Below are 57,671 nucleotides of genomic sequence, written 5' to 3'. Positions count from 1 at the left end.
GGCTGCGGCGGCCCGAGGCGCTGCTGATCGGCGCCGCCGTCGGGCTCGTCGCCTTCGGGCCCGCGGTGACCGGCGTGCTGGTGCGCGGGCACCGCGACACCGCCACGGCGGAGCGGCTGCGTGCCGAGCAGACCGCCCTGCTCGCCGAGGTGGACCGGGTGCAGGCGGTGACGGCGGAGCGCGCGCGGATGGCCCGTGAGCTGCACGACATGGTGGCCAACCACCTCTCGGCGATCGCGATCCACTCGACGGCCGCGCTCTCCATCGACGACCCGGCCACCACGCGCGGCGCCCTGGAGACCATCCGCGAGAACAGCGTGGACGGCCTGGCCGAGATGCGCCGCCTGATCGGCATCCTGCGCGACGCGGGCTCGACCAGCGACCCGGCCGAGCCCGCTGTCGTGCCCACCCTGGACGGCCTGGCCGCCCTCGTCGAGAAGTCCCGCGGCACCGGTCTGGACGTCACCCTGACGGTGACCGGAACGCTGGGCGGGCTGCCCGCGCCGGTCGGGCTCGCCGCCTACCGGATCGTCCAGGAGTCCCTGACCAACGCCCTCAAGCACGCCGGGCCGGGCCGCGTCGCGGTTGTGGTCGTGCGGTCGGACGAGCGGGTCGACGTGCGGGTCACCAGCCCGTACGACGACGACCGTGACGGGCAGCCGCGCGCGCCGGGCTCCGGGGCCGGGCTCGTCGGCATGCGCGAGCGCACGGCGTTGCTCGGCGGGACCTTCGAGGCGGGGCCCGCCGACGGCCCGGCCTGGCAGGTCCGGGCGACGCTGCCGCTCGAACCGCCCGCCCCGCAAGGAGAGGCCGCATGAGCCGTGCGAACACGACCGGCGCGACCGGCGTGCCCCGCCCGACCCGCGTGCTCGTCGCCGAGGACCAGTCCGCCGTACGCGCCGGACTGGTGCTCATCCTGAACAGCGCGCCCGACATCGAGGTCGTCGGCGAGGCCGAGGACGGTGAGCGGGCCGTCGCCCTCGCCCGCGAGCTGCGGCCCGACCTGGTCCTCATGGACGTACAGATGCCGCGGCTCGACGGTGTCGCGGCCACGCGCGCGGTGGTCGGGGAGGGGCTTGCGGACGTGCTGGTGCTGACCACCTTCGACCTCGACGCGTATGTCTTCGGGGCGCTGCGCGCGGGCGCGGCCGGATTCCTGCTCAAGAACGCCGACGCTAAGGACCTGCTCGATGGCGTACGGACGGTCGCGCGCGGCGAGGGGCTGATCGCGCCCGCCGTGACCCGCCGCCTGATCGCCGAGTTCGCGGCGGGCCCCGCCCGTCCCGAACCGCCCACCGCACCCCCGCAGTTGGCGACGCTGACGCGGCGCGAGCGCGAGGTCCTGGGATGTCTTGGCGAGGGGCTGTCCAACGCCCAGGTCGCGGCGCGCCTCGACATGGCGGAGGCCACCGTGAAGACCCATGTGAGCCGCCTCCTGGGCAAGCTGGAGCTGCGCAGCCGGGTTCAAGCGGCTGTTCTGGCGCGGGAGTTGGGGCTCTGACCGGGGCGTTCGGTAACTTGGCCGAAACCCGCAATTGGTTTAGACCTTGACCGTTGGTCCAGACCTTTCTATTCTCGCCGCACTGCGGTGAGCACACCCCACGCACCACGTGCTCACGGGCGTCGCAGGGTTCCACCTCTCCCCCGTCACGGACCCAGGACCACCCGAGGAGCAGCAGATGCAACCGACGGACCTCGCCAGAAAGAGACTTCGGCACAGACTCGGCGCCGCGCTCGCCACGCTCGTACTTCCCGCCGCGGCCCTCGTCTCCCTCGCCGGACCCTCGCAGGCCGCGACCACGGCCAGCCAGGTCACCGCCACGTACACCAAGACCCAGGACTGGGGCACCGGCTTCGAGGGCAAGTGGACCATCAAGAACGGCGGCAGCACGTCCATCAGTTCATGGAGCGTCGAGTGGGACTTCCCCTCCGGCACCAAGGTCACCTCCGCCTGGGACGCGACGGTCACCAACTCCGCCGACCACTGGACCGCCAAGAACGCCTCCTACAACGGGACGATCGCCCCCGGCGCCTCCGTCTCCTTCGGCTTCAACGGCTCCGGCTCCGGCGCCCCCTCCGGCTGTCTGATCAACGGCGCCTCCTGCGACGGCGGTGACGTGCCCGGCGACTCCGCCCCCTCCGCCCCCGGCACCCCGACCGCCTCGGACATCACCGACACCTCGGTGAAGCTCAGCTGGGCCGCCGCCACCGACGACCACGGCGTCAAGAACTACGACGTGCTGCGCGACGGCACCAAGGTCGCCACGGTCACCGGCACCACCTACAGCGACACCGGCCTGACCGCGGGCACCGACTACTCGTACACCGTCCAGGCCCGCGACACCGCCGACCAGACCGGACCGGTCAGCGGCGCGGTGAAGGTCCACACCACTGGCGGCGGAACCACGCCTCCCCCGCCGTCCGGCGACACCGTGAAGATGGGCTACTTCACCGACTGGGGCGTCTACGGGCGCAAGTACTTCCCGAAGAACATCGTCACATCCGGGTCGGCGGCCAAGCTCACCCACATCAACTACGCGTTCGGCAACGTGACGAACGGGCAGTGCGCCATGGGCGACTCCTACGCCGACACGGACATGGCCTACACCGCCGACAACAGCGTCAGCGGCGTCGCCGACACCTGGGACCAGCCGCTGCGCGGCGCGTTCAACCAGCTTCGCGAACTGAAGGCCAAGTACCCGAACATCAAGATCCTCTGGTCGTTCGGCGGCTGGACCTGGTCCGGCGGGTTCGGCCAGGCCGCGCAGAACCCGGCCGCGTTCGCCGACTCCTGCTACAAGCTGGTCGAGGACCCGCGCTGGGCCGACGTCTTCGACGGCATCGACATCGACTGGGAGTACCCGAACTCCTGCGGCAAGAGCTGCGACACCAGCGGTCCCGAGGCATTCAAGAACGTGATGGCGGCCCTGCGCGCCAAGTTCGGCCAGGACAAGCTGGTCACCGCCGCCGTCACCGCCGACGGCACCTCCGGCGGCAAGCTCGACGCCGCCGACTACGCGGGCGCCGCGCAGTACGTCAACTGGTACAACGTGATGACGTACGACTTCTTCGGCGCCTGGGCCAAGACCGGCCCCACCGCCCCCCACTCCCCGCTCACCTCGTACAACGGCATTCCGACGGCCGGCTGGGACACCGCCGACGCCATCGCCGCGTACAAGGCGAAGGGCATCCCCGCGAGCAAGCTGCTCATCGGCATCGGGTTCTACGGCCGCGGCTGGACCGGCGTCACCCAGGACGCGCCGGGCGGCACCGCGACCGGGCCCGCCGCGGGCACGTACGAGCAGGGCATCGAGGACTACAAGGTGCTCAAGACCAAGTGCCCGGTCACCGGGACGGTCGCCGGTACGGCGTACGCGCACTGCGGCAGTGACTGGTGGTCCTACGACACCCCGAGCACCATCGCCGGGAAGATGAGCTGGGCCAGGAACCAGAACCTGCGTGGCGCGTTCTTCTGGGAGTTCTCCGGGGACACCCCGAACGGTGAGCTGGTGAGCGCGATCAACTCCGGGCTGAGCTGAGGCTCTGCGAGCCCCCGCGCACGGAAGCCGGGTGAACGGGTACGTCCCCCGTTCGCCCGGCTTCTTCCTTGACTCGTCGGCGAGGCTCGCGTCGTTACGCCACGTTCACCCGCTGGCCCGGCGGAGCCGCCTCCAGCCACGCCAGGAAGCCGGTCAGCGCGTCCTCGCTCATCGCCAGTTCCAGTCGGGTGTCGCGGTGGACACAGGACAGGACGATCGCGTCGGACAGCAGCGCCAGCTCCTCCTCGCCGTCCGGGGCGCGGCGGCCCGTCACCTGGATCGCCGCGCGTTCGAGGATGCGACGGGGGCGGGGCGAGTAGGAGAAGACGCGGAACCACTCCACGCGGTCACCGTTGTAGCGGGCCACTCCGTACCCCCAGCCCTTGCCGGAGGCGTCCGGGTCGCCGGGGCCCGGGGCACCCCAGCGCAGGGAGCAGTCGAAGGTGCCGCCGGAGCGCTGGATCAGGCGGCGCCGCAGCCCGAAGCCGAAGAGCCCCAGCAATACGAGTACGACGACCGCGGCTACGCACAGCACAAGAACGAGGACCATCTGCACCGACCCTCCTCGCTTCTCGACTGACGAGCCTGCCACCTGGCCGGGCCGTCTGATAACGGAACAGCAAAACAGTTGTAGATCGCCGCAGCCGCGGCCCGGTCCGGAGGTCGTCTCCGGTCCGAGCCGCGGCTGAGGTAAGCCTGCGGAGCCGCTGGTGTCAGCGAGCCGCCGCCGCGCGCAGTCGCACGGACGCGCGACGCTCGGCGGAAGCGTCACCCGCCGCCTTCGCACGCTCCAGGTCACGCTCCTCGCGCTGGACGTCGATCTCGTCCGCCAGCTCCGCGGTCTCGGCCAGCAACGACATCTTGTTGTCCGCGAACGACATGAAACCGCCGTGGACGGCCGCGATGACCGTGCCACCGTCGCTCGTACGGATCGTCACGGGGCCCGACTCCAGCACACCGAGCACAGGCTGGTGGTTGGGCATGACGCCAATGTCGCCGGACATGGTGCGCGCGACGACCAGGGTGGCCTCGCCGGACCAGACGCTGCGGTCCGCGGCGACGAGCTCGACGTGCAGCTCAGCAGCCAAGGTGGGCTCCTCGGGTCACCACCCGACGGCACTCGCTGCCGGGTGTCGGTTCAAAGTCTAGTGGGCGTGACGGGAGGACCGGGACATACCCCCGGTCCTCCCTACGAGCACGGGGCTCAGGAGACGCCGAGCTCCTTGGCGTTGGCCTTGAGGTCCTCAATGCCACCGCACAGGAAGAACGCCTGCTCCGGGAAGTGGTCGTACTCGCCGTCGCAGATCGCGTTGAAGGCCGCGATCGACTCGTCGAGCGAGACGTCCGAACCGTCGACGCCGGTGAACTGCTTGGCGACGTGCGTGTTCTGGGACAGGAAGCGCTCCACGCGACGGGCACGGTGGACGACGAGCTTGTCCTCCTCGCCGAGCTCGTCGATACCGAGGATCGCGATGATGTCCTGGAGATCCTTGTACTTCTGCAGGATGTTCTTCACGCGCATCGCGGTGGCGTAGTGGTCCGCCGCGATGTAGCGCGGGTCGAGGATGCGGGACGTGGAGTCCAGCGGGTCCACGGCCGGGTAGATGCCCTTCTCGGAGATCGGACGGGACAGAACCGTCGTCGCGTCGAGGTGGGCGAAGGTGGTGGCCGGGGCCGGGTCGGTCAGGTCGTCCGCGGGAACGTAGATCGCCTGCATCGAGGTGATCGAGTGACCGCGGGTCGAGGTGATGCGCTCCTGGAGGAGGCCCATCTCGTCGGCCAGGTTCGGCTGGTAGCCCACCGCGGAGGGCATGCGGCCGAGCAGGGTCGAGACCTCGGAACCGGCCTGGGTGAAGCGGAAGATGTTGTCGATGAAGAACAGCACGTCCTGCTTCTGGACGTCCCGGAAGTACTCCGCCATCGTCAGACCCGCGAGAGCCACGCGCAGACGGGTGCCCGGCGGCTCGTCCATCTGACCGAAGACAAGCGCGGTCTTGTCGATGACGCCGGAGTCCGCCATCTCCTCGATGAGGTCGTTGCCCTCACGGGTGCGCTCGCCGACACCGGCGAACACGGAGACACCGTCGTGGTTGTTGGCGACGCGGTAGATCATCTCCTGGATGAGCACCGTCTTGCCGACGCCGGCGCCGCCGAACAGACCGATCTTTCCACCCTTGACGTACGGGGTGAGAAGGTCGATGACCTTGACGCCGGTCTCGAACATCTCGGTCTTCGACTCGAGCTCGTCGAAGTTCGGGGCCTTGCGGTGGATGGACCAGCGCTCGCCGTCGTACTTCTCGTCGACGTTCAGCACGTCACCGAGGGTGTTGAACACCTTGCCCTTGGTGAAGTCGCCGACCGGGACGGTGATGCCGTCGCCGGTGTCGGTGACCGGGGCCTGGCGGACCAGACCGTCGGTCGGCTGCATGGAGATGGTGCGGACCAGGCCGTCACCCAGGTGCTGGGCGACCTCCAGGGTCAGCGTCTTCTTGGCGCCTTCCTCGGCCGGGTCGGCGACCTCGACGTGAAGGGCGTTGTAGATGTCCGGCATCGCGTCGACGGGGAACTCCACGTCGACGACCGGGCCGATGACCCGGGCGACGCGGCCCGTGGCAACGGCCGTCTCAACTGTCGTCGTCATTACCTGTCACTCCCCGCGGACGCGTCGGCCAGTGCTGCGGAGCCACCGACGATCTCGCTGATTTCCTGGGTGATTTCGGCCTGGCGGGCCGCGTTGGCAAGTCGGGAGAGCGTATTGATGAGCTCTCCCGCGTTGTCGGTCGCCGACTTCATGGCGCGGCGCGTGGCGGCGTGCTTGGAGGCAGCCGACTGGAGCATCGCGTTGTAGATACGGCTCTCGACGTAGCGCGGCAGCAGGGCGTCGAGGACGTCCTCCGCCGACGGCTCGAACTCGAAGAGGGGGAGGATCTCGCCCTTGGGCGCCTCCTCGGCGACCTCTTCGAGGCGCAGGGGCAGCAGGCGGCCGTCGACGGCTGTCTGCGTCATCATCGAGACGAACTCGGTGTAGACGATGTGGAGTTCGTCCACGCCGCCGTCCGCCGTCTCCTTCTCGATCGCCTCGATCAGCGGACCCGCGACCTTCTTCGCGTCCGCGTACGAGGGCTCGTCGGTGAAGCCCGACCACGACTCCACGACCTTGCGCTCGCGGAAGTTGTAGTGGGCCAGACCGCGGCGGCCGACGACGTACGTGTCGACCTCCTTGCCCTCGGCCTCAAGACGCGCGGTCAGCTGCTCCGCCGTCTTGATGGCGTTGGAGTTGAAGGCGCCGGCCAGACCGCGGTCGCTGGTGAGGAGCAGTACCGCCGCACGGGTCGCCGTCTCCGGCTCCGTGGTCAGCGGGTGCTTGGTGTTCGAACCGGTACCGACCGCCGTGACCGCGCGCGTCAGCTCGGTCGCGTACGGCGTGGAGGCCGCCACCTTGCGCTGCGCCTTGACGACGCGCGAGGCGGCGATCATCTCCATCGCCTTGGTGATCTTCTTGGTCGCGGTGACGGATCGGATGCGACGCTTGTAGACCCGGAGCTGGGCTCCCATGAGTCAGGTCCCTTCCTTACGTCACTTGGCCGCGGCCGGGGCGTCCTCGCCGAGAAGCTTGCCGTCCGAGGTCTCGAACTGCTTCTTGAAGTCGGCGATCGCGTCGGCAACAGCGGTGAGGGTGTCGTCCGACATCTTGCCGCCCTCCTTGATGGAGGTCATGAGGCCCTGCTCCTTGCGGTGCAGGTACTCGTGAAGCTCCTTCTCGAAGCGGCGGATGTCGTTGACCGGGACGTCGTCCATCTTGCCGGTGGTACCGGCCCACACGGAGACGACCTGGTCCTCGGTCGGCATCGGCTGGTACTGGGCCTGCTTGAGCAGCTCGACCAGGCGCTGGCCGCGCTCCAGCTGGGACTTCGACGCGGCGTCCAGGTCGGAACCGAAGGCGGCGAACGCCTCCAGCTCCCGGTACTGGGCCAGGTCGAGGCGCAGACGGCCGGAGACCTGCTTCATCGCCTTGTGCTGCGCGGAACCACCGACTCGGGAGACGGAGATACCGACGTTCAGCGCGGGGCGCTGACCGGCGTTGAACAGGTCCGACTCCAGGAAGCACTGGCCGTCGGTGATGGAGATGACGTTGGTCGGGATGAACGCCGAGACGTCGTTGGCCTTCGTCTCGACGATCGGCAGACCCGTCATCGAACCGGCGCCCAGGTCGTCCGAGAGCTTCGCGCAGCGCTCGAGCAGACGGGAGTGCAGGTAGAAGACGTCACCCGGGTAGGCCTCGCGGCCCGGCGGGCGGCGCAGGAGCAGGGAGACGGCGCGGTAGGCGTCGGCCTGCTTCGAGAGGTCGTCGAAGATGATGAGGACGTGCTTGCCCTCGTACATCCACTGCTGGCCGATGGCCGAGCCGGTGTACGGCGCCAGGTACTTGAAGCCGGCCGGGTCGGACGCCGGGGCGGCGACGATCGTCGTGTACTCGAGCGCGCCGGCCTCTTCCAGGGCGCCACGCACGGAGGCGATGGTCGAGCCCTTCTGGCCGATGGCGACGTAGACGCAGCGGACCTGCTTGTTCACGTCGCCCGAGCGCCAGTTCTCGCGCTGGTTGATGATCGTGTCGACGGCCAGGGCGGTCTTGCCGGTCTGGCGGTCGCCGATGATCAGCTGACGCTGGCCGCGGCCGACCGGGGTCATCGCGTCGACGGCCTTGTAGCCGGTCTCCATCGGCTCGTGCACCGACTTACGGGCCATGACGCCCGGGGCCTGCAGTTCGAGGGCGCGGCGACCGGTGGTCTCGATCTCGCCGAGGCCGTCGATCGGGTTGCCGAGCGGGTCGACGACGCGGCCGAGGTAGCCCTCGCCGACCGCCACGGAGAGCACCTCACCGGTGCGCTGCACCGGCTGGCCCTCCTCGACGCCGCTGAACTCACCGAGGACGATGGCACCGATCTCGCGCTCCTCGAGGTTGAGGGCGAGGCCGAGGGTGCCGTCCTCGAACTTCAGAAGTTCGTTGGCCATGGCCGAGGGAAGACCCTCGACCTTCGCGATGCCGTCGCCGGCAAGGGTGACCGTACCGACCTCCTCGCGCGAGGCCGCGTCCGGCTTGTACGCCTGGACAAAGTTCTCCAGTGCGTCCCGGATCTCCTCCGGCCGGATCGTGAGCTCCGCCATCTGGGTTCCCTGCTCTCCTTGTTGGGCCCGAAGTCTTTGGGGGTCTGGGGCTGTTTCCCTTAGCGGCTACGCCGCGGGCCCCCAGCAATCTTCTGCAATTTCTGCACGGCCCAACCGGGCCGCTGTTCTTTTCGTGGCCGGCCGGCCGTCAGCCGGCCGCCCGCCGCGACGCCTCTTCGAGGCGCCCCGCGATCGTGCCGTCGATCGCCTCTTCACCGACGCGCACCGAGACCCCGCCGAGGACCGTGGGGTCCACGTCCAGGTTCAGGTGCATCTGGCGTCCGTACAGCTTCGCCAGCGCGGCGCCGAGACGCTGCTTCTGCCCGTCGGTGAGCGGCACCGCCGAGGTGACGGTGGCCACGCCCCTGCCCCGTCGGGCGGCGGCGAGCTTGGACATCGTCTCGAGACCTGTCTCAAGGCTACGTCCCCGCGGCCGGGTCACAAGACGCATGACCAGCCGCTCCGTGACGGCGTCGGCGCGGCCGCCAAGGAGGCTGTGCAGCAGCTCACGCTTGGCGTCGGCCGTGGCCTTGCGGTCGCTGAGCGCCGAGCGCAGCGCGCTGTTGGACTGGATGATCCGGCCGAAGCGGAACAGCTCGTCCTCGACGCTGTCGAGCGCACCGGCTCGCTCGGCCGCCGCGAGATCGGCGTCGGCGGCGAGTTCCTCCACCGCGTCGACCAGATCGCGCGAGCTGGACCAGCGCGAGCGGACCATGCCGGTGACCAGGTCGACGGCCGGGCCGTCCACCTGTCCGGCAAGGAGGCGCCCCACAAGGTCGGCGCGGGCCTCGGCGGGCTGCACCGGGTCGGTCAGGACGCGACGCAGAGCCACCTCGCGGTCGAGGAGCTCGGTGACGGCGGCCAGCTGCTCGGCGAGCGCGGCGGGGTCGACCGACGAGGTGTCGGTCAGCGCCTGCAGACGCTCGCGCGCGGTGGCCAGCGCCTCGCGGCTCGCTCCTCCGTGCGGGGCCGTCATCAGCTCGCCTCGACCTTCGATGCGCTGTCCTCGAGGCTGTCGAGGAAGCGGTCGATGGTGCGGCTCTGGCGGGCGTGGTCCTCGAGGGACTCGCCGACCAGCTTGCCGGCCAGGTCGGTGGCGAGCTTGCCCACGTCCTGACGGAGCGCGGTGACCACGACCTTGCGGTCCGCCTCGATCTGGGCGTGACCGGCGGCGATGATCTCCTCACGCTGCCGCTGGCCTTCCGCCCTCATCTCCTGGATGATCGCGGCGCCCTGCTCGGTGGCCTCCTGGCGCAGGGTCGCTGCCTCGTGCCTGGCCTCGGCGAGCTGAGCGCGGTACTGCTCGAGGATCTGCTGGGCCTCGGCCTGTGCCTCGGCCGCCCGCTCGATACCGCCCTCGATCGCGTCCTGCCGCTCGTCCAGCGTCTTCTGGATGTTGGGCAGAAGCTTCTTACCGAGGAAACCGAAGACGATGAAGAAGCAGAGCAGGCCGATGATCAGTTCCGCGGTGTCCGGCAGGAGCGGGTTCTCCGCGTCTGCCGCCGCCAGGAAGGCCATCATGTCTGAACCTTTCGTCGAATGTGGCTACTTGCCGGCCCAGATCACTTCTGGAAGATGAAGGGCACGACCAGGCCGAGGAGCGCGAGCACCTCACAGAGGGCGAAGCCGAGGAACATGTTGGTGCGGATGATCGGCATGGCCTCGGGCTGACGGGCCATGGCCTCGATGGAGTGACCGAAGACGAGACCGATACCGACACCGGGGCCGATGGCGGCCAGACCGTAGGCGACGGCGCCCAGGCGACCCGCGGTGGTGGCGGCGGCGAGGTTGATGAGCTCGGCAGACATTTCCCTGTCTTCCTTCGTGATGCGGTCCGTCGGGGGGCTTCCCGACGGAGGTTCTGATGGGGGTTGAGCGGGGGAGGTCAGTGACCCTCTTCGAGCGCTCCGCCGATGTAGATCGAGGCGAGCAGCGTGAAGATGTATGCCTGAAGGAACGTGATCAGCACCTCAAGCGCGGTCATGAGGATGTCCACCACGAACGAACCGGCGGCGACGGCCGACATGATCGACGGCGTCAGCAGGTACCAGGAGGCGACGCTGAACATGACGATCAGCATGTGACCGGCGAACATGTTGGCCCACAGTCGCACCGCGAGGGTGAAGGGGCGCAGGATCACGTTCTGAAGGAACTCAAGCAACACGATCAGCGGGACGAGAGGCTTCGGAATGCCCTCGAGCCAGACCAGGTTCTTGATGCCGCCCTTGAAACCGTGCGTCTTGAACGCCAGGAACATGTAGGTGATCCACACCAGCGCCGCGAGGGCCACCGGGAAGGCGAACCGTGAGGTGGCCGGGAACATCGCGAACGGAATGTATTCCATGATGTTCATGACCCACACGAAGAAGAAGATCGAGGTCAGGAAGGGGATGTACTTCTTCCCCTTCTTGCCGATCACTTCGAGGGCGATGCTGCGGGCGACGAAGTTGTATCCGATCTCGCCGACGAGCTGAAGCTTCCCGGGGACCAGCTTCGGCTTGCGGAACGCGAGCCAGAAGAAGCCGACCACGAGCAGCGTGCAGATGACCGCGAGAAGCATCGGCTTGGTGAAGTCGAAGCTACCGATGCTGAAGATCGGCTCGAAGTTGAACGAGTGGAGGCCCGGTGCGGGAAAGGCACAGTCAGCATTGATGTGGCAGCCGCTTTCAGCGAGCAGCATGTGGGCACTCACCCGTGACTCCTTCGTCGTGACGCATAAGTAACGGCAACCTTGTGTGTCAGCGCGGCTGGTGAGGCCGCTTGTCGGCACTGGGGACATGGTGGTGTGGCGGTGCCGCCGCAGTCCGTGGGACGCATCCGCCGCGGGCCCGGCCGCTCGGATTCCACACCGTGATCACAGCTGTCGATCCGAGTACGCCGTCGACCGTGAGGGCGATGCCCTCCTCCGCCGAGAAGGCGGGAGGGATCCTCACCGGAAGCGCTCCCGGACCATAGCAGATCGGGATGTATCACCTTGACGCCCCCCTTACATCCCATCACGGGACCCTTCGGCGGGCACGGACGGCTCCGGGTTCACGTAGAGCATCCGGCTGGTGAGGCTCTGCTTCACCTGACCGCCGACCCAGGCCAGCGCGGTGACCAGGAGGGTGAGGCCGAAGGCCCGGCCGTTGAAGAGCGTGGTGTCACCGAAGGCGATGACGAAGACACCGATGAGGAGGATCTGCACCGTGTAGACGAGCAGGCCCGCGGTCATCGCCACCTGCGGCTTGTTCTGTGTGATGCGCATCAGTGCCGCGGAGCCGAGGCCGAAGAAGCCGGCGACCACGGCGAGCGCCACGAGCGCGCCGACGAGCCCCTTCTCACCGGCGACGATCGCACTGACAACGGTGGCGACGACACCTGCGGGTGCGGCGACGAGCGTCGCGCCCCGGAGGATCCGGACGTCGTTTGGCTGCATGCGAACGGCTCCAGCGAAAAGTGGGGGTCGTATGGGTGGGCGAGGGCCGGATGTCACTGAGTGCGATCCGGTCCAGCACGGAGATTAACGCAGGGAGGCGAGGACACTTTCGATCCAAAAGGCCCCTCTACCAAGGCCTTTCGGTGCTTCACTCACCGGTAGTGAACGGTATCACAAACTATTTGATGTGGTCTTTACCTACTTGGTGTGCTGACCGTCACACATGTGGGGGACGCTGCGCGTCCGCGCACCTGGTGGGGCAACTTGTCTGATATGGAAGGCCATTTCGGACGAACGTCAGCGGGACGTTCCGGCCTTCCGCCGATCAGTGATACGCGAACGGGCGCCGATCGCTGTCGCGCCATTGACTCCGGAGACCCCGGCGACACCCGTGGGAACCGGCAGCCGCTCCCCCGATCCGTCCTGATCTTGGGGGTCTTGGGCCCCGTCCGCCCCGGCGGACCCGACCTCGGCCCGGCGCCGCCGGTACCGCGGCGGCACCAACCGCTCGGCCCAGCGCGGGGTATGGGGCGTGAACCGGGGCAGCAACAGCAGCACGAGGCCGACGAAGCTCAGTACGACGATCGCGAGGACGACGCCCATCCCGGACGCCGAGTGCACCGAGTAGCCGACCGCGCCGAAGGCGATGAGCGCCGACCAGAAGTACATGATCAGCACCGCGCGGCTGTGGGAGTGCCCGATCTCCAGGAGCCGGTGGTGGAGGTGGCCGCGGTCGGCCGCGAACGGCGACTTGCCGTTCCAGGTGCGGCGCACGATCGCGAGAACCAGGTCGGTGAACGGGATCGCGATGATCGTCAGCGGCATGACCAGCGGGATGAAGACCGGCAGCAGCGCGTGCGTGGTGTCCCGGCCGCTGCCGCCCAGGTTCAGCTTGAGGGCGTCCGGGTCGATCTGGCCGGTCATGGAGATGGCCGCCGCGGCGAGCACGAGACCGATGAGCATCGACCCGGAGTCGCCCATGAAGATCCGCGCCGGGTGCATGTTGTGCGGCAGGAAGCCCAGGCACATGCCCATGAGGATCGCCGCGAACAGCGTCGCCGGGGCCGCGGACTCGATGCCGTAGCCGTACCAGATGCGGTACGCGTACAGGAAGAACGCCGCGGCGGCGATGCACACCATGCCGGCCGCCAGGCCGTCGAGGCCGTCCACGAAGTTGACGGCGTTGATCGTGATGACGACCAGGGCGACGGTGAGCAGCGTGCCCTGCCACTGGGTCAGGGAGACGGTCCCCACGCCGGGGATCGGCAGGAACAGGATCGTCAGGCCCTGCATGACCATGACGCCTCCGGCGATCATCTGACCGCCGAGCTTGATCAGGGCGTCGATCTCGAACTTGTCGTCCAGGACGCCGATCAGCCAGATCAGCGCCGCGCCGGAGAGCAGCGCGCGCGGCTCGTTCGACGACTCGAAGACCTTGTCCAGGTTGGAGAGGTGGTCGGCGACGAGGAGGCCCGCGCACAGTCCGAAGAACATGGCGATACCGCCGAGCCGCGGCGTGGGTTCCCGGTGCACGTCACGTGCCCGGATCTCCGGCATGGCGCCGGCCACGATCGCGAACTTCCGCACCGGGCCTGTGAGCAGATAGGTCACCGCGGCCGTGATGCAGAGCGTCAGCAGGTATTCACGCACGGGCTTCCCCACAGGTATCGCTGGCCATCTCAGCCCCACACCCTAGCTTCGCGTGGTTGAAGATGGGGACTGCCGGGTAGCGAGGATGGTTGCACGAGTGACGGGGCTGTTACGTTCCGCGGCCCCCGGCCGGGTCCCGCGCGACCGAGAGTCACCAGGTGGGCGCGGTCGCTACCGCTCGTACGGCGGAAATTCGCCGGTCAGTTCGCGGACCTCCTCGCGCACCTCGCGCACGTCCAGGGTGTCGCGCACGACACCCGACAGGAGCACGGCGATCCGGGCCATCTCCGCCTCCCCCATGCCCTGCGTGGTGACGGCGGCCGTGCCCAGGCGCAGTCCCCGCCCTTCGCCGTGCGGCAGGGCGCAGATGTCGAGGACGACACCGGCGGAGGCGAGGCGGGCGCGGGCCGTCGGGCCGTCCACGCCGAGGGGGGCCGGGTCGACGGTGACGATGTGGGTGTCGGTGCCGCCGGTGGTGACCTCGAAGCCCTCCGCGCCCAGCGAGGCGGCGAGCAGCCGCGCGTTCGCCACCACCTGATGGGCGTACGCGCTGAACGCCGGTGTGGACGCCTCCCCGAACGCGACGGCCTTCGCCGCGATCGTGTGCATCTGCGCACCCCCCTGCGTGAACGGGAAGACGGCCCGGTCCACGCGGTCGGCGAGCTCGGCGCCGCACATCAGCATGCCGCCGCGCGGTCCGCGCAGCACCTTGTGCGTGGTGGCGCAGACGATGTCGGCGTACGGGACGGGGCTCGGCGCCGCTCCCCCGGCTACCAGGCCGATGGGGTGCGCGGCGTCCGCGACGAGATGGGCGCCCACCTCGTCGGCGATGGCACGGAAGGCGGCGTAGTCGATGTGGCGCGGGTAGGAGATGGAGCCGCACACGATCGCCTTGGGGCGGGCCGCGCGGGCCAGGTCGCGGACCCGGTCGTGGTCGATGAGCCCGCTCTCCGGGTCGACGCCGTAGGGGACGAAGTCGAACCAGCGGCCGGAGAAGTTGGCCGGTGAGCCGTGGGTGAGGTGCCCGCCGGAGGTCAGGCCCATGGCGAGGACCGTGTCGCCGGGGCGCAGCAGCACCGCGTACGCGGCGAGCACGGCGGAGGAGCCGGAGTGCGCCTGTACGTTGACGTGGTCGGCGCCGAACAGCGCCCTGGCCCGGTCGACGGCGATCCGCTCGGCGACGTCGACGAGCTCGCAGCCGCCGTGGTGGCGGGCGCCCGGGTAGCCCTCGGCGTACTTGTTGGCGAGCGGGGAGCCGAGGGCCGCGAGCACGGCGGGTGACGTGAAGTTCTCGGCGGCGATGAGCTGGAGGGAGTCGGCCTGCCGGGCCGCTTCCCCGAGGATGACCTCGGCCAGTTCGGGGTCCTGGCGGGTCAGCGCCGCGAGGGGGCTGGATTCGGTAGTGAGCGTCATCTTCGGGCTCCGGGCCTCGCGGTGGGGAGGTGGTGCCTTCCAATGTAGATCCGGGAGCTTTCGGCCGCCCGGGGGCGCGCTCCCCGGGGCTCTGCCCGGGGCCCCGCAGCTCAATCGCCGGAGGGGCGTGATGGTGCCGCTCAGACCTGTTCGGGTCTTCCCGTCAGCGCCGTGACCACCGGGTCGAGCGCCGCACTGATCTCCGACCCCACCGACTGGAAGAACGGCAGCGGCGCCCCGTACGGGTCGTACACCTCGTCCGCCTCCAGCGACGGGGCCAGCAGCCACCCGCGTAGAGCAGCGGCGGCGCGGACCAGGGCGCGGGCCCGTTCGACCACCCCGGCCTCCCGGGGGTCGGGCAGGGTCGCCGGGTCTATGGCCTGCACGAGGCGCGTGAACTCCTTCAGGGTGAAGGTGCGCAGGCCCGCGCTGTGGCCCATGGAGATGACCTGGGCGCGGTGGTCCCGGGTCGCGGTCAGGACCAGGTCGGCCCTTATGACGTGGTCGTCCAGGAGCTCGCGGCCGACGAAACCCGTGGGGTCGGCGCCGAGGTCGGACAGGACCGTTTCCGCGTTGGCCTCCATCGGGGCGCCCTCGTGGCCCCAGGTGCCGGCGCTCTCCACGACGAGGCCGCCCGCGGACGGGTCGCCGAGCCGTGCCGCGAGGGCATGCCGGGTCAGCCGCTCGGTGATGGGCGAGCGGCACACGTTGCCGGTGCTGACGTGGAGGATGCGGAAGGAGTCGCCGGGGAGGACCGGCGACTGTACGTACCCGTTGCCTATGCCACGCCCCGTCTCAGGGGCCGTCAATTCGCCACCTCGAGGTCGGGTACCACCTTGCGCAGCTCGTCGGCGGTCAGAGCGCCCTCGCGCAGCAGCAACGGCACCTTGCCGGTCACGTCGACGATGGACGACGGGACGATGCCGGGGGTGGGGCCGCCGTCCAGGTAGACGGAGACGGAGTCGCCGAGCATGTCCTGCGCGGCGTCGCAGTCCTCGGGCGCCGGGTGTCCGGTGAGGTTGGCCGAGGAGACGGCCATCGGGCCGACCTCGGTGAGCAGCTCGATGGCGACCGGGTGCAGCGGCATGCGCACGGCGACCGTGCCGCGGGTGTCGCCCAGGTCCCACTGGAGGGACGGCTGGTGCCTGGCGACGAGCGTGAGGCCGCCGGGCCAGTACGCGTCGACCAGCTCCCAGGCCGTCTCGGAGAAGTCCGTGACGAGGCCGTGCAGCGTGTTCGGGGAGCCGATCAGGACGGGGCTCGGCATGCCGCGGCCGCGGCCCTTGGCCTCCAGGAGGTCGCCGACGGCCTCGGGGGAGAACGCGTCGGCGCCGATCCCGTAGACGGTGTCGGTGGGCAGCACGACCAGCTCGCCGCGGCGGACGGCGGACGCTGCCTCACGCAGGCCGGTGGCGCGGTCGGTCGCGTCGTTGGTGTCGTAGCGCCGTGCCATTCAGCGTGCCTCCTGCTCGGATGCGGGTGCGGGTTCGTAGAAGTGGTCGAGGGTCATGGCCGCGCCTTGCGGGCGGTGGCGAAGCGTGGCCGGTTGTTGAGATCCGGGTGGTCGGCGGCGTCGGCCCACCCCAGTTCCTCGGTGAAGATCCAGGGCACCTGGCCGCCCTGGGTGTCCGCGTGCTCGACGACGACGATGCCGCCGGGGCGGAGCAGGCGGTGGGCGGTGCGTTCGATACCGCGGATGAGGTCGAGTCCGTCCTCGCCGGAGAAGAGGGCGAGTTCGGGGTCGTAGTCGCGGGCCTCGGGGGCGACGTACTCCCACTCGGTGAGCGGGATGTACGGGGGGTTGGAGACGACCAGGTCGACCTGTCCGTCGAGGTCGTGGAAGGCGTCCAGGGCGTCTCCCTGGCGCAGGTCGACCCTGGATCCCTCGACGTTCTTCCGCGTCCACCTCAGGGCGTCCTCGGACAGCTCCACGGCGTGGACGCGCGAGCGCGGCACCTCCTGGGCGAGCGCGAGCGCGATGGCGCCCGAGCCGGTGCACAGGTCGACGATGCGCGGCTCGACGACGTCCATGGCCCGTACGGCGTCTATGGCCCACCCGACGACCGACTCGGTCTCCGGGCGCGGCACGAAGACGCCGGGCCCGACCTGGAGCTCCAGGTAGCGGAAGTAGGCGTGCCCGGTGATGTGCTGGAGCGGCTCGCGGGCCTCGCGGCGCGCGATCACCTCCCAGTAGCGGGCGTCGAAGTCCGCGTCCTTGACGGTGTGCAGCTCGCCCCGCTTGACGCCGTGCACGAAGGCGGCGAGTTCCTCCGCGTCGTTGCGCGGCGAGGGCACGCCGGCGTCGGCCAGCCGCTGGGTGGCCTGGGCCACTTCCGCGAGCAGCAGGTTCACGCTGGTCCTCCGGGCTGAGCTGTGGACTTACGAGGGGGGCTGGGAAGGGTGGTGATTACGCGGCGGCTGCCAGTTTGGCGGCCGAGTCCGCGTCGACGCACGCCTGGATGACGGCGTCGAGGTCGCCGTCGAGCACCTGGTCCAGGTTGTACGCCTTGAAGCCGACGCGGTGGTCCGAGATGCGGTTCTCCGGGAAGTTGTAGGTGCGGATCTTCTCGGAGCGGTCGACGGTGCGGACCTGGCTGCGCCGGGCGTCCGCGGCCTTGCTCTCGGCCTCCTCCTGGGCGATGGCCAGGAGCCTGGAGCGCAGGATGCGCAGGGCCTGCTCCTTGTTCTGGAGCTGGCTCTTCTCGTTCTGGCAGGAGGCGACGACGCCGGTGGGCAGGTGCGTGATGCGTACGGCGGAGTCGGTGGTGTTGACGGACTGGCCGCCGGGTCCGGACGAGCGGTAGACGTCGATGCGCAGATCGTTCGGGTTGATCTCGACGTCGATCTCCTCGGCCTCGGGCGTGACGAGCACGCCGGCCGCGGAGGTGTGGATGCGGCCCTGCGACTCGGTGGCGGGCACCCGCTGCACGCGGTGCACCCCGCCCTCGTACTTCATCCGCGCCCACACGCCCTGGCCGGGCTCGGTGGCGCCGCCACCGCCCTTGGTCTTCACGGCGACCTGGACGTCCTTGTAGCCGCCGAGCTCGGACTCGGTGGAGTCGATGATCTCGGTCTTCCAGCCGACGCGCTCGGCATAGCGCAGATACATGCGCAGCAGGTCACCGGCGAACAGCGCGGACTCGTCGCCGCCCGCACCGGCCTTGATCTCCAGGATGACGTCCTTGTCGTCGGACGGGTCCCGGGGCACGAGCAGCAGCCGCAGCTTCTCGGTGAGCTCCTCTCGGCGCGCCTCCAGCTCCTTGACCTCGTCGGCGAAGTCCGGGTCGTCGGCGGCGAGTTCGCGGGCGGTGTCGATGTCGTCGCCGGTCTGCTTCCAGGAGCGGTACGTCGCGACGATCGGGGTCAGCTCGGCGTAACGCTTGTTGAGCTTGCGCGCGTTGGCCTGGTCGGCGTGGACCGAGGGATCCGCGAGCTTCTTCTCCAGATCGGCGTGCTCGCCGATGAGTTCCTCGACGGCCTCGAACATCTCCGGCTCCTGCTTTGTGTACGTCGTGTGTGAGCGACGTGTACGTGAACGAAAGGGGGCTGCACCGCAAAGCGCCGGTCCCGGCGCCCCCACGGAAGGGGCGCCGAGGACCGGCGCTGGAGCCTCGCTACTTCTTGGCAGCGGCAGCCTTGCCGAAGCGGGCCTCGAAGCGGGCCACACGGCCACCGGTGTCGAGGATCTTCTGCTTGCCCGTGTAGAACGGGTGGCACTCGGAGCAGACCTCGGCACGGATGGTGCCGGACGAGATCGTGCTGCGGGTGGTGAACGACGCGCCGCAGGTGCAGCTTACCTGCGTCTCGACGTACTCGGGGTGGATGTCGCGCTTCAAGGTGTCTCCTAGGTTCGGGAGGGCGCCGGGTCGCAGCCGCGGGATGCGGAAGCGTGAACCGGAGCCGACGTACCAGTCTGCCAGGACTGGCCGTATCCCCCAAAACCGGGGGGCGGACGAAACTATTCCCGGGCCGCTTCCCGGGCTGCTCCCGGGCTGCTTCTCGGTCTGCTTCCCCGGTCCGCTCCCGGGCTACTTCACGACGCCGTCGGCCTGGCCGGTGGCGGTGCCCTCGGTGGCGGCCCTCGGGATCGCCCTGTCGGCCTTGAGGGCGTCCCAGACGGTCTGGGCCTTCGTCTTGTCGAGCAGGACCCGGTTGGCGTCGGCGGTGTCGTACTGCACCGGCATGGTGACCATCTTCATGTCCTTGGAGCCGATGCCCTTGAGGCCGCTCGCGAACGAGTACAGGTCCTTGACCGAGCCGAGCTCCGAGTCGGTGGTCACGGTGTTGGTGGCGGTGTCGGCGAGCTCGTACAGCTTCTTGGGGTTGCTGAAGACGCCGATGTGCTCGACCTGGTCCATGAGGGCCTTCATGAAGGCCTGCTGCAGCTGGATGCGGCCGAGGTCGCTGCCGTCGCCGACGCCGTGGCGGGTGCGGACCAGGCCGAGCGACTGCTTGCCGTTCAGGGTGTGCGTGCCCGCGGCGAGCTTGAGGTGGCTGTCGGGGTCGTCTATCGCCTTGCTGGTGGTGACCCGGACGCCGCCGAGGTCGTCGACGAGCTTCTCGAAGCCGCTGAAGTCGACCTCGATGTAGTGGTCCATCCGGATGCCGGTCATGGACTCGACGGTCTTGACCGCGCAGGCGGCGCCGCCCACGGAGTAGGCCGAGTTGAACATGGCGTGGTGCTGGGCGGGGTGCGTGGTGCCGCGGGTGTCGGTGCAGGCGGGCCGGTCGACGAGGGTGTCCCTGGGTATGGAGACGACACTCGCCTTCTTGTGGCCCTTGTATATGTGCACGATCATCGCGGTGTCCGAGCGCGCGGACCCGTCGTCGATGCCGCCACCGGCCTTCTTGTTGGCCCCGGCGCGACTGTCGGAGCCCAGCACCAGGATGTCCTGCGAGCCGTTGTCGACGTTGCGCGGCCGGTCCTTGCCGAGGGCCTGGTTGATGTCGACGCTCTTGATGTTGCCGTCGAGCTTGAAATAGACGTACCCGAGGCCGGTGCCGCCGAGAACCACGACGCCCGCCGCGCCCCACGCCGCGACGCGCAGCGCCTTGCTGCCCGCGCTGCGCGGCTTTCGGCGGCGGCCCCTGGCGCGACCGCGCCCGGGCTTGCTCTCACTGTCCGGCATGTACTCCTCGCAGGGTCTTTCGTGATGGGGCCCGCTGTGCGCCTCACTGGGTGTGACGGCGAACCGCCCTGAAGGGTTGCACAGAGTCCTGTGGCCCTTGCGGATGTCGCGTGCGCGGAACGTAACGCCCAGGCACGAGCAATACCCTTGCGACCAGGACTTTTATGGTCATCTATGCCATGTCCTGGTCAGGGGACCGTGTGGCCAAGGTCTCCGGACGCGACCGCGGACACGACAAGCCGCGGACGACAGGAGGCCGACAGCGGACGCGGCAGCGGACCCGACAGCGGACGACAAAGGGCCGGGCCCCCGCCGCGGCAAAGCGGTGGGGGCCCGGCCCGGGACGAACCCGTCCGCGAAGCGACTAGTCGCTCGAACCGTTCGGCGTCGGCGTCGTCTTCTGGATCTGCAGCAGGAACTCCGCGTTGGACTTCGTCTGCTTCATCTTGTCGAGCAGCAGCTCGATCGCCTGCTGCTGGTCGAGCGCGTGCAGCACCCGGCGCAGCTTCCAGACGATGGCGAGTTCGTCGCTGCCGAGCAGGATCTCTTCCTTGCGGGTGCCGGACGCGTCCACGTCCACCGCCGGGAAGATGCGCTTGTCGGCGAGCTTGCGGTCGAGCTTGAGCTCCATGTTGCCGGTGCCCTTGAACTCCTCGAAGATCACCTCGTCCATGCGGGACCCGGTGTCCACCAGGGCGGTGGCGAGGATGGTCAGCGAGCCGCCGTCCTCGATGTTGCGGGCCGCACCGAAGAAGCGCTTCGGCGGGTACAGGGCGGTCGAGTCGACACCACCGGACAGGATGCGTCCCGAGGCCGGCGCCGCCAGGTTGTAGGCGCGGCCCAGACGCGTGATGGAGTCGAGCAGCACGACGACGTCGTGGCCGAGCTCGACGAGCCGCTTGGCGCGCTCGATGGCGAGCTCGGCGACCGTCGTGTGGTCCTCGGCCGGGCGGTCGAAGGTCGAGGAGATGACCTCGCCCTTGACCGACCGCTGCATGTCGGTGACCTCTTCCGGACGCTCGTCGACCAGGACGACCATCAGGTGGCACTCGGGGTTGTTGTGCGTGATCGCGTTGGCGACCGCCTGCATGATCATGGTCTTGCCGGTCTTCGGCGGGGCCACGATCAGACCGCGCTGGCCCTTACCGATGGGCGAGACGAGGTCGATGATGCGGGTGGTGAGCACGCCCGGGTCGGTCTCCAGGCGGAGCCGGTCCTGCGGGTACAGCGGCGTGAGCTTGTTGAACTCCGGGCGGCCGCGGCCGGTCTCGGGCGCCATGCCGTTGACCGAGTCGAGGCGGACCAGCGCGTTGAACTTCTCGCGGCGCTCGCCCTCCTTGGGCTGGCGGACCGCGCCGGTGACGTGGTCGCCCTTGCGCAGGCCGTTCTTGCGGACCTGGGCGAGGGAGACGTACACGTCGTTGGGGCCCGGCAGGTAGCCGGAGGTCCGGATGAACGCGTAGTTGTCGAGGATGTCGAGGATGCCCGCGACGGGGATCAGGACGTCGTCCTCGGAGATCTGCGGCTCGTTGCCGTACTCGTCGCGGCCGCGACGGCCACGGCGGTCGCGGTAGCGGCCGCGGCGCCCACGGCGCCCGCCCTCGAAGTCGTCGTCCTGCGGGCCGCTGCCGCCCTGGCGGTCCTGGCGGCCGCCGCCCTGGTGCTGACGGTCCTGGCCGCCGCCCTGCTGCTCGTCGCCGCCCTTGCCGCGACGGTCGCGGTCGCGGTTACGGCGGTCGCGGCCACCACGGTCGCCGCGGTCACGGCGGTTCTCGTTGCCGGAGCCGTCCTGGGCGCCCTCGCCCTTGTCACCCCTGTCGGCCTTGTCGGCCTTGTCGGCCTTGTCGCCGCCCTGGCGGTCCTGCCTGGACTCGGCCTTCGCGCCGTCCTTGGACTCGGCGGCCGCGGTGTCGGCGCCGGAGGTCTCGCCGCGACGGCGACGGCGGTCGCCGGACTGCTGGTCGTCGCCCGCGCCCTGGCCCGGGATCTCGATCTGCTGGGCGCCGGCCTTCTGCGCCTTGGCCTCACCCGATCCGGCCTTGTCGGCGCCGTCGGCCTTGTCGGCCTTCGCGGCCTTGGCGGCGGGCTTCGTCTCGGCCTCCGCCGTCGTGGGGGCGGCGGAGTCTTCTTGGGTACGGGCCTTCGAGGTGGCGCGGCGCTTCGGCTTGGCCTCGGCGGCGTCGGCGCTCTTCGCGGAGGCTCCACCTCCCGCCTGCGCCTCCTTGATGACCTCGATCAGCTGGCTCTTGCGCATCCGCGCGGTGCCCCTGATGCCGAGGCCGGATGCGACCTGCTGCAGCTCGGCCAGCACCATGCCCTCGAGGCCGGTACCGCGGCGCCGCCGGGAACCGGAGGCGGGCGCGGCAGAGGCGTCCCCTGCGGATGCTGCGGGCGCGGCAGCGGAGCTGTCGGCAGTCACGCCCATCAGATCGGTGGTGTCGCTCACGAAGGGTCCTTCCCTGGAGCGGACGTCGGCCTGTCTGGCTCGGCGACCGGTTGTGCTGTCCGGCGGTGGTCCTGCCTGTACGGACCGTGCCGGGGCGGTTGTCCGCCGATGTGGCGGAAGAATTCACTGGTGACGGCGTTTTCCTTGGCCGCGGGTGCACTGGCTTGTGGTGTCACGCGGCTCGGTCACGCCGGTTCCGGAGCATGCTCGCCGACGTTCAGCACCACGTCCCGAGGTACGGGGACGCTGTGCGGAATCGCTGGGGAGGCTCCCGGAAGAATGGTTGTCCCGGACGGGGACACACGGCACCTCGCCAAAGTGAGGTCGGGTGCACACTTGAGGTTAACACTACCGGATCCAACAAACATTCCCCCTCTCGTCATCCGGCAACCGTGTTCAGGAGCCAAGCGGCAGCACGCTCGCTCCGTCGACGTCGAGGGCGAGGCGGTTGGCCGCCCAGCCCTCACCGGCCAGCCGGGCGACCTTGTCGGCCGACTCGTCCTGCACCAGGGCGATGACCGTCGGCCCCGCCCCGGAGATCATCGCGGGCACCCCGTCGACCCGCAGCCGCTCCACGAGGGCGGCGCTCTCCGGCATGGCCGGGGCCCGGTACTCCTGGTGGATGCGGTCCTCGGTGGCGGGCAGCAGCAGCTCGGGGCGCCTGGTCAGGGCCTCTACGAGCAGGGCGGCCCGCCCCGCGTTGGCCGCGGCGTCCACGTGCGGGACGGTGCGCGGCAGCAGTCCCCTGGCCTCTTCGGTGAGGACCGGCCTGCCGGGGACGAAAACCACCGGAACGACGGAATCGGCGGCCTCCAGACGGATCGCCCGGCCCGCCCCGTGCTCCGTCCAGGCGATGGTGAAGCCGCCGAGCAGGCAGGGGGCCACGTTGTCCGGGTGGCCCTCGATCTCGGTGGCGAGTTCGAGCAGCGCGGCGTCGTCGAGCCGTGCGTCGCCGCCTATGGTCACGGCGCGGGCGGCGACGATGCCCGCGCAGATCGCGGCGGACGAGGAGCCCAGGCCCCGGCCGTGCGGGATGCGGTTGGCGCAGACGATCTCAAGGCCGCGCGGCTGACCGCCGAGCAGGTCGAAGGCGGTGCGCAGGGACCGTACGAGAAGGTGCGACTCGTCGCGCGGGAGGGTCTCGGAGCCCTCACCGGCGATGTCGATGTGCAGCCCGGAGTCGGCGACCCGGACGACCACGTCGTCGTAGAGCCCCAGCGACAGGCCGAGGCTGTCGAAGCCAGGGCCGAGGTTGGCGCTGGTGGCGGGGACGCGCACCCTGACGGCGGCGGCGCGGAACGCGGGACCGGCCATCGCTCGATGACTCTCCTTGCGCTGCGGGATGTTTCGAGGTGTTTCGAGAACTTCCGAAGACGGTGGGACAAGGGCCGCGTTCGTCGGTACAACGGCAGACATGTGGCGCCATGTGGCGACATGCGCCGGAATACGACGGAACAGCGGCGGCACCACTGCATATGCGGTGCGCGGGTTCGGTACAGCCTATCGAAGGAAGGTTCTGTGGCGACATAGGGCGCACAGGAGGCGCACGATGCGTGTCGTAAGCCCCCTGTGCACCCCCTGTACGGAAACGCCCAGTTGACGGGGGATCAGGCCGTGGCGATCGTCAGGCGAGGCCGAGCCGCTCGGCCGCGGCGACCGCGTCGACCGGGACGGTGACGGGCTGCGGCGCGCCGGCCACGGCCCAGTCGGGGTCCTTGAGGCCGTTGCCGGTCACGGTGCAGACGATCTTCTGCCCCTTGTCGACCTTGCCCTGCTCAGCGGCCTTCAGGAGGCCCGCGACGGACGACGCGGAGGCGGGCTCGACGAAGACGCCCTCCTGGGAGGCCAGGAACTTGTAGGCGCGCAGGATCTCACGGTCCGTCACCTCGTCGATGAAGCCGCCGGACTCGTCGCGCGCGGCGATCGCGTGCTGCCAGGAGGCCGGGTTGCCGATGCGGATCGCTGTGGCGATGGTCGAGGGGTCCTTGACCACCTCTCCACGCACGATCGGGGCGGAGCCCGACGCCTGGAAGCCCCACATGCGGGGGGTGCGGGTGGCCGGTCCGTCGGCGGAGTACTCCTTGTAGCCCTTCCAGTAGGCCGTGATGTTGCCGGCGTTGCCGACGGGGAGCACGTGGATGTCGGGGGCGTCGCCGAGGGCGTCCACGATCTCGAACGAGGCGGTCTTCTGGCCCTCGATGCGGTACGGGTTGACCGAGTTGACCAGCGCGACCGGGTAGTTCTCCGAGAGGCGGCGGGCGAGGTCGAGGCAGTCGTCGAAGTTGCCGTCGACCTGGAGGATCTTCGAGCCGTAGACGAGCGCCTGGCCCATCTTGCCGAGCGCGATCTTGCCCTGCGGCACGAGCACCGCGCAGACCATGCCGGCGCGCACGGCGTACGCGGCGGCGGACGCGGACGTGTTGCCGGTGGAGGCGCAGATGACCGCCTGCGCGCCCTCCTCCTTGGCCCGGGTGATGGCCATGGTCATGCCGCGGTCCTTGAAGGAGCCGGTGGGGTTGGCGCCCTCGACCTTCAGGTGGACCTCGCAGCCCGTGCGCTCGGAGAGGACCTGCGCCGGCACGAGCGGCGTGCCGCCCTCGCGGAGCGTGACGACCGGCGTGGTGTCGGTCACCGGGAGCCGGTCCCGGTACTCCTCGATGATGCCGCGCCACTGGTGGGTCATTCCGGTCATGAGCTGCTACTCCCCTTCGACACGCATGATGCTTGCGACACCGCGCACGGTGTCGAGCTGGCGCAGCGCGTCCACGGTCCCGGTGAGGGCCGCGTCCGCCGCGCGGTGGGTGACGACGACGAGGGACGCCTCGCCGTCCTTCCCCGACTGACGCACGGTGTCGATGGAGACGCCATGCTCGGCGAAGACCGTGGCGACCTGCGCGAGGACGCCTGGCTTGTCGGCCACGTCGAGGCTGATGTGGTACCGCGTCACGACCTCGCCCATCGGGGAGACGGGCAGCCGGGTGTACGCGGAGTCGCCGGGTCCCGTAGCGCCGTTGAGACGGTTGCGGCAGACGGCGACCAGGTCGCCGAGTACGGCGGACGCGGTCGGCGAACCGCCGGCGCCCGGACCGTAGAACATGAGCTGCCCGGCCGCCTCGGCCTCGACGAACACGGCGTTGTACGCGCCGCGCACGGAGGCCAGCGGGTGGGACAGGGGGATCATCGCGGGGTGGACGCGGGCGGTGACGGACCGGCCGTCGGCGGCCCGCTCGCAGATGGCGAGCAGCTTGATGGTGCAGCCCATCTCCTTCGCGGAGGCGAAGTCGGCGGCGGTCACCTCGGTCATGCCCTCGCGGTAGACGTCGTCGAGGCGCACGCGCGTGTGGAAGGCGATTCCGGCGAGGATGGCGGCCTTGGCGGCGGCGTCGAAACCCTCGACGTCGGCGGTCGGGTCGGCCTCGGCGTACCCGAGCGCGGTGGCCTCGTCGAGCGCCTCCTGATACCCGGCACCCGTCGAATCCATCTTGTCGAGGATGAAGTTGGTGGTGCCGTTGACGATGCCGAGGACGCGGTTGACCTTGTCGCCCGCGAGGGACTCGCGCAGCGGGCGCACCAGCGGGATCGCCCCGGCGACGGCGGCCTCGTAGTACAGGTCGAGGCCGTGTTCCTCGGCGGTGGCGTGCAGGTCCGCGCCGTCCTGGGCGACCAGCGCCTTGTTGGCGGAGACGACGGAGGCGCCGTGCTCGAAGGCGGTGGTGATGAGGGTGCGGGCGGGCTCGATGCCGCCGATGACCTCGACGACGACGTCGATGTCGCCGCGTTTGACGAGCGCGGTGGCGTCGGTGGTGATGAGCGCCGGGTCGATGCCCTCACGGACCTTGGAGGGGCGGCGGACGGCGACACCGGCCAGCTCCAGCGGAGCGCCGATCCGCGCGGCGAGGTCGTCCGCGTGCGTCGTCATGATGCGTGTCACCTCTGAGCCGACCACCCCACACCCCAGGAGCGCCACCTTCAGCGGACGCGTACGCATCATCCGACCTCGTTTCTGTAAGTACATCTCTGGTAGAGCCAGTCTCACCCACCGGACCGGGCTTTCTGCGCCCGGTCCGGATGATGAGACAGCTATTTCACTTATCCGACATCGAGGCGCAGGAGATCTTCCTCCGTCTCGCGCCGGACGATCACGCGCGCCTCACCGTCGCGCACGGCGACGACCGGCGGGCGCAGAACATGGTTGTAGTTGCTGGCCATGGAACGGCAGTACGCGCCGGTCGCGGGCACGGCGATGAGATCACCCGGGGCGATGTCGGCGGGCAGGAAGGCGTCCTTGACGACGATGTCCCCGCTCTCGCAGTGCTTGCCGACGACACGGGCGAGCATCGGCTCGGCGTCGGAGCGGCGGGAGGCGAGGGCGACCGTGTACTCGGCGTCGTACAGGGCGGTGCGGATGTTGTCGGACATGCCGCCGTCGACGGAGACGTACGTCCGCAGTCCTTCGAGCGGCTTGACCGTGCCGACGGTGTAGAGGGTGAAGGCGGTCGGGCCGACGATGGCGCGGCCCGGCTCGACGGAGATCCGGGGCACGCGCAGCTCGGCGGCCTCGCACTCCCGGCTGACGATCTCGTTCAGCGCCTTGGCGATCTCGTGCGGTTCGCTGGGGTCGTCGTCAGAGGTGTACGCGATGCCGAGCCCGCCGCCGAGGTCGATCTCGGGCAGCTCGATCCCGTGCTCGTCACGCACCTCGGCGAGCAGTCCGACGACGCGCCGCGCGGCGACCTCGAACCCCGCCATGTCGAAGATCTGCGACCCGATGTGCGAGTGGATCCCGATGAGCTCGATCCCGTCGAGTTCGAGGGCACGTCGTACGGCCTCGGCGGCCAGGCCGTCGGCGAGCGCGATGCCGAACTTCTGGTCCTCGTGGGCGGTGGCGATGAACTCGTGGGTGTGCGCCTCGACGCCGACGGTGACGCGGATCTGCACGCGCTGGCGCTTGCCGAGCCGCTGGGCGATGTGGGCGACGCGGACGATCTCCTGGAAGGAGTCGAGCACGATCCGCCCGACGCCGACACTGACGGCCCGCTCGATCTCGTCCTCTGACTTGTTGTTGCCGTGGAAGGCGATCCGCTCGGCGGGCATCCCTGCGGACAGGGCGGTGGCCAGCTCCCCACCGGAACACACGTCGAGGTTGAGCCCCTCCTCGTGCAGCCACCGCACGACGGCACGCGAAAGGAACGCCTTCCCGGCGTAGAAGACGTCGGCGCCGGGCCCGAAGGCGTCGCGCCAGGCGGCGCAGCGGGCGCGGAAGTCGGTTTCGTCGAGGAAGTAGGCGGGGGTACCGAACTCCTCGGCGAGCCGGGTGACCTCGATGCCAGCGACGGTCACCGCGCCGTCGGTGGCGCGCCCCACGGTCTGCGACCAGACCTTCGGGTCGAGTGCGTTGAGGTCGGCGGGCGGGGCGGTGTAGTGCCCCTCGGGCAGAACGTCGGCGTGCCGGGGGCCTGCGGGGTGGGCGGAACGGCTCATGGCGGGTGGCGCTCTCTTCGTCTCTACAGGTCTTGCGAACCTGGTGGCCTACAGGTGCTGGGGTGCGTCGATGCCGAGCAGGGAGAGGCCACCGGCGAGCACCGTCCCGGTGGCTTCGGCGAGCGCGAGCCGGGCGCGGTGGGCGGCCGAGGGTTTCTCCTCACCGACGGGCAGCACGGTCGTGTTCAGCCGCGCGAGGAAAAGATCGGCGACGTCGACGAGGTGCCGGGCGAGCCGGTCCGGGGCGCGGTGCCGGGCGGCGGAGAGCAGGATGCGCGGATGGTCGGCGAGGGCGGCGACGAGCCCGTCCTGCACGTCGGCGCCGCCGCCGTCGCCGGGCTGGGCGCGGAACCCGAGATCGGCGGCATTGCGCGTGAGGGCGCGGGTGCGGGCGTGGGCGTACCGGACGCGGAAGAGCGGGTTGCTCTCGCGCTGGGCGAGGTGCGCGGCGCGCTCGACGGCGGTGGCGGTACGGGGGTGGTCGGCGACGGCGGGCCTGAGCAGCGCCCAGCGGGCGGCATCGGAACCGATGAGCCGGACCAGGTCCCGCGGGTGGGCGGGGACGGGCCGGAAGGTGACGTCGCCGGGCCGCTGGGCGCGCACGACGTGGACCTCGGCGCCCTGGCTGCGCCCGATCCGGGCGACGGCATCGGCGACGACGCGGGCCCGCGGCTCATCGGGAACGCGGAGCTCGACGCGATGACCGCGCAGCGAGTCGCCATGTCCGTACAGCAGCCCTTGCCGCTGGATGTCTTCGACGAGTGGCCCGCAGTCCCGGCCCCGCGCCCCGAGGGTGAGGTTGAGGAACCCGGGCCCGGTGACGTCGGCGGCGACGATCCCCGGGGTGGCGGTGAGCCGCCGCGACAGCACCTCGGCGACTTCCCTGGGCGGGCGCCCGGCGGCCTTGGCGATCTGCAGGGCGACGTTGGTGGCGTAGTCCCCGTGCCCGCCGGCGCGCGGCCGCTCGACGACGATGCGGGCTCCCCCGCCACCGCGCGCGCCCGCACGGAACTCACCGTCGTCGACCGCGCCGCCGACGGCGCGCAGGACGGTACGGGAGAGCTCTGCGGGGGTCACGGGACAAGCGTAGGCGAGAGGGGGGGTGGGTAGGCGAACTGATTTGCCCGATGGTCCGCGATGCGGACGGGGTGGGAGGGGCGGAGGGGCGGACGGTGCGGAGGGCCGGGCGGACCGGGTGGACCGGGTGGACCGGGTGGACCGGCGCGCGGAGGTAGGGCTGCGGTCGGAAGGGCTGCCGTGGGGAGCTTCGGCCGGGAGGGCCTTAACGGAGACGGCCTTAACGGAAACGGCCTCGGCGAAGACGGCCTCGGCGGTGGGGACCGTGGCGATAGGGGCCTTGGCGGGGAGGGCTTTACCGGAGAGGGCTGTCGAGGACTACGCGCCCGGACGCCCGGCGCTCTCCGGCTCGTCGGCGGGACGCGGGCGGGCGGCACCGGACGCGGCGGCCCCGTCACGCCCGAGCTCGCTCAACTGCCGTACGACCCCGACCAGTTCACCGGGCTCGAACGGCTTGGCGAGGAACGCGTCCACGCCGACGTCGAGGCCACTGTCCACCTCGTTGCGACTGCAGGCGCTGACCACGACGACCGGCACCTCGCGGGTACGCGCGTCCGCCCGCAGCCGGGCCGCTGTGCGCAGGCCGTCGAGGCGGGGCATGACCACGTCCAGGGTGATGACGTCGGGCCGCACCTGGTGCACGACGTCCAGGCATTCGGCACCGTCAGCCGCGGTCACGACCTCGAAACCCTCCAGTTCGAGGTTGACCCTGATCAACTGCCGGATGACCTTGTTGTCGTCCACGACAAGGACCCGGCCCGACGCGCCTGGCACCCTTCGAGCGTAGGTCGACACGGGCCGCCGCGTCCCGGTTTTCCCTACTTCCACCCCGTAACGGGTTTCCGGCCCTCCCACCGTCGCGGACCGGTCGCACTCCGCAAATACCTGTTCACGGGCACCCCTGACGAGCTGGTAGGGTTCTACCCGTCGCCGCGCACGACGCGGCAGCGCCCCCGTAGCTCAGGGGATAGAGCAACGGCCTCCGGAGCCGTGTGCGCAGGTTCGAATCCTGCCGGGGGCACCCAGCATGAGGTGCCCAAAGACCCCGTCACCAGTGGAAACGCTGAGGCCGGGGTCTTCGCATTTGTGCGGGCATGTGCCGCCCGGAGCGGCCGTATGTCGGGGTCCGTGGACGAGGCGTGGACGGGACTTGGAGCATCGCCGCAGGTCACGCCGTATTCCGCAACGCCCGGCACACGCTCACCACCGACTCCCCCAAGTGCCGATCCGGTCGGGTAGCCCGAGGGATATACCCCGAGCTCCCACGGCAGTCTCCCGAACAATCGGTCTCCCTCCCGGGGGCCGATCCCCGCTCGCCTGCCTCCGACTCCGCCCTTGCGCCCTGGGTCATGCGGTTGCCGTTGGCAGCCCCCCACAGGCGCGGATGGCCTCCCGGAACTGGCGCTGCGAGTGGACGAACCACTCGATGAACACATCCCAGTCGTCCACGTCTTCGACCCTTGCGTCGTCGCGGTAGTCCGCTATACGACAGCTCCGCCTTTCTTCCAGCGGCTCGAAGGTCAAGGCCGCACCGTAGACGCCCTCCAAGGCATCACGCTTGTCGAGCAGATGCTGATAGCGGCTGGTGTTCACCATCGCGTCCGAATGCCCCAGATACAGTTCAGAACGGAGCCGCCCCCGGGCGAATGACACCGAGAAGTTTGCGCCGGAGACTCCGGCAGATGTGTTGAACCAGTTTTCCTTGGGTCCCTTGCGTGCCCGGGTCCATGACAGTCCTTGAGCGTTGAGTGCTGTGAGGTAGCGCTCCCAGAACTGCCCGTAGAGCACTGCCCGGTCACTGGACCCTCCTTCCCGGACCTGTGCCGCTGAGCGCACCGTCTTACCCCAGTCGTTAGGCTGCGCGACAACTCGCAGCAGTGGTGCCGGCAGGGAGTCGCCGATCCGGACCACCGAGACTTCGATGCCAAAGAAGCACGTCTCCGTGTCGGTCCTGGCATTGAGCCAGTCCAGAGCGGCCCGATGCTCTTCACGGAAGGCTTTGGCGACCCACACAATATTCGCCGCGTCAGTTCCGCCGGCGTAGGTGAGGAGCTGCCCGAGGTGGGTGTGGTCGGTGGCTTCGAGCTGATTCTCGATGATCACGGACCGGCCGGTGCGGAGATCCGTGCCGATCAGGTCGAGGGAGAAGTCACCCACGGAGTGCTCGGCGGAGGTGATCTCTAGTTCCATGTCGAGCGCTTCGCCAAGGATGTCGGGGTTGGCCAGCAGCCAAGGGGTGAAATCGAGCGCCTCGTGGGTCCAGATCTCACGCAGTGGCACTGGCTGAAGGCGCCCCAGATCAGCCGCCGCGGCGTTCTCAGGAGTCAGCGTCATGGACGGAGTGTAGAGGGGGAACCAGACTCGGCCCCCCTCGCCGGGGCACCCTGCAAGAGCAGCCCATAGGTTCCTCACCAGCGGAAACGCTGTGTCCGGTCCCCCTGGACAGTTCCAAGGGGCCCGGACACGGCGGTTGGTCTCACTCGTATGCGCGAAGCAGGACACGGGCCCCGGCAGGGCGGAACCTCGAAGTCAGCACAGGCGCTCCGCCTTGACGGGAAAGTCGCTGACGCCGTCCATCTCGTGCCAGGTCTGGGGACCGACTATGCCGTCCTGCTTGAGGCTGAAACAGCCCTGAAACTTGATCACGGCGTTGTACGTCAGCCCGCCGAAGATGCCGTCCACCTTGAGGTCGGCACCGGTCACGTTTGCGTTCAGTTCACACTGGAGCTCCTTCACCGCCGCCCCGGTGTCGCCGTAGCTCAACTCGGGTTCCGCGACGGAGTACTTGGCGCAGTACTGATAGCTGTAGGCGGCGGATGCGGTACCGGCGCAGACCACACCCGCGCCGAGGAGCAGGGCGGTCGTGGTCGCGAGTGTGATCAGCCTTCCGGCTTTTCTGGGCATGGGGAACTTCCTCGTCGACAGGGGTTCGGGTAGGGGCGGGCCGGCCGGACTCAGGCGCCGTGGACGGTCGAGGAGTCGAGCGCGGGTCCAGGCGCGTCGGGGCGCGGCGCCGCTGCGGTCAGGACCGTTCCACAGCCGGGATCCGCGGGGCAACACCGATCCGTCCCACGACGTACCATCCGCCGTCCCACAGCCGGCCGTTCGCCGTCCCACGGTTCTGACCAGCTGTTTCCCCGGCTTCCTTCGGCGATCGCGGGACGTCTGCCAGCCGGTGGGCGCCATGTCCCGGGCAGCGTCCCGCCGTTGTGCTCAGCCGCAGGTCAGCGATGTGAGACGTCCCAAGGGATCCCAACCTGCCGCGTGCACTGGCGGGATGGTGGCGCCGTGCCCAAGGCTGGTCGTCGCCGGTCGGCATCCATTCCCCCCTCTCTCCTACGCACCACTCCATCCACCCCTACCCCGGGCATGCCCCCGGGACGTCAGGAAGAGAACACGTGACCACAACGCTCCTCCGCACACCCAGACGTGGGGGCGGCTCCTACGTCGCCTCGCTCGCGCTCGTCCTCGCCGCGGTACTGGTCGGCCTGCTGCTCGGCCCGGCCGTGCCACAGGCCCACGCGGCGACCGACGTACGCCTGCTCCAGCGCGACCTGGCCGGCCTCAGCTACGCGCCGCTCAGCGGTGTCGACGGCATCTACGGCAGCCAGACCACCGCGTCGGTGCGCCACTTCCAGAGCGACAACGGCCTCTCCGTGGACGGTGACGCCGGGCCCGCGACCATGGGTGCGCTCATCGCGAAGGTCAAGCAGGTGCAGAGCAAGGCCGGCTCCTCGGCCGACGGCGACTACGGCCCCGCCACCATCAGCGCCGTGAAGTCCTACCAGAGCTCCCACCGGCTCGACGCCGACGGCATCGCCGGTCCGCTCACCATGGCCGCGATGAACATCGACCGCATCACTTCCAGCGGCACCGGCACGAGCAGCGACACCAAGCTGCTCCAGCGCAACCTCGTCGGCCTCGGCTACCTCGGCGCGGGTGGCGTGGACGGCGTCTACGGTCCGGCCACCAAGGACGCGGTCCTGGCCTTCCAGAGCGACAACAGCCTGGAGGTCGACGGCATCGCCGGTCCGCAGACCGACGCCGCGCTCACCGCGAAGGTCAAGCAGGTGCAGAGCAAGGCCGGCACCTCGGCCGACGGCGACTACGGCCCCGCCACCACCAGCGCCGTGAAGTCCTACCAGAGCTCCCACCAGCTCGACGCCGACGGCATCGCCGGCCCCCGCACCATGGCCTCCATGGGTATCGCCCGGGAAGTGGGCGGCGGCACCTCGGGGGGTGAGAGCGGCGGCACGCCCAGCACTCCCCCGCTGTCCGGCAGCACCCGCGACAAGATCGTCCAGGCCGCCCGTTCGCAGCTCGGCGTCACCGAATGGGGCAACAACTGCAACCCGTACGGCCCCTGCGAGGCATGGTGCGCCCTGTTCGCCAGCTGGACCTGGCGGCAGGCCGGCATCAACTTCAGCACGGCGTTCAGTGGTGCCTTCTACTACTACGGCCGCGACCACGGCACGCTGCACAGCGGCCTGAGCGACCCGCAGCCCGGTGACGCCATCGTCTTCGGCAGCGGACCGCAGAACACCAGCACCAGCGTGCACGTGGGCATCATCGAGAAGGCCTACGCGGACGGCACGGTCGACACCATCGAGGGCAACTCCCACAACCGGGTCGAGCGTCGCCACTTCAGCCCGGCCGCGCGCGGCGCCTACGCGATCATCTCGCCCGCCGGGGCGTGACCCCCGTCCGGTGCCCGGTCCGAGCCTGCTCGGGCCGGGCACCGGCGTGCGCCGTAGCGGGCACAGTATGCTTCTCTCGACTTCTCGGACCGGAGCACCGGGCCTGAGGCGGGGGGCAGTTAATCAGCGGACCGGCTGGGGGCCGGTCCGACGCTGTGCCGTCGGCTCGGCCGGTGGTCCATCAGCGAATGGGCAGCGCACAGTGAGCGACAGAGATCTCCGCCTCCCGGCATCCTCTTCCCCCTGCCCCGATCCCACCTCCGGGCTTCACGCGGAACTGCTGTCGCTGAAGCAGCGGTCAGGACTGAGCTACGCCCGGATCAGCACGCTCACGCACTACTCGAAGTCGTCCTGGGAACGCTGGATCAACGGAAAGCAGTTCCCGCCCCGTGCGGCCGTGGAGAGTTTCGCCGCCGCCGCGGGTTCGGCCGCCGGGCCACTGCTGGAACTGTGGGACCGCGCCGAGCGAATACGCGGCACCGGCGACACGGAACGGGACGAACGGAACACGCAACGGCCCGACGACACCGCACCCCCGCCTGTCGCCGAACCCGTCGCCGCCCCTGTCGTCGCCCCTGACTCCGACGCCGAACCCGTCGTCGCCCCTGACTCCGACGCCGAACCCGTCGCCGCCCCTGTCGTCGCCCCTGACTCCGACGCCAAGCCCGACGCCGCTCCCGTCCCCGACGCCGAACCCGTCCCCGTACCGGTTCCCGTCCCCACATCCGCGCGACGACCGGGACGTCGCTGGTCGTCGCCTTCTCTGATCGCGGCGGCGGTCGTGTCCTGCGCCGTCCTGACGGCCACCGGTCTCGCGATCGCGCACTACTCCTCGAACCACCCGGAGAAGAGGAAGCCCGGCATCGCGAACCAGGCCATGGGGAACCGCGCCTCCGTGAGCACCGACCCCGTCGGCTGCACCCACGCCGGCTGCACGGGCAAGGACCCGATGGCCATGGGATGCTCCCGGGACGGCCAGACACTCGCCCTGATCCTCAACGGCAAGATGGTGATCGAACTCCGTTACAGCAAGGCGTGCAGCGCGACCTGGGGGCGTATCACCTACACCAGCCCCAAGGCCGTCGTCGACGTGAACAACTCCAGCGGCGTCACCGAGGCGAGCCCGGTGCACTGGGGCAACGACGTCTACTCCCCGATGGCCGAACTGAGCGGGCACCAGACGTCCTGGGCCTGCGGCACCCAGCCGGACGGCAAGAGCCGGACCTGCACGGTGCACAGCCCGGTTCCCGCCCCGCGCTGAGGCCAGGCACCAACGGGCGACGGCCAACGGGCCCCTCGGCGACGGTCAGTTCGACGGCACCGCATCGGGACAGACCGGTGCCTGCGGGAGGGACACCGGCACGGCAGCCTGAAGCTCGGCGCCCAGATGCGCACCCAGCCCGGATCGCCCGGCCGCAACGACGCCTGGCCACCACCACCGTCTGCGTCACCCACGAACAGACCGAGGCGATGACGCTCGGCGACCGCGTCGTGGTCATGCGGCTTGGTGTCGTCCAGCAGGTCGGCACGCCCTCGCAACTCTACGACTTGGCGCGCATTCACGTGACGAGCGGAGCGCCGTCCTCACCGCTGCCGTGGCCGTACTGGAATCCCACCGCGCGACGTCTTGTCCATGGCTCCCGCTGGGCGAGGGCCGGCGCCTCGGCGGCCGCCGCGCGGAGCGCGAACCGGGCGGGGCCGTGGGGCAGTTGTGCGCTGGTGGGACGGCCTGTGGCGCGGCAGGCGGCAGCGGCGACCATAGGGCCGGAAGACGGGGCCGAGAGCCTTTGGCCGCCAACTTCCGTGTTACGTCCATGTGTTGCCGGTGAAAAGACGTGGAGGCGCGGCCTCCGGTCTGTTGTTCGACGGTGATAGCATTCCGGCGTCCGCGACCTTGATCCACTTTGACCAGGTGGTGACCTGACGTCGGTTGTCGCGGGCCCTCGCTGTGCGTATCCGTCCACGCCTGCGTGCCGCGTGCCGGGAAAGGTTTCCATGACTGAGGACATACTTCTTTGGTGCCTGGCTGCGATAGCGGTGATAGCCATAGCCGCGGTCGTGGCACTCGCACTCCGCAACAAGGCCCTGGGAGCGAGGAGAGGGGAGGCCGAGGCCGCGCTCGGGAACCGGCTGAGTTACGCGGAGGCCGAACTCGGCCGCGTACGCGGTGAGCTGGCGCGGGTCCTGGGCGAGCAGGAGGCCGCCATCCGGGAGGCGGAGCAGGGGGCCGAGGAGAGCACCAAGGCGGTTCTCAAGGGTGCCGCCCGCTTTCTGCAGAGTCTCGCCGCCGAGCAGACCGCCCTGCTCGACGAAGTTCAGCGCAAGTACGGTGGGCACGGTGTGCTCGCCGACCTGATGGACGTCAACCACGCCAACGCCCAGATGGCCCGCAAGGCCCAGGGCATCGCGGTCATGTGCGGCGCGCCGCTGGGCCGCCGCAACCAGCCCGCCAGCGTCTACGACGTCGTGCGCAGCGCCCAGAGCCAGATCCGCAATTTCCAGCGGGTCGAGATCATGCAGCCCAGCGGCATCGCGCTGAAGGCGTCCGCCGTCGCGCCGGTCGCCCTGGCCGTCGCCGAACTGCTCGACAACGCCGCCAGTTTCTCGCAGGCGGACGCACCGATCGAGGTGACGTTCCAGCGGGTCCAGAAGAACCTGTGCATCGTCATCGACGACGCCGGTGTGAGCATGAGCGACGAGGACCGGCAGAAGGCGACCGCGCTGCTGTCCGGGGATTCCGTCCCGCAGCTGTCCCAGCTCGGCACCCAGCCGAAGTTCGGCTTTCCCGTCGTCGGTCTGATCGCCCGCCAGTACGGCTTCAAGGTGGATGTCACCGGAGTCTCCCGGTACGGCGGTGTCAGGGCCGTCGTCCTGCTGCCCGAGGAGCTGTGGACCATGGAGGAGACTCCGCCGCCCGCCACCGAGGCGACGGCACCGGCGACGACAGCGGCGCCGGTGAGCGGCATCCGGCCCGTCCCCGAGCGCGACCAGGGCGGTGCGCGTACCGTCCACGGCCTGCCCAAGCGTGGCGCGCGCAAGTCGCCGGTCGTCGGTGTGTCCTCCTGGCAGAGCGCGCCGGGCGGGACCGCGAGCGTCCCCGGCGAAGGCCGAAGCACCCCCGGCGATGGCCGAGGCGCCCCCGGCGGCGAGCCACAGCCACAGCCACACCAACAGCCCCAGCAGCAGCCGCAGCCCGCGAGGGCTTCCCGTGGGTCCGGTGGTGGCCTCGGGGCCTTCCAGCGCGGCACACGGACCGGCCGTGACCTCGATGCCCCCACGCTCGAAGGGTCCGAAGAGACATGACCACCACAGACCTGTCCTGGATGGTCCAGGACGTCGTGGACAACGTTCCCCGGGCCCGGCACGCCGTGGTGCTCTCCGCGGACGGGATCGCGCGCGGCGCCACCGACGGCCTGGCCGCGGCGGACGTACGGACCGTCTCCGCCGCCATGGGCGGGATGCAGTCGCTCAGCCGGGCCACCGCCCACTTCGCCGGGCCGTCGCGGGACCGGCAGTGGCGGCAGACGGTCATCGAGTTCGAGCACGGCTGGGTGTTCCTCATCGGAGCCGGGCAGGGCGCCTATCTGGCCGCCGCGGCGGAGTCCGACGTCGACATGCAGCAGATCTCCTTCCGCATGCACCGGCTCGTCGCCCGGCTCGGCAACAACCTCACCTCGCCGCCTCGGGTGAACCCCGGTGAGGGGAGACGGGACCGAGGGGACGTGTCGGCACACACCCAGGGGGCGGGCAGCGCGCGGTTCGTGCTCCCCGAGCTCGACGAGGCGATCGCCTCCGTGCCGGGCGCGCGGCACGCCGTACTGCTCGGGACGGACGGGCTGCCGCGCGGGGCCAGTACGGGGATCGGCCGGGACCTGGCGGACACGATCTCCGCGGCCATGACGGGTATCCACGCCTACAGCCGTGCGACCGCGCCGTTCGCGAGCGGGCTGCGCGACGACGGGTGGCGGCAGACCGTCATCGAGTTCCAGCACGGGTGGATTTTTCTCATCGCGGCCGGTGACGGGGCCTTCCTCGCGGCGGCCGCCGAATCCGAGTGCGACATCGAGGAGTTCACCACCCGTCTGAGTGACCTGGCGCCCGCGCTCACGGCCCCGCGGCGGCCACTGGAGTCGCGGGGCGAGCCGTCGGACCGCGAGCTGTCGGCCCACGCGGCGCGGGGAACGAGGGCGGACGATGCGTGAGGACCCGGACGGCGAACTGGAGCTGACGTCCGCGCTGGTCCCGCTCTTCGTCATCGCGAAGGGACGCGCGCTGCCCGCCGAGAACGAGTACGAGCACACCACGCTCGTCACCGCCCGGGACGACACGTCGGCCGCCGCCCGCACGCTGTCCCCGGAGGCCCGCACCGTCATGGACCTGATCGCCGACGGCTTCCTGTCCGTGGCCGAGGTCTCCGGCTACACGCGGCTGCCGCTGGGCATCGTGCGCATCCTGCTGGCGCAGATGGCGGAGGACGGCCTGATCTTCGTGAGGAATCCGGCGCCGCGTGCGGAGCAGGTCGACCGTGAACTGCTCAACGCCGTGCTCGACGGCCTGAAGACCCGATTCGGAGCGTAGCCCGTGTATCTGGATCCAACCGTGTCCCGATCCGTGAAGATCCTGGTCGTGGGCCACTTCGGCGTGGGGAAGACCACCTGCATCGGCAGCATCTCCGAGATCGAGCCGCTCCAGACCGAGGAGGAGATCACCGAGGCCAGCGAGGGCTTCGACGACCTGTCCGGGACCCCGGAGAAGACGACCACGACGGTGGCGATGGACTTCGGGCGGCTCACCCTCAGCGACACCCTGGTCCTCTACCTGTTCGGCACGCCCGGCCAGGAGCGTTTCAAGGAGATGTGGGAGGGCCTGGCCAGGGGCGCCCTGGGCGCGCTGGTGGTGGTGGACCCCGAGCGGCTGCACGAGAGCTTCCCCGTCCTGGACCTGGTCGAGCAGTTCGGCCTGACGTGCGCCATCGGCGTCAACCGCTTCGACGGGACCCCCGACTATCCGCTCGACGAGGTGCGCGAGGCGCTCAACGTGTCCGAGCAGACCCCCGTCGTCCACTGCGACGTGCGCGACCAGGACTCCTCGGCGCAGGCACTCATCACCCTTGTTCAGCACCTCATGACCAGACTCGGCCAACCATGACCCCACTCGCCCCACTCGGCCCACTCGGCTAGGAGCGCCCATGCATCAGCAGTCCGACACGGCCGGGGAACCGGCCGGTTGCCCCGCTCACGGCAACATCCAGTTGTACGGGCCGGAGTTCGGCTCCGACCCCGAGCGCCACTACGCCCGCCTGCGCGCGCAGGGCCCCAGCGCCCCCGTCGACATCGCGCCGGACGTCCAGGTCGAGCTGGTGACCAGTTACGACGCGGCGCTGCACATCCTGCACAACCCCGCCTCGTTCGTACGGGACGCGCGCCGCTGGAACGCGCTCAACGAGGGGCGGGTGCCCGCGGACAGCCCGGCGCTGCCCATGATGGGCTACCGCCCCAACGCGCTGTTCAGCGACGGCGCGGCGCACGCCCGGCTGCGCCAGGCGGTCACGGACAGTCTGGCCACCGTCGACCAGGTGCGGCTGGTGCGGCTGACGCAGCAGTCGGCCGACTACCTGATCAGCCGGTTCAGCTCCGAACCGCTCGGCCAGGCCGAGCTGATGTCGGCCTACGCGCAGCCGCTGCCGCTGCTGGTCTTCAGCGACCTGTTCGGCTGCCCGCCCGAGCTCGGTGACCGTGTCATCGTCGGGATCAGCGGCATCTTCGAGGGCGCTTCGGGGGCCGACGAGGTCCTGGGCGGCGCGCTCGCCGAGCTGATCGCGCTCAAACGCCGACAGCCCGGCGAGGACCTCACCACCCGCCTGATGGTGCACTCCGCGCGGCTGACGGACGAGGAGGTGCTGCACCAGCTGGTGACCCTGCTGTCCGGCGGCACGGCCCCCCTGACCGCCGCGATCGGCACCAGCAGCGCGCTGTACCTGGGCGAGGACTGGCCGACCGGTCTGCCGATCGAGGACGCCGTCGTACAGACCCTGTGGAACTACGCGCCGATCGCCAACTACGCCGGTCACTACCCGACGCAGGACATCCAACTGGGCGACAGGACCCTCAGGGCGGGCGACCCGGTCCTGATCTCCTTCGCGGCGGCCAACACCGACCCCAAGCTGAGCGAGCACCGTGAACAGCTCAGCGCCAAGGCGCACTTGGCGTTCGGTGCCGGACCGCACGCGTGCCCGGCCAAGGACCCGGCGTTCATGATCGCGGCGACGGCCGTGGAGTCCCTGCTCAACCGGCTGCCCGACACCGAACTGCGCGTCCCGTTCAAGGAACTCGCGTGGGCACCGACGCCGTGGAGCCGCACCCTGGTGACCGTTCCGGTGCGGTTCACGCCGCGCGCGGTGCCGCAGGCCGCCGCCCGGAACGCGGCGCCGCGTTCCGGCCAGGCGGAGCGGCCGTCGACCGCCGCCGCACCGCAGTCGCCGTCGGCTCCTCGGCCGGCCCACCATGCCGCGGCGCAGCACAAGGGCGGGCTGTTCAGCCGATTCCGGGCATGGGTGAGAGGTGAGTGACGTACGTAACTCTACGAGGGCACAGTGTTATTGGATGGTTCAAATAGCGTAGGGGTACGTATGGCGGCTGACTGAAAGGGGCCGTCATCTTGCCGAGTGTCACGCTTCCGTCCACCGACCGCCGCGCCACCGCCTCCTTGTTCTCGCGTCTCAGAACGCCCAAGGGGCAGGCCGACCCCTTCCCGATCTACGCCGAGCTCCAGGGCCGGGGCGCCGTCAGCCCCGCCCCCTGGGGCGGCTTCCTCGTGACCGGATTCCGCGCCTGTGACCAGATACTGCGGAACAACAACTGGCTGGAGCCGGACACCCGGTGGCGAGAGAGACAGGGGGGAAGTACCCGCTGGAGCGCCCCCTCGTCCCGGGAGATCAGCCGTACGCTGCCCGCCCTCAACCGGCCGGAGCACACCCGCGTCCGCCGGTCGGCGGGGAGCTTCGACCGCACCACCATCGAGCTCATCGGCCGGCGGGTGAGCCGGATCGTCGACGGCCTCCTCGACATCGTGGACGAGCGCGTCCGCGCCGGGGAGGCGGACTTCGCCGCCCTGGTGAGCGAGGAACTTCCGGTCGCCACCATCGGCGACTGGCTCGGGCTGCCGAGCGCGGACTGGTCCCGGTTGCGCGAACTGACCCACGACCAGGTCTTCACCCAGGAGTTGCACCCCACCGCCAGCCAACTGGCCCGGTCCGACACCGCCATGGCCGAACTGCGCGCCTACTTCCTCGGCCTCGTACGGGAGCGGCGCCTGCGCCCGGGCGAGGATCCGGTGTCCAGATGGATACGCAACTGGGACGCGCTGGAACCGGACCGCGACAAGGCCGACGAGGCGGTCTACTTCCTCGCCCTGTTCGTTCTGCTGGCGGCTCTGGAGACCACCTCCACCCTTCTGTCGACGATGACGCTCCGCCTCGTCGAGGAACCCGGCCGCTGGAGCCTGCTGGCCGAACGTCCCGATCTCGTGCCCGCGTTCGTGGAGGAGACGCTGCGCCATGACCCTCCCACCCATGTCATCAGCCGGATCGCCGCCCAGGACTGCCTCCTGGACGGCTACGAGGTCCGCGCGGACGACATGGTCCACCTCATGGTGGGAGCGGCGCACCGGGACCCCGACCGGTTCAGCGACCCCGACGTGTTCGACCCGCGCCGGGCTCCCACCCATCTCGCCTTCAGCGGAGGCATCCACTACTGTCTCGGCGCCCCGCTGGCCCGCCTCGAGGCCCAGACCCTGCTGAGCCGAACGGTCGCCCGTCTCCCCCGCCTCACCCTCGTACGCCGCCCCTCGCACGCTCCCCGCATCGCCTTCCGGCGCCTGCTGAACCTGGATGTCGCCCCCGCATGAACCAGACCACCGCTCCGACGACCGCCGCACCCGCCACCACCACGGCCGCTTCCATGTCCTCGTCCTCCTCCACGACCGCTTCCATGACTTCTTCCGCTCCCGTTTCCCCCGCCTCACCCGCCTCCCCCGCCTCACCCGCCGTTCCCGAGGCCGCCTTCACGCACATAGGCATCGAGGAGAGCGGCGCCGTCCTCCACGTACGGCTCAACCCCGGCGCCCAGGACGACACACTGAGTACCGGCGTCCTGGACGAGCTCATCGCCGTCCTCGACGACCTCCATGAACGGCCTGACATTCGCGTCCTGGTCCTCTCCTCCCTGGGCGAGGACTTCTGCCTGGGGGCCGACCGCACGGAGTTCCAGGACGTCCTCGCCATGGACCCGTCGGGGACCGCGCTGCGTCGCGTCGCGGACAAGTCCCACCGACTGTGCCAGGCCCTGGAGAACACGCATGCCGTCACCGTCGCCCGGCTCCACGGCAAGGTCGTGGGGGCCGGTCTCGCGCTGGCCGTCCACTGCGACCTGCGCGCGGGCGCGGACACCTGCCGGTTCCGCATGCCGGAGGTCGGCGTCGGTCTGGCGCCCGCGTGGGGCGGCGGCATGGGGCGCCTGATCGTGGAAGCGGGCGCCTCGCGGATCCGTGAACTCATGCTGACCTGCGAGGTGTTCGACGCCGACACCGCGCACCGGCTCGGCCTGCTCCACAAGGTCGCGCCGCTCGACCGCCTCGACGAGACCGTCACGGCCATGACCAGGCCCCTCGCCCGGCGCTCCCCCGAGGCGCTCGTCCTGACCAAACGCATGCTCAACGGCTATACGAAGGCGGCCCGTACGGCCGACATCGCGCCGCTGGACGCCCATCTCCTGGCGGCACGACTGACCCCGCAGGCGCCGCCCCGAACGTAAACTCCTGACCATTTTCCCTGTGAGACCTTTGTGCGAATGTTGTGCGCACGCCAAGATCACCCCTGCGTCGGGGCACCCCCATGAGCCCGGCGCAGGGAGGAGAGGGCATGTTGCCCCCAAGACATCAACGACGGCTCATAACCTGCGCCGTTGTGGCCGCGTCGTTCGGACTGGTGACCACCCAGTCGTTCGCCGCGCAGAGCGACACCGGACCCCGACCCTGGCAGGCGGGCCACCAGGCCGCGATAGGGCGGGAGCACATCAAGGCACTGCACGCGGGGCACGGGATGTCCTCGTTCGCCGCGTCCGAGGACGACGGCGGCGCCGACGAGGCGGAGAACTCCGCCGAGTCCACGGCACAGTTCACCGAGGCGCGCACCGCCCCCGGTGTGGTCGCGCCCGGCGCGTACGGGGCGGCCTGGCAGCAGCTCCAGTCGATGCGGCACACGGGCGGCCACTGGAACCACGTCACCAAGAAGGCGTACAACTCCGACGACCCCCGCTACCGCGATGTGAACTCCAACTCCAGCGGTGGCTCGGGCTATGTGACCGGACGCATCACCGGTATCGCGGCCGACGACCACGGTTACGTGTACGCGGGCGGCGCCAATGGCGGTGTCTTCCGGTCCAGGACCGGCGGCGGGCACTGGAAGCCGATCGCCGACAAGCTGCCGTCCCTGTCGACGGGCACCCTCGCCCTCGACGGCAAGAAGCGGCTCTGGTACGCCACCGGCGAGTCCAACACCGGGGCGACCTCCTTCGCGGGCACGGGCGTCTACGTCCTCAAGCACCCGCACCACGGCACCTTCCAGCCGGGCGACCGCGTGGGCGGCGCCGAGCTGGAGAGCACCGTCATCCATGCCCTGCGCTTCGCGGGCACCAAGGTCTGGGCGGCCACCAGCACCGGCGTCTGGTCGCACTCCACGACGACCCTGTCCGGGCCGTGGAAGCACGAGTTCGCGCCCAACCCGGACTATCTGCCGAACGGTTCGAAGGCGGACGACCCGAGCGCGCCGTACAAGAACATCGCCAACGACATCGCCGTCGACCCCAAGGACCCGAGCAAGGTCCTGCTCGCGGTCGGCTGGCGCAGCGGCGACTCGTACAACGGTCTGTACGCCAAGAAGGACGGCGCCTGGAAGCGGGTCAGCGGGCTCGGTGACCTGCCCACCAGCAGTGACGACGTCGGGAACATGACGTTCGCCGCCGCGGCCGACGGTTCGCGCCTGTACGCCGTCGACCAGTCGCCGGCGCAGATGGCGTCCAACCCGGACAGTGGGCTCAAGGGCGTGTACGTCTCGAAGAACGGTTCGCCGTTCGGCCCTTGGACCCGGATCGCGGACTACAAGCAGCTGAAGAACTCCGGCTCGGCGCTCCAGGGCGACGGCTACCAGCCCGGCATCCAGGCCTGGTACAACCAGTTCCTCCAGGTCGACCCGTCCGACGCCGACCACGTCTACCTGGGCCTCGAAGAGGTCTTCGAGACGAAGAACGGCGGAGAGAGCTGGACCGTTCCCGGCCCGTACTGGAACTTCAACTTCCCGTGCTGGAGCATCGACCCGTCGAAGCAGACCGGTGACTGCTTCCCCACCACGCACTCCGACCAGCACGCGGTGGCGATCGGCAGCTACAAGGGCAAGTCGTGGGCCTATGTGGGCAACGACGGCGGCATCTACCGGCGTCCGCTGCACGGCGCCGTCGACTCCGGCGGCCACGCCAAGGACTGGCAGTCCCTCAACGACGGCACCCTTGACACCCTCCAGTACTACTCGGTGGGCGTCGGCCGGGACCGTGACCACGGCGGCGTCTCGGTGACCGGTGGCCTCCAGGACAACGGGCAGTCGATCCTGCGCGGCCACGACAAGGTCATGGGGTCCAACTTCGGCGGTGACGGCGGCGACACCATCACCGACCCCGCCAACGGCTGCAACATCGCCGAGGAGTACGTCTACCTCGACATGTGGGTCACCCAGAACTGCGGTGTCAACGACGGCTCGTGGACCACGGACCCGTCCAAGGCCACCGAGTACGAGGTCGCCCCGCCGGACAAGGACAAGGGTGGTGCGGGCGCCCGCTTCATCGCGCCCATCGCCGCGGACGCCAAGAACGGCAACACCTGGATCGCGGGCGGCCGCCACGTGTGGGTGCAGACCAAGGGCTTCGCGATCCGCTCCGGCAAGGAGTGGAACGACGCCTACGACCTCGGTGAGGGCCACGTGGCCACCGCCGTCGCGTCCTCCGGCGGCACGGTCTACGTCGGCTGGTGCGGCCCCTGCAACAACCAGGGCTTCACCCGTGGCATCGCGGTCGGCAACGCCGACGGCACCGGCTGGCACCAGCTGAACCTGCCCGTCGACGGTACGATCCCGAACCGCTACATCTCGGGCTTCGACATCGACCCGCACAACGCGCGGCACGTGTACGTGGCCGTGAACGGCTTCTCCCGCCGCTTCACCGAGGGCCCGGGGGCCGGTTTCGGCCACATCTTCGAGTCGAAGAACGGCGGCAAGAGCTGGACCGACATCTCGGCCAACCTGCCCGACGTCCCCGCCGACACGGTCAAGGTCCTCCCGAACGGCTCGCTCGCCCTCGGCACCGACCTGGCCACCTTCTACCGTCCGGCGGGCGCCACCGAGTGGCAGGTCCTCGGCCACCGGCTGCCCACCACCGCCGTGATGGAGCTGCGGCTCGGCCCGGACCACAAGCTGTACGCCGCCACGCACGGGCGCGGCATCTGGTCCTTCGACGTCCGTCGTCTCCGCAGCCGCCGACACCACCACTGAGCGCTTTCGTACGGCGGCGTACCAGGTCACTGCACCTGGTACGCCGCCACGCTCAGCACAAGCCGGAAGACGGGATCGGCGTCCGTGCCCCACGTGACGGACACCGATCCCGTTCGCGCTGCCCGCACGGTGACGCGGCCGGTCCCGTCGGGGTCCGTGGTGGTCGAGGTCACCGTCGCCAGCATCGGATTGCCGCTGCGCGGCCGTGGCCAGGGCTTTCCGGGGCGGGGCCGCAGCACCACGGTCACCGTCGTCCCGGTCCGTACGCACAACTTCCGTACGGGCGGGTCTTCGGGGGCGTGGGTGACGGTGACGGGGCCGGTGACACAGGCCGGTGCGGCGGAGGACGGCGAAGGCGGGGCCGAGGGCGAGGCCGAGCGTGAGGCCGAGGGCGGGACCGAGGGCGCGTCAGTCGGCTCGGAGGTCGGCGCCGCGGAGGGTGAGACGGAGTTCCTGCCCGTTCCGCCGCCGTTCCCGTCGGCGGAACGGCCACCGCTTCCTGCGGCACCGGCGCCGGTACCCCCGCAGGCCGTCAGCAGGCAGGCCACGGCGGCCAGGGTCGGCACCAGGGCCGTGCCCCACCTGGACGCCCCGGACCGGGGTCTGTGCTCCATCGCCACAACCGCTCCCTCGGCTCACCGAACGCACTGCTGTGACGTTCCGTGCCGCGATCCGGTTCCCGTGCCCGCGCCGGCACACGCTCCGGCGTCCGCCAGGGCTCCCACCGCGGGACGCGGGGTGCCGTTCTTTGATCATCCATCAGTCCGGCTCACCCGACTCTTACTCCGCGCCGCTAGCGTCCTGCGCGAAATTCCGCCCGTCGTCGTCAGGACCGTCGCCCATGACCACCTTCACCGTCGTCGTCACCGCCTTCGACGCACGGGGCCACCTCCGCGAGTGCCTGACCGGCATCCTGGACGGAGCCTGTACTGGTCCGGGTCCGGGTCCCGGCCGCGGTCACGGTCACGAGGTAGAGGTCGAGATCGTCGTCGTCGACGACGGCTCCTCGGGCGCCACCACGGCGCTCGTCGACGAGTACGCGCGGCGCGACGAACGGGTGCGGGCGGTGCGCCTGCCACGCCGGCTACCGGCCGGGGCCGCTCGGGCGGCCGGGGCCGCTCGGGCGGGCGGCACCGGCGACTACCTGCTGTTCCTCGAAGGGCGCGACATCCTCATGCCGGGAGCGCTCGCCGCACTGGCCCGCCGCGCCGAGGAGGCCGGGCGGCCGGACCTCATCGTCTTCGACCACGTCCGTTCGACCTGGGCCGGCGCCACGACCGGCACCGGTGACGGGCGGCTGTTCGCCGCGACCGGCCGCGCCGTCCTCACCGTCGGGGATCAGCCGCGGATGCTGCATCTGACACCGACGGTCGCCAACCGCGTGCTGCGCGCCGACTTCTTCGCCGCGCATCCCGAACTGTTCGGCCAGGACGAGTACGCCGAAGTCCTCCCGGCCATCGGCTCCCTGCTGGCCGCCGGGAGCATCGCGGTCGTCGACGACGTCCTGCTCGACCGCCACGAGCACGGGACACCGCCGAGCGCGGCAGGGGCGTTCGACCTCCTCTCGCAGTACGAGGCGCTGTGGCGGCTGCTCGACGACAGCGGAAGCGGCGGCGACGGCCACGGCGGCGCGCCCCGGTCGGGCCGGGTCGCCCGGATCGTCTTCGGCGGGATGGCCGGGCGATATCTGAAGGTGCTGGGTCTGCCGGGTCTCTCGGACCCCGACCGGGCGGAGTTCTTCCACCGCGCCTCCGCGCACTTCCGCCGCTACAAGCCCGCCGACTACCAGCGGCCACCCGACCTCACCGGCCTGCGCCACGCCGTCCTGGAGCGCGACTCCTACTGTGGCTACCAGGCGCTGCGGTCCGCGAACCGGGGCCGCCGCGGCGTGCGGGCCCTCGCGGGCACGGCGCGCAGGAAGGCCGCCGACGCGGCGAAGAAGGGCGCCTACCGCGAGCAGTTGCGGCGCCCGGTCGACGAGAACCTCGCCGTCTTCTCCGCGTACTGGGACCGCGGTGTCACCTGCAGCCCGGCAGCCGTCTGCGCCAAGCTCGCCGAACTCGCCCCGCACATCCGCCGGGTGTGGGTGGTCCGCCGCGACGACGCGCCGCTGGTGCCGGACGGGACGGACCACGTGGTGCCGGGCTCGCGCCGCTACTGGAGCGTCATGGCGCGCGCCAAGTACCTGGTCAACAACGTCAATTTCGCCGACTCCGTCGTCAAGCGTCCCGGCCAGATCCATGTGCAGACCCACCACGGCACCCCGCTGAAGCGGATGGGCACCGACCAGGTCCCGTACCGGGCCACCTCGCGCGGCGTCGACTACGAGGCGCTGCTCGACCGGTGCGCCCGCTGGGACTACAGCGTCTCCGCCAACCGCCACTCGACCGAGATCTGGGAGCGCGCCTACCCCGTCCCGTTCACCTCGCTCGACTACGGATATCCGCGCAACGACGTGTACTTCACCGCGACCGCCGACGACGTGCTGCGCGTGCGCGAGCGGCTCGGCATCGCCCCCGGCCGCAAGGCCCTGCTGTACGCGCCGACGCACCGGGACTACGAATCCGCGTGGACGCCGCGCCTCGACCTGGAGCGCCTCGCGCGGACCCTGGGCGACGACTTCGTCCTGCTGGTGCGCGGACACTACTTCTACGACCGCGGTCCCTCGCCGCTGGAGGAGTTGCACCGGCGCGGCCGGATCATCGACGTGTCCGCGTACGGCTCCGTCGAGGAGCTGGCCCTGGCGTCCGACGCGCTGATCACCGACTACTCCTCGGTGATGTTCGACTACGCCAACCTGGACCGGCCGATCGTGATCCTCGCCGACGACTGGGAGACCTACTCCGTCACCCGTGGCGTCTACTTCGACCTCACCGAGCGGGCACCGGGCGCGGTCGCCACGAGCCAGGGCGAGATCGAGCGGCTCTTCCTGGACGGCGGCTGGCGCGACGAGGACGCGACGGCCAGGCGGGCCGCGTTCCGGCGCGCGTTCTGCGACTTCGACGACGGGCACGCCGCCGAGCGGGTCGTGCGCCATGTCTTCCTCGGGCAGCCGGACACCCCGCGGGTCGTCCCGCTCGACCACCGGGTGCCCGCGCCGTCCCCCGAGGCGGCCGCCGCGCTCGCCCTTTCCGCCAAGTGACGCACACCGAGCCGTTCCCACCAGGAGGACCCATGGCCGAGGCGGCCCCCGACGTCACCGTCACGGTGATCGGGTACAACGACGCCGAGCGACTGCCGCGCGCGGTGGAGTCGTTGCGCCGGCAGAGCCTGCGCTCCCTTGAGATCATCGTCAGCGACGACCACTCCACGGACCACACCCCTGAGGTGGTACGGGAGTTGGCGGCGCGGGACGACCGGATCGTCTATCTGCGGCTGCCGGAGAACAGCGGAGGGTGCGGCGCCCCGCGCAACGCGGCGATCGAGATCGCGCGGGCGCCGTATCTGATGTTCCTCGACAGCGACGACGAACTTCCCGAGCGGGCCTGCGAGATCCTGCTCGACGCGCTGCGCGCGGACGACGAGGCGGACTTCGCGATGGGCGCCGTCGAACGGATCCGCACCGACACCGGGTCCGTCTCGCCGTGGCACCCGCACCTGTTCGGCGGGCCCGCACGGCGCACGGTGCGCGGTGTCCGGGAGGAGCCGGGCGTGCTCTTCGAGCACCTGTCGACCAACAAGATGTACCGACGGGAGTTCATCGACCGGCACACGCTGCGCTTCCCGCTCGGCATCCACTACGAGGACCAGCTGTTCTCGGCGCGGGCGTACTGTCTCGCCCGCGCCTTCACCATCGTCCCCGAACCGGTCTACCGCTGGTACATCTCGCCGCTTGAGGCCGCGGACGCGCTCTCCATCTCGAACCAGCGCCACCGCGTCGAGAACGTCCGCGACCGGATCAACGTCGCCCGGCTCATCGACGCGTTCCTGGCCGACAGCGGCCACCAGGACATCAAGGCCGACAAGGACTACAAGTTCCTCAAGCACGACCTGCGGATGTACACCGGCGACCTGCCGTACCGCACGCCCGAGTGGATCAAGCGGTTCGACGACGAGGTCTCCCCCTACCTCGCCACCCTCACGCCCGAGGCGTTCGAGCGTCTGCCGCGCGACCACCGGGTCGTCATCCGTCTTGTGCGTGACGGGCGGTACGAGGAGGCACGGATCGCCGCGCGCGGCATGGACCGGCGGGTCGGGCCGCGCGAGGTCGCGCAGGACGCCGCGGGGCACGTCTACTGGGGCCCGGTCGTCCCCGCCGCCCCGGACTCCGCCCGCGAGCTCGACATCACCGATCTGGCGTTGCGCGCCAGGCCGTTCCGCGACGCCCTGCTGCGGCACGAGGTCACCCGCGTCGCCCCGGCCGACGGGGCACGCGTCACGCTGGACGTCCGCACGTACGATCCGGGCCGCCGGCTGCCGACGGGCCCGGTCGTGGCGACGGTCGAGCTGGCTCCCGCGCGCGAGCGGCTGCGCGCCTCGTTCCGGCTGGACCCGGTCCGGCCGGGCCTGTTCGAGGGCAGCGTCACCCTGGACCTCGGCGCGGTGGCGCTGCCGCCGCACGGTTTCTCCGGGCGCCGCCACCCGGTGCTCGCCATCACCCGCCACGGTCAGCGCAACACCGGCGTGCTGCTCGCCCCGCTGGACTTCCCCCGGCTGAGCCGGGAGGTCGGCTACCGGCGCGGCACGGCGGGGCACCGCGTGACCGTCGAGCCCGAGGGCCATGGTGCCGGACGTGTCCAGGTCACGTGGGAGCGGGCCGGCCTGCTGGCCAAGGCGGAGCCGCACCTGCCCGCCCTGCGCAAGGCGGTCGGCCCGGCCCTGCGCCGAACCCGCCGCCTGGTCCGCGCCCTGGGGGCCGGGTAGGGGGTGGCCCGGGGCGGCCTGCGGGGCCGGGGTTGTGCAGACCTACGTGCTCCGCGCCGTTGTGACGGCGTGCGGTAAGAGCGGGGCGGGAAGCGCGCGAGAACGCGGTAGGACGCGGTAGGACGCGGTAGGACGCGATGGTGGAACCGCGGTGGCGGTCGGGCGAACGGGCCTACTCGAAGTAGGACCTCAGCGTCTCCAGGAGGGGCGCCCCGTCGTCGCTCCCGCCCAGGTCCTCGTCCTCGTCGTTCTCGGGAAGCGAGTCGGTCAGGTCGCTCACCGCGTCGTCGTCGGTGCCGTCGAAGCTGTTGTCGAAACGGTCGTCGAAGCTGCCGTCGAAGTCATGCGCCACGGTCGTCACGTTGTCGCAACGAGGTAAGGCACCTGCGGCGTTGAGGTGAGAGCCGGGTGAGAGTGGCCGAAATCCGGCCCCCTGTTCGTCACGACTGCAAACAGTTGTCCGTTTTTGCGGTTCGCTACCCGTAATCGGGGCACTGATGTGTGACGGGTGCCACCCATGACCAGCACAGGTTTACGTGCGCCGCTCCGGGTGACTACGGTGCCTTGGATGTCTCGCAGCCATCTCGATCTCGTAAACCCTGGAAGACGGGAATGGAGTGCCCTAGGTTCCATCGAGGAGGGATCGTGAGCGACCCGGTACAACTTCGGGCGCACCGCTCACCGTTGCCCGCCCAGAACCTCGCGGCGCCGCCCGCTCCGACGGCCACCACCGCCCCGCAGAAGTCGCATGCGCAGAGCAGACAGCAGAGCAGCCGGCAGGGCAGACAGGCGGGCAGCGGCAAGGACTCGGGCACGACGCGCGACGCCTTCTTCGACAACGCGAAGTACCTGGCGATCGTGCTGGTCGCCATGGGGCACGCGTGGGAGCCGCTGCGAGACGGCAGCCGGGCCGCGTCCGCCCTGTACATCACCGTGTACGCGTTTCACATGCCGGCCTTCATCGTCATCTCCGGCTACTTCTCACGGAACTTCGACGCGAGTCCTGCTCGGATCAAGCGGCTCATCACCGGTGTCGCCGTGCCGTACGTGGTGTTCGAGGTCGCCTACACGATGTTCAAGCGTGTCGCCGGGCACGACCCCACGTATCCGATCAGCCTGCTCGACCCCTGGTACCTGACCTGGTTCCTGATCGCGCTGTTCGTGTGGCGGCTCACCACCCCGCTGTGGAAGGTCATCCGCCGGCCGCTGCCGCTCGCCCTGGTCATCGCCGCGCTCGCCTCGCTCTCCCCCGAGATCGGCAACGACCTGGACCTGCAACGAGTGCTGCAGTTCCTGCCGTTCTTCGTCCTCGGCCTGTGCCTCAAGCCGGAGCACTTCCAACTCGTCCGTGGCCGACGGGCGCGCACGGTGGCGCTGCCGGTCGCCGCGGGCGCGCTCGCCTTCGCCTACTGGGCGGCGCCGCGGATGAACGCCGCGTGGTTCTACCACCGCGACAGCGCCCAGGAACTCGGGTCTCCCGCCTGGGTCGGGCCGGTGATGACGCTGGCGATGTTCGGCTGCTCGGTCGTGCTGACCGCCTGCTTCTTCGCCTGGGTGCCGGGCCGCAGGATGTGGTGCACCGCCCTCGGCGCGGGGACGCTGTACGGCTACCTGCTGCACGGCTTCGTCGCCAAGGGCTCCCGCTTCTGGGGCTGGTACGACGTGGACTGGGTGCACACGCCGTGGGGCGAGGTCGTCGTGACACTGGGCGCGATGTGCCTCGTCACGGCACTGTGCACACCGCCCGTGCGGCGGGTGTTCCGGTTCGTCATGGAGCCCAGGATGGAGTGGGCGTTGCGGCGCGACTCGGCGCGATCGGCCCGGCAGCACGGTTAGTCGGGGGGGCGCCGGCGGATCAGGTGTGACTCTGTCGCCCCCCGCGACCCGGCGATCCCGACCCCGCGGCCCCGCGGTCCCCCGACCCCGCGGTCCCGCGGCCCCGACAAGGTCGGCCGGGCAGCTCCTAGTCGTCCGACTTGCCTGACGACGTCTTCGGCGCCTCCTTTCTCGCCAGCACGTAGGCTTGCCTGGTGCGTTCGTTCTCGTACGGCTCGCGCACCAGGTGGGCCTCCGGTGTGAGGCCCGCGCCGACGAGCAGGCCGGTGACGCGCTCCGGGGTCAGACGGCGGAAGAGCAGATCCACCTTCTCGCCGAACGCCTCGGTCAGCCGCAGCGGTTCGTCGCCGACCTGGAAAGCGAGCAGCAGCGGGGCGCCCGGGGTGAGAACCCGATGGAACTCGGAGAACACGCGCGGCAGCAGCGGCGGCGGGGTGTGGATCACCGAGTACCAGGCGACGGCCCCGCCCAGCGAGCCGTCGGCCAGGTCCAGGTCGGTCATCGTGCCTTCGGTGAAGGCGAGATGCGGGTAGGCCGCGGAGGCCAACTGCACCATGCGGGGCGTCAGGTCGATACCGAAGGCGTCCACCCCGAGCTCATGCAGCAGCTGCGTGATCAGGCCGGGGCCGCAGCCGATGTCGGCCACGGGGCCCGCCCCCGGCTTCGTGGCCCGCTCGGCGAACGCGGCGAGCATGGCCCGGCCCAGCGCCCCGCTCTCCAGGTCGGCGCGGTCGCCGAAGTGCTCGGTGTAGCGGTCCGCGATGGCGTTGTAGCCGTCCCGGGTGCGGCTGATCTCGGTGTCGGTGGTCATGCCGATGACCGTATCGGCGGCCGCTGACATCGACGTGGACACCGACCGGTCGACAGTGGCTCCGGCGAACTCCGTACCCCAGGGCCTTGCCCCGGGCCGTGCCGTACTCCGGGCCGTGCCGTGCCCCGCACCCCGGGCCTTGCCCTGTGCCTCGTGCCCCATATTCCGTACTCGGTATCCCGGGCCCCGTGTTCCCCGTCAGGCCGAGGCCCTCCTGGTGCGCGTGCGTGACGTCGACTTCTTCGCCGCCGTCGCCTTCTTCTTCGCGGCGGGCTCGGCGGCCGACTTCGCCGCCGCCTTCGTGGTCCTCGTGGTCCTCTTCGTGGCCGTCTTCTTCGTGGTCGAGCCCGCCTTGCCCGGCGTCTGTTCGGGCGTCGTCCTCTTCGCCGCCGTTGACTTCTCCGCCTTCTCCGCCTTCTCCGCCTTCGCCGTCTTCGCCGTCTTCGTGGCCTTCCGGGCAGTGGCCTTCTTACGGGTGCGGCCGGCCAGGTGCGTCACCTCCGCCACCCCCTGGCCGGGCTCGCCGCGCGCCTCCTTGGCCGCCTGAACGCTGTTCTCCAGCGCGGCCATGAGGTCGATGACCCGGCCGCCACCCGTCGGCGCGGCCGGGGTGCGGACCGCCGCACCGCCCTCCGACTTCGCCGCGATCATCTCCTCGACGGCAGCGCGGTAGTCGTCGTGCAGATCCGAGATGTCGACCTCGCCGAGCGTGTCCATCAGGGCGTCCGCCAGGTCGAGTTCGGCGTCGCGGACGGTGACCGAGCTCTGCGGCGCCACGTCCTCCGGCGCGCGGATCTCGTCGGGCCACAGCAGCCCGTGCATCGCGATCACGTCGTCCACGACCCGCAGCATCCCGAGCCGTTCGCGACCGCGCAGCGCGAACTTCGCGATGGCGACCTTGCGGCTGCGTTTGAGCGCCTCGCGCAGCAGCGTGTACGGCTTGGCGGCGGGCACGCCGTTCGCGGCGAGGTAGTACGCCGCGCCCATCTGGAGCGGGTCGATACGGTCGGCCGGGACAAAGGCGACGATCTCGATGGTCTTGGCGGTCGGGATGGGCAGCCGGGCCAGGTCGTCCTCGGTGATCGGGACCATCGAGCCGTCCGCGTCCTCGTACGCCTTGCCGATCTCCTCGGCCGTGACCTCCTTGTCCTCCAGCTCGCACACCTTGCGGTAGCGGATGCGTCCGCCGTCCTCCAGGTGGATCTGGCGGAAGGAGATCGAGTGGCTCTCGGTGGCGTTGACCAGCTTGATCGGGATGCTCACCAGGCCGAAGGAGATGGCGCCGTTCCATATGGAGCGCACTATGTACCTCCCGGTTAGTCCCCTCCATGTACATATCTGCGGTATGCCAGATTATTACCCTATGGCACCCATCACAGAAGTGGAGGGGCGGCGGATCGCGCTCAGCAACCTGGACAAGGTGCTCTACCCGGCGACCGGGTTCACCAAGGGCGAGCTGCTGCACTACTACGCGACCACCGCCGGTGTGCTGCTCGCGCACCTGTACAACCGCCCGGTGTCGTTCCTGCGCTTTCCCGACGGCGTCGACGGCGAGCCGTTCTTCGCCAAGAACGTGCCGCCCGGAACTCCCTCCTGGGTGAAGACCGCCGAGGTGCCGCGCTCGGACGGGCCCGCGCGGCAGATCCTCGTACAGGACCTGCCGACGCTGATGTGGGCGGCGAACCTGGTCACCGAGTTCCACACCCCGCAGTGGCAGGCGGACTCGCCGGGCATGGCCGACCGGCTTGTGTTTGACCTCGATCCGGGGGCGCCCGCTGACGTCGTCGCATGCTGTGAGGTGGCGCTGTGGCTGCGCGAGCGGCTCGCCGCCGACGAGCTGCACGCGCGCGTGAAGACGTCAGGGTCCAAGGGGCTGCATCTGCTGGTGCCGCTCGTGCCGACGCCGTCCGAGCGGGTGAGCGCCTATGCGAAGGAGCTGGCGCGGCAGGCCGAGGCGGACCGGCCCGACCTGGTGGTGCACCGCATGACGCGCAGCCTGCGCCCCGGCAAGGTCTTCGTCGACCACAGCCAGAACTCCGCCAAGAAGACGACGGCCGCGCCGTACACGGTGCGCGCCCGCACGGAGCCGACCGTGTCGACGCCGGTGACCTGGGAGGAGGTCGAGCGCTGCGAGCACGCGCGTGACCTGGTGTTCCTCGCGGGCGACATCGCGGGGCGGCTGGCACGGTACGGCGACCTGATGGGACCGCTGATCAACCTCAACCGCGCGGGCCGGCTGCCGTCCTGAGCCGACTGCGTCCGCGCGCGCCGCGTTCGACCACGCCCCGTCCGAGAGCGTCGCACCTCAGGGCGCCGCATCCCAGGGCGCCGCATCCCAGGGCGCCGCTCTGGAGTCCGCTTCGAGCGGGCTCTATACGTGCGCCCACGTCCCCCGGTCCCTGGCCATCGCGAACAGGGCCTCTATGTCGGCGGGCTTGAGCACGCCGCCCGCGCGCGCGAAGCCGGGCACCTCGGGATCCGTCAGGACGCGCACGCCGCGCGGCGGCTGCTCCACCTCGACCTCGGCCGCCTCCACGACGACGAGCACCGCCCGCACCTCGGCGGTGAGCGCGTACGAGGCCCGTGACGCGGCCGACCGCACCCGGCGCAGCAATGGCGCGGGCTCGCCCCGGCCCGCCGCGACCAGCGGATCGCCGACCCGGACCCGCTGCTTGCGGGCGGGCAGCGTGTGCAGCGCGAAGAGCCCGCCGGGCCCGATCAGCAGATGGTGGAGGGTGTCGCCGCCGGGCAGCGGTACCGAGTGCAGCGTCCGCCAGCCCGCCCCGTCGAGCCCGTCCAGGGCCGCGCCGACCCGTTCCTGCGCGGCCAGCTCGCGGCGCCGCGGATCGCCGCGCAGCCTGCGCGGGGTGGCCGGGTCACGGTCGAGGGAGATCAGCAGGCCCTCACCGGGTCGGTTCGGCGCCAGGTCGTCGTCCGGGTGCAGGCTGAGCCGGGCCAGCTCGGCGGGGCTCGGCACCGGGGGCGGGCCGACCGTGACGCGGCCGGTGAGGAACGGGCCGAGCGCCCGCAGCACGTCCTCCTCGCTCGCCTCGCCGAGCAGGTTGACCCGGGCCGCGTCCCGGTCGTACCAGGCGACGCTGCGGCCGTCGCCCTCGCACACGTAGAGCCGCTCCTGGCCGTGTCGCCGAGTCGGCACAATGCGCAGTCCGCTCATCCCCATCACCCCATGACCATGGGAACAGCAAGGCCGCCGCGGGGCAAGAAGGCGCCATTTACCGCATCGGCCGCAGAGCTTGCGGCCGCTGTTACCAAGCCGCCGAATTGCCGTGATGGCCCGCTTCTACCGTTTCCTCATCGAATCGGACGGAGCCGCCATGATCCAGCAGCACCCGGCCCGCAGCGGCCTGCCCCACACCTGTCGCACGTTCCGCACATTCCGTACGTCCCTGCGCTCCGCGATCATCACCGCGGTGCTCGGCGGCGCGGTGATCGCGCCCACGGTGGCGTTCGCGGACGCCCAGGCCGAGACCCGCGCCGCCACCGCGCCCGCGCAGCACCGGCCCATCGCCCACAGCGCGCAGGACGGCACAGGCACAGGCACAGGCACAAGCACAAGCACAAGCACAAGCACCGGCACCGGCACCGGCACCGGCACCGAATCCATACCGGCGGGACCGGCCGTGCCCTCCGCCGCCGCGACCGCCAACCCGGTCTTCCTGATCGCGGGCGGCACGATGGCCGCCGCCGGAGCGGCTGGGCTCACCTGCTCCGCGATCCGGCGCGGCCGCGCGGACGGCTGAGCGGTCACCCCGGCCGCCGCAGCGCACCACTGCCACTTCTCGCCCCTGGAGTTCCGCCATGAAGGCCCTCGCACACCGTCGCCGTGCCTCCCTCGCCATGACCGCCCTGGTCGCGGTGCCGCTGGCCGCCGGGCTCGCCGCGTGCGGGCAGAACGGGGGCGGGGGCGGTGGACCGGCGCCCGACGTCAGCGTGCGTGACGCGAGCGCGGCGCCGCGGCCCGAGCGCGCCACGGCCGTCGCGCCGATGCCGCGGTCGATGCCGACGGGGCTGCGGATACCCTCGGCCGGGGTCGACGCGCGCGACATGCTGCGGCTCGGGCTCGACGCAGACCGTGAGCTACAGGTGCCGCCGGTCGGCCAGGCGGACGAGCCGGGCTGGTGGACAGGGAGCCCGACGCCGGGCCAGCGGGGCGCGGCGGTCGTGGTCGCGCACTACGACACCGCGCGCGGCCCGGCGCTCATGCGGAACATCGCCGAGGTGCACACGGGCGACACGATCGAGGTGCCCCGCGAGGACGGCAGGACGGCCACGTTCGAGGTGCGGGAGATCCAGCAGGTCAATAAAAAGGATTTCCCTACCCATAAGGTGTACGCACAGACCGACCGTCCCACGCTGCGCCTCGTGACCTGCGGGGGCCCCGTCGTGGGCGGCCACCGCAGTGACAACATCATCCTCTACGCCGACCTCGTCCATCACTGAGACGGGCGAACCCACCAGACAGGAGTGCCGTGACGCCCAGGCGCCCTTGGCACGCGGCCCTCGCCGCCGTGGCCGCCGCAGCCGCCGCGCT

General features: G+C 70.5%; 51 protein-coding genes, 1 tRNA gene and 1 pseudogene (1 of these 53 running past the window's edge). 21 read left to right on the top strand and 32 right to left on the bottom strand.

Annotation, left to right across the window (positions count from 1 at the left end; genetic code table 11):
* From OFY01_RS31010 to OFY01_RS31000, 3 genes are all read left to right on the top strand, one after another.
* A protein-coding gene (locus OFY01_RS31010) for a sensor histidine kinase (protein ID WP_266605593.1) crosses the window boundary here: on the top strand, positions 1-818 show its 3' portion. It extends 376 nt beyond the left edge of the window; only the last 818 of its 1,194 coding nucleotides appear in the window; its start codon lies beyond the left edge, outside the window; it ends in the stop codon at positions 816-818.
* Positions 815-1,501, top strand: coding sequence for a response regulator (locus tag OFY01_RS31005; RefSeq protein ID WP_266605591.1), 687 nt, complete (start codon positions 815-817; stop codon positions 1,499-1,501). Before OFY01_RS31010 ends, OFY01_RS31005 begins: the two co-directional genes overlap by 4 nt.
* Before the next feature lie 178 nt (positions 1,502-1,679).
* Positions 1,680-3,539 (top strand): glycoside hydrolase family 18 chitinase, encoded by a 1,860-nt coding sequence (locus OFY01_RS31000; RefSeq protein ID WP_266605589.1) that lies wholly within the window; start codon positions 1,680-1,682, stop codon positions 3,537-3,539.
* Between the two features lie 94 nt (positions 3,540-3,633).
* Here the strand turns inward: OFY01_RS31000 and OFY01_RS30995 are convergent, their stop codons facing one another.
* From OFY01_RS30995 to OFY01_RS30875, 25 genes are all read right to left on the bottom strand, one after another.
* On the bottom strand, positions 3,634-4,089 hold the full coding sequence (locus OFY01_RS30995; protein WP_266605587.1) for a DUF2550 domain-containing protein: 456 nt from the start codon (positions 4,087-4,089) through the stop codon (positions 3,634-3,636).
* A 163-nt stretch (positions 4,090-4,252) separates the two neighbouring features.
* On the bottom strand, positions 4,253-4,627 hold the full coding sequence (locus tag OFY01_RS30990; protein WP_266605585.1) for a F0F1 ATP synthase subunit epsilon: 375 nt from the start codon (positions 4,625-4,627) through the stop codon (positions 4,253-4,255).
* 116 nt (positions 4,628-4,743) lie between these two features.
* Positions 4,744-6,180, bottom strand: a complete 1,437-nt coding sequence (gene atpD / locus OFY01_RS30985; protein ID WP_266605583.1) for a F0F1 ATP synthase subunit beta — start codon at positions 6,178-6,180, stop codon at positions 4,744-4,746.
* Complete coding sequence (locus tag OFY01_RS30980; protein ID WP_266605581.1) at positions 6,180-7,094, bottom strand: F0F1 ATP synthase subunit gamma; 915 nt, start codon at positions 7,092-7,094, stop codon at positions 6,180-6,182. The genes atpD and OFY01_RS30980 overlap by 1 nt, the downstream gene beginning before the upstream one ends.
* A gap of 21 nt (positions 7,095-7,115) precedes the next feature.
* Positions 7,116-8,705 (bottom strand): F0F1 ATP synthase subunit alpha, encoded by a 1,590-nt coding sequence (gene atpA / locus OFY01_RS30975; RefSeq protein WP_266605579.1) that lies wholly within the window; start codon positions 8,703-8,705, stop codon positions 7,116-7,118.
* Positions 8,706-8,853: 148 nt separating this feature from the next.
* Positions 8,854-9,681, bottom strand: a complete 828-nt coding sequence (locus OFY01_RS30970) for a F0F1 ATP synthase subunit delta (protein ID WP_266605577.1) — start codon at positions 9,679-9,681, stop codon at positions 8,854-8,856.
* Entirely contained in the window at positions 9,681-10,223 is a 543-nt protein-coding gene (locus OFY01_RS30965; protein WP_266605639.1) for a F0F1 ATP synthase subunit B, read from the bottom strand. Before OFY01_RS30965 ends, OFY01_RS30970 begins: the two co-directional genes overlap by 1 nt.
* A gap of 44 nt (positions 10,224-10,267) precedes the next feature.
* A complete protein-coding gene (gene atpE / locus OFY01_RS30960) occupies positions 10,268-10,513 on the bottom strand; it encodes an ATP synthase F0 subunit C (RefSeq protein WP_266605575.1) in 246 nt (81 codons plus the stop codon).
* A gap of 77 nt (positions 10,514-10,590) precedes the next feature.
* Positions 10,591-11,397, bottom strand: a complete 807-nt coding sequence (gene atpB, locus OFY01_RS30955) for a F0F1 ATP synthase subunit A (protein WP_266605573.1) — start codon at positions 11,395-11,397, stop codon at positions 10,591-10,593.
* Positions 11,398-11,691: 294 nt separating this feature from the next.
* Positions 11,692-12,123 carry a hypothetical protein gene (locus OFY01_RS30950; RefSeq protein ID WP_266605571.1) on the bottom strand — a complete coding sequence of 144 codons (432 nt, stop codon included), beginning with the start codon at positions 12,121-12,123 and terminating at the stop codon, positions 11,692-11,694.
* A gap of 297 nt (positions 12,124-12,420) precedes the next feature.
* Positions 12,421-13,773 (bottom strand): MraY family glycosyltransferase, encoded by a 1,353-nt coding sequence (locus OFY01_RS30945; protein WP_266605569.1) that lies wholly within the window; start codon positions 13,771-13,773, stop codon positions 12,421-12,423.
* 171 nt (positions 13,774-13,944) lie between these two features.
* Positions 13,945-15,186, bottom strand: coding sequence for a serine hydroxymethyltransferase (locus OFY01_RS30940; protein WP_266605568.1), 1,242 nt, complete (start codon positions 15,184-15,186; stop codon positions 13,945-13,947).
* A gap of 140 nt (positions 15,187-15,326) precedes the next feature.
* Positions 15,327-15,995 (bottom strand): arsenate reductase/protein-tyrosine-phosphatase family protein, encoded by a 669-nt coding sequence (locus OFY01_RS30935; protein WP_407700460.1) that lies wholly within the window; start codon positions 15,993-15,995, stop codon positions 15,327-15,329.
* On the bottom strand, positions 15,992-16,639 hold the full coding sequence (locus OFY01_RS30930; protein ID WP_266605566.1) for an L-threonylcarbamoyladenylate synthase: 648 nt from the start codon (positions 16,637-16,639) through the stop codon (positions 15,992-15,994). The genes OFY01_RS30935 and OFY01_RS30930 overlap by 4 nt, the downstream gene beginning before the upstream one ends.
* A gap of 53 nt (positions 16,640-16,692) precedes the next feature.
* Entirely contained in the window at positions 16,693-17,538 is an 846-nt protein-coding gene (gene prmC, locus OFY01_RS30925; protein ID WP_266605565.1) for a peptide chain release factor N(5)-glutamine methyltransferase, read from the bottom strand.
* Positions 17,539-17,593: 55 nt separating this feature from the next.
* Complete coding sequence (gene prfA, locus OFY01_RS30920; RefSeq protein WP_266605563.1) at positions 17,594-18,673, bottom strand: peptide chain release factor 1; 1,080 nt, start codon at positions 18,671-18,673, stop codon at positions 17,594-17,596.
* Positions 18,674-18,800: 127 nt separating this feature from the next.
* Positions 18,801-19,022, bottom strand: coding sequence for a 50S ribosomal protein L31 (rpmE, locus tag OFY01_RS30915; protein WP_030574381.1), 222 nt, complete (start codon positions 19,020-19,022; stop codon positions 18,801-18,803).
* 192 nt (positions 19,023-19,214) lie between these two features.
* Positions 19,215-20,315, bottom strand: coding sequence for an LCP family protein (locus OFY01_RS30910; RefSeq protein ID WP_266605562.1), 1,101 nt, complete (start codon positions 20,313-20,315; stop codon positions 19,215-19,217).
* Positions 20,316-20,679: 364 nt separating this feature from the next.
* Positions 20,680-22,761 carry a transcription termination factor Rho gene (gene rho, locus OFY01_RS30905; protein ID WP_266605561.1) on the bottom strand — a complete coding sequence of 694 codons (2,082 nt, stop codon included), beginning with the start codon at positions 22,759-22,761 and terminating at the stop codon, positions 20,680-20,682.
* Between the two features lie 396 nt (positions 22,762-23,157).
* The gene (thrB, locus tag OFY01_RS30900) at positions 23,158-24,075 is read right to left on the bottom strand and encodes a homoserine kinase (protein WP_266605560.1); all 918 of its coding nucleotides are present in this window, start codon (positions 24,073-24,075) and stop codon (positions 23,158-23,160) included.
* Positions 24,076-24,385: 310 nt separating this feature from the next.
* Complete coding sequence (gene thrC, locus OFY01_RS30895) at positions 24,386-25,444, bottom strand: threonine synthase (RefSeq protein WP_266605635.1); 1,059 nt, start codon at positions 25,442-25,444, stop codon at positions 24,386-24,388.
* A gap of 15 nt (positions 25,445-25,459) precedes the next feature.
* On the bottom strand, positions 25,460-26,752 hold the full coding sequence (locus tag OFY01_RS30890; protein WP_266605558.1) for a homoserine dehydrogenase: 1,293 nt from the start codon (positions 26,750-26,752) through the stop codon (positions 25,460-25,462).
* Between the two features lie 98 nt (positions 26,753-26,850).
* A complete protein-coding gene (gene lysA / locus OFY01_RS30885) occupies positions 26,851-28,242 on the bottom strand; it encodes a diaminopimelate decarboxylase (RefSeq protein ID WP_266605557.1) in 1,392 nt (463 codons plus the stop codon).
* 48 nt (positions 28,243-28,290) lie between these two features.
* Positions 28,291-29,319 carry an ArgS-related anticodon-binding protein NrtL gene (gene nrtL / locus OFY01_RS30880; RefSeq protein WP_266605555.1) on the bottom strand — a complete coding sequence of 343 codons (1,029 nt, stop codon included), beginning with the start codon at positions 29,317-29,319 and terminating at the stop codon, positions 28,291-28,293.
* A 318-nt stretch (positions 29,320-29,637) separates the two neighbouring features.
* Complete coding sequence (locus OFY01_RS30875; RefSeq protein ID WP_266605553.1) at positions 29,638-30,147, bottom strand: response regulator; 510 nt, start codon at positions 30,145-30,147, stop codon at positions 29,638-29,640.
* A gap of 121 nt (positions 30,148-30,268) precedes the next feature.
* On the opposite strand from OFY01_RS30875, the gene OFY01_RS30870 reads away from it, so the two are divergent.
* Positions 30,269-30,340, top strand: a tRNA-Arg gene (locus tag OFY01_RS30870).
* Between the two features lie 326 nt (positions 30,341-30,666).
* On the opposite strand, the gene OFY01_RS30865 is transcribed toward OFY01_RS30870, so the two are convergent.
* Positions 30,667-31,653, bottom strand: a complete 987-nt coding sequence (locus tag OFY01_RS30865) for a DUF4268 domain-containing protein (RefSeq protein ID WP_266605552.1) — start codon at positions 31,651-31,653, stop codon at positions 30,667-30,669.
* 195 nt (positions 31,654-31,848) lie between these two features.
* A complete protein-coding gene (locus OFY01_RS30860) occupies positions 31,849-32,223 on the bottom strand; it encodes a peptidoglycan-binding domain-containing protein (protein WP_266605550.1) in 375 nt (124 codons plus the stop codon).
* A gap of 494 nt (positions 32,224-32,717) precedes the next feature.
* Between OFY01_RS30860 and OFY01_RS30855 the strand changes: the two genes are divergently transcribed.
* The 11 genes and pseudogenes from OFY01_RS30855 to OFY01_RS30805 all read left to right on the top strand — a co-directional run bounded on the left by OFY01_RS30855 (position 32,718) and on the right by OFY01_RS30805 (position 45,609).
* Positions 32,718-34,016, top strand: a complete 1,299-nt coding sequence (locus tag OFY01_RS30855) for a peptidoglycan-binding protein (RefSeq protein WP_266605548.1) — start codon at positions 32,718-32,720, stop codon at positions 34,014-34,016.
* 202 nt (positions 34,017-34,218) lie between these two features.
* Entirely contained in the window at positions 34,219-35,277 is a 1,059-nt protein-coding gene (locus tag OFY01_RS30850; protein ID WP_266605546.1) for a helix-turn-helix domain-containing protein, read from the top strand.
* A gap of 140 nt (positions 35,278-35,417) precedes the next feature.
* A pseudogene (locus OFY01_RS30845) lies at positions 35,418-35,606 on the top strand (ABC transporter ATP-binding protein); the annotation flags it as partial.
* Between the two features lie 468 nt (positions 35,607-36,074).
* On the top strand, positions 36,075-37,319 hold the full coding sequence (locus OFY01_RS30840; RefSeq protein ID WP_266605544.1) for an ATP-binding protein: 1,245 nt from the start codon (positions 36,075-36,077) through the stop codon (positions 37,317-37,319).
* Positions 37,320-37,339: 20 nt separating this feature from the next.
* Positions 37,340-38,218 carry a roadblock/LC7 domain-containing protein gene (locus OFY01_RS30835; protein WP_266605633.1) on the top strand — a complete coding sequence of 293 codons (879 nt, stop codon included), beginning with the start codon at positions 37,340-37,342 and terminating at the stop codon, positions 38,216-38,218.
* Positions 38,211-38,594: a DUF742 domain-containing protein gene (locus OFY01_RS30830; protein WP_266605542.1), complete on the top strand. Its 384-nt coding sequence runs from the start codon at positions 38,211-38,213 to the stop codon at positions 38,592-38,594. The genes OFY01_RS30835 and OFY01_RS30830 overlap by 8 nt, the downstream gene beginning before the upstream one ends.
* Positions 38,595-38,597: 3 nt before the next feature.
* On the top strand, positions 38,598-39,164 hold the full coding sequence (locus tag OFY01_RS30825) for a GTP-binding protein (protein ID WP_266605540.1): 567 nt from the start codon (positions 38,598-38,600) through the stop codon (positions 39,162-39,164).
* 40 nt (positions 39,165-39,204) lie between these two features.
* Complete coding sequence (locus OFY01_RS30820; protein WP_266605538.1) at positions 39,205-40,584, top strand: cytochrome P450 family protein; 1,380 nt, start codon at positions 39,205-39,207, stop codon at positions 40,582-40,584.
* Positions 40,585-40,673: 89 nt separating this feature from the next.
* Complete coding sequence (locus OFY01_RS30815) at positions 40,674-41,921, top strand: cytochrome P450 (protein WP_266605536.1); 1,248 nt, start codon at positions 40,674-40,676, stop codon at positions 41,919-41,921.
* An 83-nt stretch (positions 41,922-42,004) separates the two neighbouring features.
* Positions 42,005-42,826, top strand: coding sequence for an enoyl-CoA hydratase/isomerase family protein (locus OFY01_RS30810; protein ID WP_266605534.1), 822 nt, complete (start codon positions 42,005-42,007; stop codon positions 42,824-42,826).
* A gap of 107 nt (positions 42,827-42,933) precedes the next feature.
* Positions 42,934-45,609, top strand: coding sequence for a ligand-binding sensor domain-containing protein (locus OFY01_RS30805; RefSeq protein WP_266605533.1), 2,676 nt, complete (start codon positions 42,934-42,936; stop codon positions 45,607-45,609).
* A gap of 26 nt (positions 45,610-45,635) precedes the next feature.
* On the opposite strand, the gene OFY01_RS30800 is transcribed toward OFY01_RS30805, so the two are convergent.
* Positions 45,636-46,223 carry a hypothetical protein gene (locus OFY01_RS30800; protein ID WP_266605531.1) on the bottom strand — a complete coding sequence of 196 codons (588 nt, stop codon included), beginning with the start codon at positions 46,221-46,223 and terminating at the stop codon, positions 45,636-45,638.
* Between the two features lie 227 nt (positions 46,224-46,450).
* Between OFY01_RS30800 and OFY01_RS30795 the strand changes: the two genes are divergently transcribed.
* Positions 46,451-48,751: a CDP-glycerol glycerophosphotransferase family protein gene (locus OFY01_RS30795; protein WP_266605529.1), complete on the top strand. Its 2,301-nt coding sequence runs from the start codon at positions 46,451-46,453 to the stop codon at positions 48,749-48,751.
* Positions 48,752-48,783: 32 nt separating this feature from the next.
* Positions 48,784-50,472 carry a glycosyltransferase family 2 protein gene (locus tag OFY01_RS30790; protein ID WP_266605527.1) on the top strand — a complete coding sequence of 563 codons (1,689 nt, stop codon included), beginning with the start codon at positions 48,784-48,786 and terminating at the stop codon, positions 50,470-50,472.
* Positions 50,473-50,644: 172 nt separating this feature from the next.
* Here the strand turns inward: OFY01_RS30790 and OFY01_RS30785 are convergent, their stop codons facing one another.
* On the bottom strand, positions 50,645-50,824 hold the full coding sequence (locus OFY01_RS30785; RefSeq protein WP_266605525.1) for a hypothetical protein: 180 nt from the start codon (positions 50,822-50,824) through the stop codon (positions 50,645-50,647).
* Positions 50,825-51,117: 293 nt separating this feature from the next.
* Here OFY01_RS30785 and OFY01_RS30780 point away from each other — a divergent pair, with 293 nt between their 5' ends.
* Positions 51,118-52,308, top strand: coding sequence for an acyltransferase family protein (locus OFY01_RS30780; RefSeq protein WP_266605523.1), 1,191 nt, complete (start codon positions 51,118-51,120; stop codon positions 52,306-52,308).
* Between the two features lie 127 nt (positions 52,309-52,435).
* Here OFY01_RS30780 and OFY01_RS30775 read toward each other — a convergent pair whose 3' ends face one another.
* Positions 52,436-53,119 carry a class I SAM-dependent DNA methyltransferase gene (locus OFY01_RS30775; RefSeq protein WP_266605521.1) on the bottom strand — a complete coding sequence of 228 codons (684 nt, stop codon included), beginning with the start codon at positions 53,117-53,119 and terminating at the stop codon, positions 52,436-52,438.
* A gap of 198 nt (positions 53,120-53,317) precedes the next feature.
* Positions 53,318-54,421 carry a non-homologous end joining protein Ku gene (gene ku / locus OFY01_RS30770; protein WP_266605519.1) on the bottom strand — a complete coding sequence of 368 codons (1,104 nt, stop codon included), beginning with the start codon at positions 54,419-54,421 and terminating at the stop codon, positions 53,318-53,320.
* A gap of 61 nt (positions 54,422-54,482) precedes the next feature.
* Here ku and ligD point away from each other — a divergent pair, with 61 nt between their 5' ends.
* Complete coding sequence (gene ligD, locus OFY01_RS30765) at positions 54,483-55,367, top strand: non-homologous end-joining DNA ligase (RefSeq protein ID WP_266605517.1); 885 nt, start codon at positions 54,483-54,485, stop codon at positions 55,365-55,367.
* Positions 55,368-55,490: 123 nt separating this feature from the next.
* On the opposite strand, the gene OFY01_RS30760 is transcribed toward ligD, so the two are convergent.
* Positions 55,491-56,294, bottom strand: coding sequence for an NERD domain-containing protein (locus tag OFY01_RS30760; protein ID WP_266605515.1), 804 nt, complete (start codon positions 56,292-56,294; stop codon positions 55,491-55,493).
* Between the two features lie 115 nt (positions 56,295-56,409).
* Between OFY01_RS30760 and OFY01_RS30755 the strand changes: the two genes are divergently transcribed.
* Both OFY01_RS30755 and OFY01_RS30750 read left to right on the top strand, forming a co-directional pair.
* Positions 56,410-56,880, top strand: coding sequence for a hypothetical protein (locus OFY01_RS30755; RefSeq protein WP_266605513.1), 471 nt, complete (start codon positions 56,410-56,412; stop codon positions 56,878-56,880).
* Positions 56,881-56,938: 58 nt separating this feature from the next.
* A complete protein-coding gene (locus OFY01_RS30750) occupies positions 56,939-57,580 on the top strand; it encodes a class F sortase (RefSeq protein WP_266605512.1) in 642 nt (213 codons plus the stop codon).
* Positions 57,581-57,671: the final 91 nt, after the last annotated feature.

It is taken from the genome of Streptomyces beihaiensis (genome assembly GCF_026274175.1).
Taxonomy (GTDB): Bacteria; Actinomycetota; Actinomycetes; order Streptomycetales; family Streptomycetaceae; genus Streptomyces; species Streptomyces beihaiensis.
The sequence above is the reverse complement of the archived record's forward strand: the minus strand, read 5'-3'. Positions and strand labels throughout refer to the sequence as shown.

Coding starts and splice junctions, on each gene's coding strand:
- atpA (WP_266605579.1), bottom strand. CDS start 8,705: ATGGCGGAGCTCACGATCCGGCCGGAGGAGATCCGGGACGCACTGGAG.
- OFY01_RS30750 (WP_266605512.1), top strand. CDS start 56,939: ATGAAGGCCCTCGCACACCGTCGCCGTGCCTCCCTCGCCATGACCGCC.
- OFY01_RS31000 (WP_266605589.1), top strand. CDS start 1,680: ATGCAACCGACGGACCTCGCCAGAAAGAGACTTCGGCACAGACTCGGC.
- OFY01_RS30790 (WP_266605527.1), top strand. CDS start 48,784: ATGGCCGAGGCGGCCCCCGACGTCACCGTCACGGTGATCGGGTACAAC.
- OFY01_RS30995 (WP_266605587.1), bottom strand. CDS start 4,089: ATGGTCCTCGTTCTTGTGCTGTGCGTAGCCGCGGTCGTCGTACTCGTA.
- ligD (WP_266605517.1), top strand. CDS start 54,483: ATGGCACCCATCACAGAAGTGGAGGGGCGGCGGATCGCGCTCAGCAAC.
- OFY01_RS30890 (WP_266605558.1), bottom strand. CDS start 26,752: ATGATGCGTACGCGTCCGCTGAAGGTGGCGCTCCTGGGGTGTGGGGTG.
- atpE (WP_266605575.1), bottom strand. CDS start 10,513: ATGTCTGCCGAGCTCATCAACCTCGCCGCCGCCACCACCGCGGGTCGC.
- OFY01_RS30910 (WP_266605562.1), bottom strand. CDS start 20,315: ATGCCGGACAGTGAGAGCAAGCCCGGGCGCGGTCGCGCCAGGGGCCGC.
- lysA (WP_266605557.1), bottom strand. CDS start 28,242: ATGAGCCGTTCCGCCCACCCCGCAGGCCCCCGGCACGCCGACGTTCTG.
- OFY01_RS30835 (WP_266605633.1), top strand. CDS start 37,340: ATGGTCCAGGACGTCGTGGACAACGTTCCCCGGGCCCGGCACGCCGTG.
- OFY01_RS30800 (WP_266605531.1), bottom strand. CDS start 46,223: ATGGAGCACAGACCCCGGTCCGGGGCGTCCAGGTGGGGCACGGCCCTG.
- OFY01_RS30805 (WP_266605533.1), top strand. CDS start 42,934: ATGTTGCCCCCAAGACATCAACGACGGCTCATAACCTGCGCCGTTGTG.
- OFY01_RS30970 (WP_266605577.1), bottom strand. CDS start 9,681: ATGACGGCCCCGCACGGAGGAGCGAGCCGCGAGGCGCTGGCCACCGCG.
- thrC (WP_266605635.1), bottom strand. CDS start 25,444: ATGACCCACCAGTGGCGCGGCATCATCGAGGAGTACCGGGACCGGCTC.
- OFY01_RS31005 (WP_266605591.1), top strand. CDS start 815: ATGAGCCGTGCGAACACGACCGGCGCGACCGGCGTGCCCCGCCCGACC.
- OFY01_RS30795 (WP_266605529.1), top strand. CDS start 46,451: ATGACCACCTTCACCGTCGTCGTCACCGCCTTCGACGCACGGGGCCAC.
- OFY01_RS30820 (WP_266605538.1), top strand. CDS start 39,205: ATGCATCAGCAGTCCGACACGGCCGGGGAACCGGCCGGTTGCCCCGCT.
- OFY01_RS30775 (WP_266605521.1), bottom strand. CDS start 53,119: ATGACCACCGACACCGAGATCAGCCGCACCCGGGACGGCTACAACGCC.
- prfA (WP_266605563.1), bottom strand. CDS start 18,673: ATGTTCGAGGCCGTCGAGGAACTCATCGGCGAGCACGCCGATCTGGAG.
- atpD (WP_266605583.1), bottom strand. CDS start 6,180: ATGACGACGACAGTTGAGACGGCCGTTGCCACGGGCCGCGTCGCCCGG.
- OFY01_RS30965 (WP_266605639.1), bottom strand. CDS start 10,223: ATGGCCTTCCTGGCGGCGGCAGACGCGGAGAACCCGCTCCTGCCGGAC.
- OFY01_RS30980 (WP_266605581.1), bottom strand. CDS start 7,094: ATGGGAGCCCAGCTCCGGGTCTACAAGCGTCGCATCCGATCCGTCACC.
- OFY01_RS30830 (WP_266605542.1), top strand. CDS start 38,211: ATGCGTGAGGACCCGGACGGCGAACTGGAGCTGACGTCCGCGCTGGTC.
- thrB (WP_266605560.1), bottom strand. CDS start 24,075: ATGGCCGGTCCCGCGTTCCGCGCCGCCGCCGTCAGGGTGCGCGTCCCC.
- OFY01_RS30865 (WP_266605552.1), bottom strand. CDS start 31,653: ATGACGCTGACTCCTGAGAACGCCGCGGCGGCTGATCTGGGGCGCCTT.
- OFY01_RS30930 (WP_266605566.1), bottom strand. CDS start 16,639: ATGGCACGGCGCTACGACACCAACGACGCGACCGACCGCGCCACCGGC.
- OFY01_RS30940 (WP_266605568.1), bottom strand. CDS start 15,186: ATGACGCTCACTACCGAATCCAGCCCCCTCGCGGCGCTGACCCGCCAG.
- OFY01_RS30755 (WP_266605513.1), top strand. CDS start 56,410: ATGGCCCGCTTCTACCGTTTCCTCATCGAATCGGACGGAGCCGCCATG.
- OFY01_RS30760 (WP_266605515.1), bottom strand. CDS start 56,294: ATGAGCGGACTGCGCATTGTGCCGACTCGGCGACACGGCCAGGAGCGG.
- OFY01_RS30950 (WP_266605571.1), bottom strand. CDS start 12,123: ATGCAGCCAAACGACGTCCGGATCCTCCGGGGCGCGACGCTCGTCGCC.
- OFY01_RS30810 (WP_266605534.1), top strand. CDS start 42,005: ATGACTTCTTCCGCTCCCGTTTCCCCCGCCTCACCCGCCTCCCCCGCC.
- OFY01_RS30860 (WP_266605550.1), bottom strand. CDS start 32,223: ATGCCCAGAAAAGCCGGAAGGCTGATCACACTCGCGACCACGACCGCC.